Origin of the sequence: Mycobacterium sp. 852002-51961_SCH5331710, assembly GCF_001665535.1 — a bacterium.
Taxonomy (GTDB): Bacteria; Actinomycetota; Actinomycetes; order Mycobacteriales; family Mycobacteriaceae; genus Mycobacterium.
The window spans coordinates 168,819-226,047 of record NZ_LZSQ01000113.1; the positions used below are offsets into that span (position 1 = coordinate 168,819).

The 57,229-nt window shown below is 66.4% G+C and carries 57 protein-coding genes and 1 tRNA gene (2 of these 58 only partly in view); 26 read left to right on the forward strand and 32 right to left on the reverse strand.

The features are described 5' to 3' along the window. A protein-coding gene (otsB, locus tag A5752_RS20610; RefSeq protein ID WP_231983470.1) for a trehalose-phosphatase crosses the window boundary here: on the reverse strand, positions 1–2,172 show its 5' portion. Its footprint begins 1,527 nt before the window's first position; only the first 2,172 of its 3,699 coding nucleotides appear in the window; it begins with the start codon at positions 2,170–2,172; its stop codon lies off the left edge, out of view. A gap of 170 nt (positions 2,173–2,342) precedes the next feature. Here otsB and ppsA point away from each other — a divergent pair, with 170 nt between their 5' ends. The 5 genes from ppsA to A5752_RS20635 are packed head-to-tail and all read left to right on the forward strand — an operon-like array spanning position 2,343 to position 7,981. Beyond that, complete coding sequence (ppsA, locus tag A5752_RS20615; protein ID WP_067089383.1) at positions 2,343–4,649, forward strand: phosphoenolpyruvate synthase; 2,307 nt, start codon at positions 2,343–2,345, stop codon at positions 4,647–4,649. A 34-nt stretch (positions 4,650–4,683) separates the two neighbouring features. Further along, complete coding sequence (locus tag A5752_RS20620; RefSeq protein ID WP_082963996.1) at positions 4,684–5,511, forward strand: universal stress protein; 828 nt, start codon at positions 4,684–4,686, stop codon at positions 5,509–5,511. Further along, positions 5,508–5,876, forward strand: coding sequence for a SpoIIAA family protein (locus tag A5752_RS20625; protein WP_067089387.1), 369 nt, complete (start codon positions 5,508–5,510; stop codon positions 5,874–5,876). Before A5752_RS20620 ends, A5752_RS20625 begins: the two co-directional genes overlap by 4 nt. Before the next feature lie 36 nt (positions 5,877–5,912). Then, complete coding sequence (locus A5752_RS20630; protein WP_067089390.1) at positions 5,913–6,746, forward strand: magnesium transporter MgtE N-terminal domain-containing protein; 834 nt, start codon at positions 5,913–5,915, stop codon at positions 6,744–6,746. Then, a complete protein-coding gene (locus A5752_RS20635; protein ID WP_231967237.1) occupies positions 6,743–7,981 on the forward strand; it encodes an NRAMP family divalent metal transporter in 1,239 nt (412 codons plus the stop codon). Before A5752_RS20630 ends, A5752_RS20635 begins: the two co-directional genes overlap by 4 nt. A gap of 22 nt (positions 7,982–8,003) precedes the next feature. Here A5752_RS20635 and A5752_RS20640 read toward each other — a convergent pair whose 3' ends face one another. Together A5752_RS20640 and A5752_RS20645 are read right to left on the reverse strand one after the other, a co-directional pair. Further along, positions 8,004–8,429 (reverse strand): hypothetical protein, encoded by a 426-nt coding sequence (locus A5752_RS20640; protein WP_156614032.1) that lies wholly within the window; start codon positions 8,427–8,429, stop codon positions 8,004–8,006. 213 nt (positions 8,430–8,642) lie between these two features. Then, positions 8,643–9,047, reverse strand: coding sequence for a nitroreductase family deazaflavin-dependent oxidoreductase (locus tag A5752_RS20645; protein WP_067089392.1), 405 nt, complete (start codon positions 9,045–9,047; stop codon positions 8,643–8,645). Positions 9,048–9,232: 185 nt separating this feature from the next. Here A5752_RS20645 and A5752_RS20650 point away from each other — a divergent pair, with 185 nt between their 5' ends. Genes A5752_RS20650 through A5752_RS20675 form a run of 6 tightly spaced genes read left to right on the forward strand, consistent with a single transcriptional unit; the run spans position 9,233 to position 14,733 of the window. Beyond that, positions 9,233–9,487: a hypothetical protein gene (locus A5752_RS20650; protein ID WP_067089395.1), complete on the forward strand. Its 255-nt coding sequence runs from the start codon at positions 9,233–9,235 to the stop codon at positions 9,485–9,487. A gap of 6 nt (positions 9,488–9,493) precedes the next feature. Further along, positions 9,494–11,281 (forward strand): acetate--CoA ligase, encoded by a 1,788-nt coding sequence (acsA, locus tag A5752_RS20655; RefSeq protein ID WP_067089398.1) that lies wholly within the window; start codon positions 9,494–9,496, stop codon positions 11,279–11,281. Next, positions 11,278–12,252, forward strand: a complete 975-nt coding sequence (pdhA, locus tag A5752_RS20660) for a pyruvate dehydrogenase (acetyl-transferring) E1 component subunit alpha (protein ID WP_067089400.1) — start codon at positions 11,278–11,280, stop codon at positions 12,250–12,252. The genes acsA and pdhA overlap by 4 nt, the downstream gene beginning before the upstream one ends. Then, positions 12,249–13,223 (forward strand): alpha-ketoacid dehydrogenase subunit beta, encoded by a 975-nt coding sequence (locus tag A5752_RS20665; protein ID WP_067089402.1) that lies wholly within the window; start codon positions 12,249–12,251, stop codon positions 13,221–13,223. Before pdhA ends, A5752_RS20665 begins: the two co-directional genes overlap by 4 nt. Beyond that, positions 13,223–14,479, forward strand: coding sequence for a dihydrolipoamide acetyltransferase family protein (locus A5752_RS20670; RefSeq protein ID WP_067089403.1), 1,257 nt, complete (start codon positions 13,223–13,225; stop codon positions 14,477–14,479). Before A5752_RS20665 ends, A5752_RS20670 begins: the two co-directional genes overlap by 1 nt. A 5-nt stretch (positions 14,480–14,484) precedes the next feature. Continuing rightward, complete coding sequence (locus A5752_RS20675) at positions 14,485–14,733, forward strand: acyl carrier protein (RefSeq protein WP_067089638.1); 249 nt, start codon at positions 14,485–14,487, stop codon at positions 14,731–14,733. Between the two features lie 53 nt (positions 14,734–14,786). On the opposite strand, the gene A5752_RS20680 is transcribed toward A5752_RS20675, so the two are convergent. Then, entirely contained in the window at positions 14,787–15,296 is a 510-nt protein-coding gene (locus tag A5752_RS20680; RefSeq protein WP_156614034.1) for an Rv1733c family protein, read from the reverse strand. A gap of 381 nt (positions 15,297–15,677) precedes the next feature. On the opposite strand from A5752_RS20680, the gene A5752_RS20685 reads away from it, so the two are divergent. Together A5752_RS20685 and A5752_RS20690 are read left to right on the forward strand one after the other, a co-directional pair. Then, positions 15,678–16,556, forward strand: coding sequence for a universal stress protein (locus A5752_RS20685; RefSeq protein WP_067089409.1), 879 nt, complete (start codon positions 15,678–15,680; stop codon positions 16,554–16,556). After that, a complete protein-coding gene (locus A5752_RS20690) occupies positions 16,553–17,524 on the forward strand; it encodes a universal stress protein (protein ID WP_067089412.1) in 972 nt (323 codons plus the stop codon). The genes A5752_RS20685 and A5752_RS20690 overlap by 4 nt, the downstream gene beginning before the upstream one ends. On the opposite strand, the gene A5752_RS20695 is transcribed toward A5752_RS20690, so the two are convergent. From A5752_RS20695 to A5752_RS20720, 6 genes are read right to left on the reverse strand one after another with little or no spacing between them, the layout of a single operon-like run. Beyond that, positions 17,453–18,343 carry a universal stress protein gene (locus A5752_RS20695; RefSeq protein WP_067089415.1) on the reverse strand — a complete coding sequence of 297 codons (891 nt, stop codon included), beginning with the start codon at positions 18,341–18,343 and terminating at the stop codon, positions 17,453–17,455. The two genes, A5752_RS20690 and A5752_RS20695, sit on opposite strands and share 72 nt — an antisense overlap. A gap of 33 nt (positions 18,344–18,376) precedes the next feature. Beyond that, positions 18,377–19,180, reverse strand: a complete 804-nt coding sequence (locus tag A5752_RS20700) for a sigma 54 modulation/S30EA ribosomal C-terminal domain-containing protein (protein ID WP_067089417.1) — start codon at positions 19,178–19,180, stop codon at positions 18,377–18,379. Beyond that, positions 19,177–20,172 carry an alpha/beta hydrolase gene (locus A5752_RS20705; RefSeq protein WP_082964003.1) on the reverse strand — a complete coding sequence of 332 codons (996 nt, stop codon included), beginning with the start codon at positions 20,170–20,172 and terminating at the stop codon, positions 19,177–19,179. The genes A5752_RS20700 and A5752_RS20705 overlap by 4 nt, the downstream gene beginning before the upstream one ends. 23 nt (positions 20,173–20,195) lie before the next feature. Continuing rightward, the gene (locus tag A5752_RS20710) at positions 20,196–20,663 is read right to left on the reverse strand and encodes a universal stress protein (RefSeq protein WP_067089420.1); all 468 of its coding nucleotides are present in this window, start codon (positions 20,661–20,663) and stop codon (positions 20,196–20,198) included. A gap of 1 nt (position 20,664) precedes the next feature. Next, a complete protein-coding gene (locus A5752_RS20715) occupies positions 20,665–22,023 on the reverse strand; it encodes a WS/DGAT/MGAT family O-acyltransferase (protein ID WP_067089643.1) in 1,359 nt (452 codons plus the stop codon). Between the two features lie 47 nt (positions 22,024–22,070). After that, positions 22,071–23,573 (reverse strand): bifunctional aminoglycoside phosphotransferase/ATP-binding protein, encoded by a 1,503-nt coding sequence (locus A5752_RS20720; RefSeq protein WP_067089422.1) that lies wholly within the window; start codon positions 23,571–23,573, stop codon positions 22,071–22,073. 107 nt (positions 23,574–23,680) lie between these two features. Here A5752_RS20720 and A5752_RS20725 point away from each other — a divergent pair, with 107 nt between their 5' ends. Then, positions 23,681–24,694: an Acg family FMN-binding oxidoreductase gene (locus tag A5752_RS20725; protein WP_067089425.1), complete on the forward strand. Its 1,014-nt coding sequence runs from the start codon at positions 23,681–23,683 to the stop codon at positions 24,692–24,694. 60 nt (positions 24,695–24,754) lie between these two features. Next, a complete protein-coding gene (gene dosR / locus A5752_RS20730; RefSeq protein WP_067089427.1) occupies positions 24,755–25,405 on the forward strand; it encodes a hypoxia response regulator transcription factor DosR/DevR in 651 nt (216 codons plus the stop codon). Between the two features lie 7 nt (positions 25,406–25,412). On the opposite strand, the gene A5752_RS20735 is transcribed toward dosR, so the two are convergent. After that, on the reverse strand, positions 25,413–26,303 hold the full coding sequence (locus tag A5752_RS20735) for a universal stress protein (RefSeq protein WP_067089430.1): 891 nt from the start codon (positions 26,301–26,303) through the stop codon (positions 25,413–25,415). A gap of 166 nt (positions 26,304–26,469) precedes the next feature. Between A5752_RS20735 and A5752_RS20740 the strand changes: the two genes are divergently transcribed. Further along, positions 26,470–27,024, forward strand: coding sequence for a GNAT family N-acetyltransferase (locus A5752_RS20740; protein WP_156614036.1), 555 nt, complete (start codon positions 26,470–26,472; stop codon positions 27,022–27,024). Between the two features lie 10 nt (positions 27,025–27,034). On the opposite strand, the gene A5752_RS20745 is transcribed toward A5752_RS20740, so the two are convergent. The 12 genes from A5752_RS20745 to A5752_RS20800 form a co-directional block, all read right to left on the reverse strand. Beyond that, positions 27,035–28,021 carry an Acg family FMN-binding oxidoreductase gene (locus tag A5752_RS20745; RefSeq protein ID WP_067089435.1) on the reverse strand — a complete coding sequence of 329 codons (987 nt, stop codon included), beginning with the start codon at positions 28,019–28,021 and terminating at the stop codon, positions 27,035–27,037. A 2-nt stretch (positions 28,022–28,023) separates the two neighbouring features. Next, entirely contained in the window at positions 28,024–28,488 is a 465-nt protein-coding gene (locus A5752_RS20750; protein ID WP_082964004.1) for a hypothetical protein, read from the reverse strand. Positions 28,489–28,520: 32 nt separating this feature from the next. Next, positions 28,521–29,546 (reverse strand): Acg family FMN-binding oxidoreductase, encoded by a 1,026-nt coding sequence (locus A5752_RS20755; RefSeq protein WP_067089438.1) that lies wholly within the window; start codon positions 29,544–29,546, stop codon positions 28,521–28,523. Between the two features lie 103 nt (positions 29,547–29,649). Next, positions 29,650–30,591 carry a Ppx/GppA phosphatase family protein gene (locus A5752_RS20760; RefSeq protein ID WP_067089440.1) on the reverse strand — a complete coding sequence of 314 codons (942 nt, stop codon included), beginning with the start codon at positions 30,589–30,591 and terminating at the stop codon, positions 29,650–29,652. Next, the gene (locus A5752_RS20765; protein ID WP_067089443.1) at positions 30,584–31,081 is read right to left on the reverse strand and encodes a DUF501 domain-containing protein; all 498 of its coding nucleotides are present in this window, start codon (positions 31,079–31,081) and stop codon (positions 30,584–30,586) included. The genes A5752_RS20760 and A5752_RS20765 overlap by 8 nt, the downstream gene beginning before the upstream one ends. Further along, positions 31,074–31,778: an FtsB family cell division protein gene (locus A5752_RS20770; RefSeq protein WP_067089446.1), complete on the reverse strand. Its 705-nt coding sequence runs from the start codon at positions 31,776–31,778 to the stop codon at positions 31,074–31,076. Before A5752_RS20770 ends, A5752_RS20765 begins: the two co-directional genes overlap by 8 nt. Before the next feature lie 14 nt (positions 31,779–31,792). Next, positions 31,793–33,082 (reverse strand): phosphopyruvate hydratase, encoded by a 1,290-nt coding sequence (gene eno / locus A5752_RS20775; RefSeq protein ID WP_067089649.1) that lies wholly within the window; start codon positions 33,080–33,082, stop codon positions 31,793–31,795. Between the two features lie 85 nt (positions 33,083–33,167). Beyond that, entirely contained in the window at positions 33,168–33,899 is a 732-nt protein-coding gene (locus A5752_RS20780; RefSeq protein ID WP_067089449.1) for a lytic transglycosylase domain-containing protein, read from the reverse strand. Positions 33,900–34,002: 103 nt separating this feature from the next. Further along, a complete protein-coding gene (locus A5752_RS20785) occupies positions 34,003–35,073 on the reverse strand; it encodes a nucleoside triphosphate pyrophosphohydrolase (RefSeq protein WP_067089451.1) in 1,071 nt (356 codons plus the stop codon). A gap of 168 nt (positions 35,074–35,241) precedes the next feature. Continuing rightward, complete coding sequence (locus tag A5752_RS20790) at positions 35,242–35,838, reverse strand: hypothetical protein (protein WP_067089454.1); 597 nt, start codon at positions 35,836–35,838, stop codon at positions 35,242–35,244. Between the two features lie 256 nt (positions 35,839–36,094). Beyond that, complete coding sequence (gene mfd / locus A5752_RS20795) at positions 36,095–39,730, reverse strand: transcription-repair coupling factor (protein WP_067089652.1); 3,636 nt, start codon at positions 39,728–39,730, stop codon at positions 36,095–36,097. A 76-nt stretch (positions 39,731–39,806) separates the two neighbouring features. Further along, the gene (locus A5752_RS20800; protein WP_067089657.1) at positions 39,807–40,412 is read right to left on the reverse strand and encodes a TetR/AcrR family transcriptional regulator; all 606 of its coding nucleotides are present in this window, start codon (positions 40,410–40,412) and stop codon (positions 39,807–39,809) included. A gap of 98 nt (positions 40,413–40,510) precedes the next feature. Between A5752_RS20800 and A5752_RS20805 the strand changes: the two genes are divergently transcribed. The 5 genes from A5752_RS20805 (at position 40,511) to A5752_RS20825 (ending at position 44,237) form a co-directional block, all read left to right on the forward strand. Beyond that, positions 40,511–40,582: transfer RNA gene (locus A5752_RS20805), tRNA-Gln, on the forward strand. A 66-nt stretch (positions 40,583–40,648) separates the two neighbouring features. After that, positions 40,649–42,136, forward strand: a complete 1,488-nt coding sequence (glmU, locus tag A5752_RS20810; RefSeq protein WP_067089457.1) for a bifunctional UDP-N-acetylglucosamine diphosphorylase/glucosamine-1-phosphate N-acetyltransferase GlmU — start codon at positions 40,649–40,651, stop codon at positions 42,134–42,136. Positions 42,137–42,234: 98 nt separating this feature from the next. Next, entirely contained in the window at positions 42,235–43,215 is a 981-nt protein-coding gene (locus tag A5752_RS20815; RefSeq protein ID WP_067089459.1) for a ribose-phosphate diphosphokinase, read from the forward strand. Beyond that, the gene (arsC, locus tag A5752_RS20820; protein ID WP_067089462.1) at positions 43,216–43,560 is read left to right on the forward strand and encodes an arsenate reductase (glutaredoxin); all 345 of its coding nucleotides are present in this window, start codon (positions 43,216–43,218) and stop codon (positions 43,558–43,560) included. Then, positions 43,557–44,237 (forward strand): LpqN/LpqT family lipoprotein, encoded by a 681-nt coding sequence (locus A5752_RS20825; protein ID WP_067089465.1) that lies wholly within the window; start codon positions 43,557–43,559, stop codon positions 44,235–44,237. Before arsC ends, A5752_RS20825 begins: the two co-directional genes overlap by 4 nt. An 81-nt stretch (positions 44,238–44,318) precedes the next feature. Here the strand turns inward: A5752_RS20825 and A5752_RS20830 are convergent, their stop codons facing one another. Beyond that, entirely contained in the window at positions 44,319–45,167 is an 849-nt protein-coding gene (locus A5752_RS20830) for a putative endonuclease domain-containing protein (protein ID WP_067089468.1), read from the reverse strand. A gap of 115 nt (positions 45,168–45,282) precedes the next feature. Here A5752_RS20830 and A5752_RS20835 point away from each other — a divergent pair, with 115 nt between their 5' ends. From A5752_RS20835 to pth, 3 genes are all read left to right on the forward strand, one after another. Beyond that, entirely contained in the window at positions 45,283–46,155 is an 873-nt protein-coding gene (locus A5752_RS20835) for an oxidoreductase (RefSeq protein WP_067089470.1), read from the forward strand. A 143-nt stretch (positions 46,156–46,298) separates the two neighbouring features. Further along, a complete protein-coding gene (locus A5752_RS20840; RefSeq protein ID WP_067089473.1) occupies positions 46,299–46,970 on the forward strand; it encodes a 50S ribosomal protein L25/general stress protein Ctc in 672 nt (223 codons plus the stop codon). A gap of 6 nt (positions 46,971–46,976) precedes the next feature. Further along, a complete protein-coding gene (gene pth / locus A5752_RS20845; RefSeq protein ID WP_067089475.1) occupies positions 46,977–47,555 on the forward strand; it encodes an aminoacyl-tRNA hydrolase in 579 nt (192 codons plus the stop codon). A 3-nt stretch (positions 47,556–47,558) separates the two neighbouring features. Here the strand turns inward: pth and A5752_RS20850 are convergent, their stop codons facing one another. The 4 genes from A5752_RS20850 to A5752_RS20865 all read right to left on the reverse strand — a co-directional run bounded on the left by A5752_RS20850 (position 47,559) and on the right by A5752_RS20865 (position 51,507). Continuing rightward, positions 47,559–48,272, reverse strand: a complete 714-nt coding sequence (locus tag A5752_RS20850) for a cutinase family protein (protein ID WP_067089478.1) — start codon at positions 48,270–48,272, stop codon at positions 47,559–47,561. A 57-nt stretch (positions 48,273–48,329) separates the two neighbouring features. After that, a complete protein-coding gene (locus A5752_RS20855) occupies positions 48,330–49,358 on the reverse strand; it encodes an epoxyqueuosine reductase (RefSeq protein WP_067089481.1) in 1,029 nt (342 codons plus the stop codon). 66 nt (positions 49,359–49,424) lie between these two features. Continuing rightward, positions 49,425–50,588, reverse strand: a complete 1,164-nt coding sequence (locus A5752_RS20860) for an Rv3169 family protein (protein WP_067089483.1) — start codon at positions 50,586–50,588, stop codon at positions 49,425–49,427. 4 nt (positions 50,589–50,592) lie between these two features. After that, the gene (locus A5752_RS20865) at positions 50,593–51,507 is read right to left on the reverse strand and encodes a metal-dependent hydrolase (RefSeq protein ID WP_067089486.1); all 915 of its coding nucleotides are present in this window, start codon (positions 51,505–51,507) and stop codon (positions 50,593–50,595) included. 110 nt (positions 51,508–51,617) lie between these two features. On the opposite strand from A5752_RS20865, the gene A5752_RS20870 reads away from it, so the two are divergent. Then, a complete protein-coding gene (locus A5752_RS20870) occupies positions 51,618–52,160 on the forward strand; it encodes a TetR/AcrR family transcriptional regulator (protein WP_067089489.1) in 543 nt (180 codons plus the stop codon). On the opposite strand, the gene A5752_RS20875 is transcribed toward A5752_RS20870, so the two are convergent. Next, a complete protein-coding gene (locus A5752_RS20875; protein WP_067089491.1) occupies positions 52,153–52,989 on the reverse strand; it encodes an alpha/beta fold hydrolase in 837 nt (278 codons plus the stop codon). The two genes, A5752_RS20870 and A5752_RS20875, sit on opposite strands and share 8 nt — an antisense overlap. Before the next feature lie 82 nt (positions 52,990–53,071). Here A5752_RS20875 and A5752_RS20880 point away from each other — a divergent pair, with 82 nt between their 5' ends. After that, positions 53,072–54,121, forward strand: a complete 1,050-nt coding sequence (locus A5752_RS20880) for a phosphotransferase family protein (protein ID WP_067089494.1) — start codon at positions 53,072–53,074, stop codon at positions 54,119–54,121. Here A5752_RS20880 and A5752_RS20885 read toward each other — a convergent pair. The 3 genes in view from A5752_RS20885 to A5752_RS20895 are tightly spaced (at most 58 nt apart) and all read right to left on the reverse strand, a layout consistent with a single transcriptional unit that may run on beyond the window. Further along, entirely contained in the window at positions 54,118–54,957 is an 840-nt protein-coding gene (locus tag A5752_RS20885; protein ID WP_067089659.1) for an ABC transporter permease, read from the reverse strand. The genes A5752_RS20880 and A5752_RS20885 overlap by 4 nt on opposite strands. 20 nt (positions 54,958–54,977) lie before the next feature. Next, on the reverse strand, positions 54,978–55,943 hold the full coding sequence (locus A5752_RS20890) for an ATP-binding cassette domain-containing protein (RefSeq protein ID WP_067089497.1): 966 nt from the start codon (positions 55,941–55,943) through the stop codon (positions 54,978–54,980). Positions 55,944–56,001: 58 nt separating this feature from the next. Further along, positions 56,002–57,229, reverse strand: partial view of a fatty acyl-AMP ligase gene (locus A5752_RS20895; protein ID WP_067089500.1) — the 3' portion only. 407 nt of this gene lie beyond the right edge of the window; the window shows 1,228 of its 1,635 coding nt (coding positions 408–1,635); the start codon falls outside the window, past its right edge; its stop codon occupies positions 56,002–56,004.

The following is a 57,229-nucleotide window of genomic DNA, read 5'->3' on the forward strand; positions in this document are numbered from 1 at the left end:
GTGAGCCCAGGCCAGCGTGTGCTCCTGGCGGAGTTCGCGGAATCGGCCCTGCCGTGTGAGTCTGCGTTCTGCGCCCGCCGCGGGTTCGGAAGTGGCGACATCGCGACCCGTCACCAACGCCACCACCTTCTCGACGGTCACCGACTGGCCCTCCGCCATGTCGACGAAGATGTCATGTCCGATCTCGAATTCATGCTCGACCAGACGATATTTCGCGACCGCGGAGACATCGTCGTGCCAGACCGTGGTCCGTGCCGCCAGCGCAATCGGTATCTGTGACTGCCTGGTTCGTGTCGACATCAGCACCGCGTCGTTCGTGATCTCGGCCATCGTCAGGGACTCGAGATGATCGCTGGCCAGGCCTTGGTAACGTTCCACTCCCCCGTTTCTGACGTCGGCATCCAGCGTCGACCGGAATTCGATGGTGCCGGACCAGTTCTCGGCGACGACCGTGGTTTCCAGTGCGGCGATGTGCGTCTGTCTCATCGAGACCAACCGGTGCTGAGTCAGCGAGCTTATCCGCCCCGCGTCGTCGCTGAAGCGCAAGGCACGGGTCAGCACTCCGCCTCGAAGATCGAGGGTCTGGCGGTAGGACAGCAACGACACGGCATCCACATCGAACCAGGGGCCGCCGTCGATACGGAACGTCAGCGGAAGCCAGTTGGGCAGGTTCACCAGGCTTTCGTGTTCGAGCTTCTTGCCGGCCAGGATGTCGTCGAGGCGGTTGTACACCCCGGCGGCGTAGGTCCCCGGATAGTGGACCTGGCCGGCCTTCGACTCAGGGGCGGCGCCGCGGGTCGCGAAGTATCCGTTGCCGACGGTGCACAAGGCCTCGCGCAACTTCTCGCTCGGTGGGTCGTACCCCTCGAAGGTGTAGGTCCACGCGACCGTTGAGGTGGCGCGCTGGCGTGCCAACCATCGGCCACCGCGTAGCAGGAACTCGCAAACCTGCTGCGGGTTGTCGAGTGTGAAACCGGCGGCGCTCGGCCGGTCCCGGTCTTCCTCGTGCCGCACGGCGATGCCGATCCCGCGGGCCCGTAGCGCATCGAAGGCGTCCTCGTCGGTCAGGTCGTCACCGATGTAGATCGGAATCAAGCGACTTTCCGGTGGTAACCGGTCCTGTATCCACTTCAACGCCGATCCCTTGTCCCAGTCGATGTCGGGCCGCAGTTCGACCACCTTGCGCCCTGTCGTCACGCGGAGACCGAAACGAGTCCCGTACCCGTGGGTGGCGGCGACGACCTCGGCCACGCTTTCGGCAGAGGCGTTGCGGTAGTGCACCGCGACGGCATAGCGCTTGCGCTCGACATAGATCCCGGTGATCGAACCCAAACGGTCGCACAGCGCGTCGGCGGCCCGCTGCAGGGCCGGGAGCGCCGCCGCGGCGTTGGGGTTCTGATACTCGGTGCCGTCGGGACCCACCATCTCGAATCCGTGACTGCCGGCATACCAGACACCTGGAACACCTACGCGCGCATGGATATCGGCAAGATCGCGCCCGCTGAGTATGGCCACCGGACACTGCTCCGCCATTGCCGCCAACGCCTCGGCGGCTCCGTCGACGAGGACGGCGGCGTCCGGATCCGAGACGATCTCTGACAGGGTGCCGTCGAAATCGAGGCAGACGACCGGGCACCTTCCGTCGACCGCGGCGATCATTTGTCCATAGGAGTCGAGGGCGTTCGGCAAGGTCGAGATGCGTCTGCCTCCCAGTCGCACGGCCACCTCGGCGACGTCGGACACCACGACGTCCGCGCCGCTGGACAACAGAGGCTCGTGGGACCCGGCCGGTGCGACACCGATCACCAGCGCGAAGCCACCTTGCCGGGCGACCCGCACGCCGAGTTCGCTGCCTTCGATGACCACCGAGCGTTCGGGCGTCACTCCGAGACCTGCGCACGCCTCCAGCAAGACTGCGGGATCGGGTTGTTCGGGCAGGCCGAGCGCCTCGGCGACCACACCGTCGACGCGGACGTTGAACAGGTCCTCCAGGTCCGCGGCGCTTGTGATCCGGTCGCAGCTTCGGCTCGTGGAGTAGGCGGCCGTCCCCAGCCCCGCGTCAGTCAGCTTCTTGGCCAGCGTGACCGTCGACGCGGCACCGTCGTCGAGACCGTCGAGGCCGAAGAGAGCGGCATCGTACAAGCGCGGATCGATGGTCACCGGTGTCTTCACGCCACCCATCTGACTGCTCGGCGCGGCGGCACCGGTAGGGCATGAAGTCATCGAGACCGTTCCGGAGAGCCCCGAAGGGACCTTCGGCCCTATGAGGCGATGACACTCAGCCCATCGGATACGGCCCTCGGACGCTACGCCTAGAAATCGCCTGGCGCGACGCTGTCCGCATGACCATTGACAACTACGTGCGCGACATCTCGACGCTGCGAATCGCCGACGCCGAGGAAGCCGGTGGTAAGGGCGCAAACATGGGGGAACTCGTGGCGGCCAAGTTGCCTGTTCCGCCCGGCTTCGTCCTCCTGCGCGATTGTTATCGGGACTCGATGCGAGCCGCCGGTGTCGACGCCGAACTGTCAGCGCTGCACCGGGAAGCGATGGCGAACGCCGCCGACACCGCCCGGCTGTCCGAGTCGTGTGAGCGGATGCAGGGTCTGGTGAACAAGGCCGGCGTCTCCGACGGCGTGCGTGATCGGATCCTCGCGTTCTATCACCGTCTCGGGCGTGACGCCGTTGTGGCCGTCCGCTCGTCGGCGACCGGGGAGGACGGCCGGGACGCATCGTTCGCCGGGATGAACGCCACGATCACCAACGTCACCGGTGACGAGGCGCTCGTCGGCGCGGTTCTACGCTGCTGGATGTCGCTGTTCAGCCCACGAGTCGTCACCTACCGCGCCAGCCGCAACTTCACGGCCGACCCGGCGATGGCGGTCGTCGTACAGCGGATGGTCAACTCGGACAAGGCCGGCGTGGCGTTCACCGCCGATCCGAGTAACGGCGCCGAGGACCGAGTCGTCATCGAGGGCGCCTTCGGTCTGGGCGAGGTCGTCGTGTCGGGGATGGTCGAGCCCGATACCTACATCATCGCCAAGGACACCCTCGAGGTGCTCGATATCCGGCTGGGACACAAGGCCTTCAAGATCGTGCGCGGCCCTGACGGCAACGACACCCACGTCAACCTCGATGACGCGCAGGCCGACGCGCGGGTGCTCGATGACCGCGAACTGCGCACCATCGCTGAACTCGCCATCGCCACCGAGCGACACAACGGCTGCCCGCAGGACACCGAGTGGGCGATCGAGAACGGCCAAACCTACCTGGTGCAGGCGCGGCCCATCACCACCTTGAAGCACACCTCCGCGCCGTCGTCGGAGAAGCACGCCGTGCTGGCTCGCGGCCTGGCCGCGGCGCCGGGAACCGCGATCGGCAAGGTCCGTGTGCTCGACAGCCCCGATGAGGGGCACCGGTTGCTCGAGGGTGAGATCCTCGTCGCCCAGATGACCAATCCCGATTGGCTGCCGACCATCCGGCGGGCGGCGGCACTGGTCACCGACACCGGCGGGATGACCTGTCACGCCGCCATCGTCGCTCGCGAACTCGGGGTGCCGTGCATCGTCGGGGCACGCAGCGCGACAAAGGATCTCCATGACGGGACGACCGTCACCGTCGACGGAACCCACGGCCGCGTCCTTGCCGGCCGCGTCGACACCGCCCCCCCAGTGACCGTCACGGCGCAGCCCCAAGCGGTGTCTGCAGCAGCTGACGAGGTGACGGGAACCAAGATCTACGTCAACATGGCGATGCCCGACCACGCCGAGGCCGTCGCCGCGCAGAACGTCGACGGTGTCGGGTTGCTACGAGCCGAGTTCATGCTCACCGAGGCACTCGGGGGTCGTCATCCACGCGATCTCATCGCGCGCGGCGAACAGGACAGCCTGGTCGAGAAGTTGGTGGCTTCGGTGGGCCGCATCGCCACCGCCTTCGCGCCACGCCCGGTCGTATACCGGGCAACCGACTTCCGCAGCAACGAGTTCCGGGGTCTCGTCGGCGGCGAGTCGTACGAGCCCGTGGAACACAACCCGATGATTGGCTACCGCGGCTGCTACCGGTACATCAAGGAGCCCGACCTGTTCGCCCTGGAACTCCGGGCGCTGGCGCGCATCCGCGAACAATCCCCGAACCTGCATCTGATGATCCCGTTCGTGCGTACGCGGTGGGAGCTCGAGGAGTGCCTCGCCCTCGTCGACTCCAGCCCACTCGGTCGCCAACGCGGATTACGTCGGTGGGTGATGGCGGAGGTGCCCTCGGTCGTGCACTGGCTCCCGGAGTACATCGGCATGGGTATCGACGGAGTGTCGATCGGTAGCAACGATCTCACCCAGTTGATGCTCGGAGTCGACCGCGACTCGGATATCTGCGCAGAACTGTTCGACGAGTCGGACCCAGCCGTCCTGGACGCCATCGGTCGAATTGTCGGCCTTGCACGTAAATTCGGTATCACTTCGTCGTTGTGCGGTCAGGCGCCGTCGACCAAGCCTGCCTTCGCCGAACATCTGGTGCGGATGGGCATCACCTCGGTATCGGTCAACCCGGACGCTGTCAGCGCGGCGAGGCGCACCGTCGCGGCCGCCGAGCGTCGGCTGATGCTGGAGGCGATGCTGACGGCACGGGACGGTGGCTCGGATCGGGCGGGGTGAAACGGCAGGCTCAGCGACCGCACCAGCAAGAGAGATGGGGAAGACAATGAACGACACCGACTCCAAGTCCTCGGTGATCGTCGGGATCGACGGATCCGATACGGCGATCGAAGCGGCGCTGTGGGCAATCGATGAAGCGGTCAGCCGAAGCGTGCCTTTGCGTTTGGTGTGCGTCACCAAGGCAGAACACCCCTCCGCCGAGGACTATTACGCTGACATCCACCACGCCGAGGATTCGCTGCGCGCGGCACAAGCCGCCGTCGACGCCACCGGCAAGTCGGTGAAAGTCGAGACCGGCATCCTCACCGGGCTGCCGGGAGTCAGCCTGGTCGAGGAAAGCTACGACGCCACGCTGGTCTGCATCGGCTCGGTCGGCATCGGCCGCTACGCGCGCTCCATCCTCGGATCCACAGCGATTGAGGTTGCGGAGAAGGCACATTGTCCCGTCGCGATCATTCGTCCCTTCGACACCGAGGCCGATCACTCGGTGAACTGGATCACCGTCGCGGACAAGAGGAGTCGCGACACCGACGCCCTCCTCGAAGCCGCGATGGACGAGGCCGCATTGCGGCAAGCCCCAGTGCTGGTCGTCGGTAAGAACGGCAGTGTCGAACGCGACGTCGAAGCGTTGCGCAAGCGTCATCCGGGGCTTCGCATCTACCCGATCGGCGACAGCGCCGACATCGCACGCTTCCTCAAGAACAGTGACGAGCGGGTGCAACTCGCCGTCATCAGCGGCGCCGAAGCACACCAGGTGGCCGATATCCTCGGCCCGTACGGACACCACCGGTTTTCCCACGCCGGGTCGTCGGTGCTGGTGGTCAGAGGCCGACTCGTCGCCCGAGAGGAGATCGTTCGATGATCGAGGTGTTGCCGGATATGCCCGACGGTGTGATCGGCTTCCGAGTGTCCGGCCGGTTGAGCGGTGAGGACCTACGCGACTTCAAGCCCACGATGGAACAGAAGCTGCAGGGCGACGAGGTGCGCATCGTCGAGGTCATCGCGCCCACTTATGAGGGTTTCGGTCCCGGTGGGCTCGTCGAGGACCTGAAACTTGGTTTCGGCGCATTGATCAGTCATCATTCGGCCTTCAAGCGGATCGCCGTGGTCACCGATGAGAAGTGGGTGGTACACACCCTGCACGCGCTGGCATGGATGGTTCCCGGCGAGATCGCGCTCTTCGGTCTCGATGAGTTGGAGCAGGCCAAAACCTGGGCCGCGGGCTGAGCGCGGGTTCGATGACGGTCGAGGTGCACCGCTGACGTGTTGCTGCTCAGCGAAATCGTGCGCCGTGAAGTCATCGGCCCGAGCGGATGCCCGATCGGCCGCGTCGCCGATGTGATCGCCCGCCCCGACGGCGGTGCGGGCCTGCCCCTCGCTGAACACCTCGTGCTGTCCCGACGCCGAGGGCCACAGGTGCTGGTCCCATGCCAAGCCGTCAATCTCCGTCATCCGCAACACATTCGGCTGAACACCGACGGTGAACCACCGCGCGTCGCCGTCGGCATGTTGGCGGACGACGAGATCATGCTGGTGCGCGACGTCCTCGATACACAGGTCGTCGACATCACCGGGCGGCGACTCGCGCGCGTTGCCGACGTCGTGCTCGCCCGCCGACACGACGGCCGGCTGGAGGTCATCGGCGTCGAAGTGGGGTTCGATGCCGTCCTGCGGCGCCTGGGTCTCGGCCGGCTGGCGAAACGACTCCCATCCGATGCCGTCGCGTGGACAGACCTGCACCTGACGTCCGACCGGGGCCACGCCGTCGCGCTCGGGACACCACGGTCGGCGATTCACCTACTGGACGCGCGCGGTCTGGCAGCACTCATCGCGCGACTCGACACGGAATCCGCGGCCGAAGTCCTCGATACCAAGAAAGCGGCGGTGGCAGCCGACGTCATCCAGGCCAGCCATCCTGTTGACGCGGAACGGATCTTGCGAGCGTTGGGCGGAAACAAAGCGGCCGACGTCGTCGCTGCGATGCCGACCGACCATGCCACCCGGTGGAGAGACCGGCTGTCCGGCCCGGTCCTGTGGAGGAACAGACACTTCCGTCGCTTCGGGGTGTGGCCACGTCGTCGACACGGGCGATCGTGACGGTGACGAAGCGCCGCCGGCTGGCGATCGGGGCGCTGGTGGCGGTCGTGGGCCCCGGACTGCTCGCCGGCCTCTCGGACGATGATCCCGCCGGTATCACCACGTACTCGGTACTCGGCGCCGATTACGGCTATCAACTGCTCTGGGTTCTGCTGCTGTCCACCCTCGCCTTGGTGATGTTCCACGTCTTGGCCGCCCGCATGGGCGTGGTCACCGGACAAGGCTTGATCGGCCTGGTGCGCCAACGCTACGGCGTACGTGTCGGCGGCGCTATCCTGGTGACGCTGGTCGTCGCCAACATCGGGACGACGTGCGCCGAGTTCGCCGGTATCGCAGCGGGTTTCGAGCTCTTCGGGGTCAGCCGCGAGGTCAGTGTTCCCGTCGCGGCACTGCTCGTCTCGACTCTGGTGCTGCGCGGCAGCTTCCACCGCGTCGAGCACTTCCTGCTGCTGTTGTCGACGATCTTCCTCGCCTACATCGCTTCGGGGATACTCGCTCAGCCCGACTGGGGGGCCGCGGCACACGGTCTCTTGATACCGACGATGCCCGCCGACCGGGACACCTTGGCGATCATCACCGCGACCGTCGGAACGACTCTCGCGCCATGGGGACTGTCGTTCATCCAGTCCTACGCCGTCGACAAGAAGTTGCGGATCGAAGACCTGCGGTTGGAACGCATCGACGTGGTGACCGGCGCCGTGCTGACAGGCGTGATCGGTTTCTTCGTCGTGGTGGCCTGCGCGGCCACCCTACACCGGGATGGTCGCTCCATCACCGATGCGGCGGACGCGGCGCTGGCCTTGCAGCCGCTCGCGGGTGAGTTGGCCTCGACGCTGTTCGGGATCGGGTTGATCGGCGCCGCCGTGCTGGCCGCAGCCATTCTGCCGTTGTCGACGGCCTATTCGGTGTGCGAGTACGCCGGAACGGAGGCCGCTCTGAACGATTCCTTTCGGACGGCGAGAACGTTCTATGTGACGTTCGGGCTCGTCACCCTGCTCGGCGCGGTCGTCGTCATGGCCCCTGGTGTCCCGCTGGTGACGATCCTTGTCGCCACGCAGATCCTCAACGCCGTTCTGCTCATCCCGTTGCTGGGCGTGATCATCGGCGTCGCGCGGAATGCAAATCTGATGGGCGATTTCCGGTTGGGCAGGAAGGCGACGGTGGCCTACGGCGCGACAGCGGCCGTGGTACTGATGTGCGTGGTTGCCCTTGCCTTCACCGCCGGTTGGGGGTGAGACCCGCGGAACCGTAATCCGCTCACTGATCGTGAAGCAATGCGACATTCACGAGTTCTTGTGCGTGGACCAATTGACGCTCGGCTTGTTCGAGGCTGGATCTGAACTCGCCGTCATAAGCGTTTCGCGAACCCGCCACCACCGATAGGCACATGTGTGCAGCGGCATGAGCGTCCTCCGCCGCGGCCGCCAACTCGCTGGTGAGTTCCGGGGTAGGCGCCGGCAAGTAGGTATGCACCTGGACGCCGGCGAGATCGTGCATTCTTTGGCACGCCTGCTCGAGACCTATCGGGGTCAGGCTCTCCATGGAGTGCCGGGCATCGGCGATGGAGTCCTGCAGCTTGGTGACAGGAGTATGCGCGTGTTCCCACCATTGCACGACGGCCTGTTGTTCAGTGGGTGTCGCGGCCGCGGGCTCAGTTCGATCGCGATTTATCACGACGGCCACTGCGGCGACCGAAACAGTGAGGGCGGCAACAGCGCTCGCGCCTACGAGGGCCCATCTCGTCCGGTACCACGCGGTTGTCTCCGGCCCCTTCTGCTCAATGGGCGCCCCACACTCACCACAGAGATCGAAACCCAGCGGATTGTGGTGGCCGTTCGGGCATCTCGCCATTTCTCAGCCCTCCTCGGGTATTCGCTCAGCGGCCGTCGGTTGACGTCACCGAATCCTGCTCAACATCAGGAACTGGTGAATTCCGAACCGATTGAACATCCGTGCCCGCCGAGCCGAGATCAGCCGGCCCGCGGTCTGTGCATCGATGATTCGCGGTTCGACAACGTTGTAATTGCGACCGCCGCTCGACACGATGGCCTCGCCGGACGCCTGTACGTTCCGCAGCCAGTCGACATCCGTTCCGTACGGCAGCGGAATGATGAATCCATTGTCGACCTGGTCGGCCACCACAGGGGTGGCGTAGTGCCGGCCGGTTCGGCGGCCGGTATGCCGGATGACGGAGGCATACCAGTGTCTGCGGCCGGCCAGCTGCATCATCAGTGGATTGAGCACGTACTTGTTGAACGTACGCACCTTTGTATTCACTCGATCAACCACGCTTGAAGGCATATCTCGATCGTTGCGACGGACTCGCCGGCCACACAGGGCCGTCTGGACCGAAGTCCGAGGGTCTAAAGGCACGAACCGCAGACGGAGGCGAATGGGCTGATCTTGAGGGACTTTCTTCTCTATCTCCGTCAGCCCGGCGCGCAAATGATGGATGCGGCAACCGACAGCGACGATGGAGGATACCGATGACGCCGACGGACCGCGTCGATCTGACGACCGCGGAACTCGACACCGTGGCCTGGCGGTTCCTGCGGTCCGAATTCGCTGGCCGGATCTACTCCGATTGGTCGCTCGACCGCCGCCTGGATGCCTACCTACTGCGTCACGGGGGCACCGACTTCCTCGTCGACGGATCGGCCTACGCCGCGCTGCTGGAGCGGGTGATGGTGAACATCGGTCCCGCCAGGCGCAACGGCGTGCTTTCGCTACCCGATTGGTGAGCACAGATGACGACCATCGCCAAGAGCGCCGAGGACTGGAAGGTCCCGCCCAACTACGCCGATTATGCGAAGACGCGCGACGGGTTCAGCTGGTCTGCGGTACCCAACCCGTGCGAGGGAATGCCGGGCGGTGGCTGCAATATCGCCTACGCGGCCGTTGACTGTCACGCCGAGGGGCCGCTGGCCTCGCGGACCGCGCTGCGGTTCATCACCGACACACTCGCCGGCGGCGAGCTCGTCACCCATGACCTCAGCTTCGCCGAACTCGGCCGTCGCGCCCGGCGGTTCACCAACGTCCTCCGGGGCCTGGGCGTCGGCAAGGGCGACGGCGTGTTCCTGATCATGGGCCGCATTCCAGAGCTGTACATCGCGATGATGGGGGCCTTGCGCAACGGCAGCGTGGTTTCGCCGTTGTTCTCGGCGTTCGGCCCTGAGCCCATCGCCACCCGTGTCACGATCGGTGAGGCGGCCGTGCTGGTGACGACGAGGACGCTCTACCGACGCAAGATCGCCTCGATTCGCGATCAGCTGTCGTCGGTACGGCACGTCCTGCTGGTCGATGGGTCCGACACCGATCCCGTGCCCGGCACGCTCAGTCTGGCGCCGCTTATGGACGAAGCTTCCGACTACGCCCCGATCGAACCCACCACCGCGGAGGATACCTCGCTGCTGCATTTCACCAGCGGCACCACGGGAACCCCGAAGGGCGCCCGCCATGTGCACGGGGCGGTGACGATGCATTTCGTCACCGGCCTCTACGCACTGGACCTCCATCCCGATGACATCTATTGGTGCACAGCGGATCCGGGTTGGGTCACCGGCACGTCCTACGGCATCATCGCACCGCTGCTGCACGGGGTCACCTCCATCGTCGACCAGGCCGAATTCGACGCCGAGCGCTGGTACCGCATCCTTCAGGACGAAGGCGTCACGGTCTGGTACACCGCGCCGACGGCCATCCGCATGCTGATCAAGGCGGGCCCGGAAGTCGCTGCGCAATACCATTTTCCCCGGCTGCGATTCATCGCGAGCGTCGGTGAACCGCTCAACGCCGAGGCGGTCTGGTGGGGCAAGCGCGTGTTGGGCCTGCCCATCCACGACAACTGGTGGCAGACGGAGACCGGTGGGATCATGATCGCCAACACCCCGGCCTTCGACATCAAGCCCGGATCAATGGGTCGCCCGCTGCCCGGCGTGGATGCCTTTGTGGTGGGCCGCAACGACGACGGCTCGGTGTCGGTCATCGACGCACCCGACATCGAGGGTGAGCTCGCCCTGAAACCCGGATGGCCGTCGATGTTCCGGGAATACCTCCATCAAGAAGAGCGATATCACAAGAGCTTTGCGAACGGCCTGTACCTGTCGGGCGATCTGGTCAAGCGTGACCGCGACGGATACTTCTGGTTCGTCGGCCGCGCCGATGACGTGATCAAGTCCGCGGGCCACCTGATCGGCCCGTTCGAGGTGGAGAACGCGCTGACCGATCACCCCGCCGTTGCCGAGGCCGCGGTGATCGGCAAGCCGGATCCCACCGTCGGGGAACTGGTGAAAGCCTTCGTCACGCTCAAGGACGGCTTCGAGCCGTCCGAGGAGCTGCGAGCCCAGCTGACCGGTCAGGCCCGGAAACGCCTCGGCGCCGCGGTCGCCCCGAAGGAGATCGAGTTCGTCGAGAGTCTGCCACATACGCGCAGCGGCAAGATCATGCGCCGCCTGCTCAAGGCGCGCGAACTCGGATTGCCCGAAGGCGACACCTCCACCGTCGAATCACCCCAGCATCAGGAGGCCTCACCATGACCGACAAGCAGTTGGCTCACATCCTGCTCAGCGATATGGTCCGGGTCCGGCTCATGGAGGAGAAATGCGCAGAACTGTACAGCGCGGCCAAGATTCGTGGCTTCCTCCACCTCTATGTCGGTGAAGAAGCCGTCGCCACCGGCTCACTTCGAGCCCTACAGCCCGACGACGCCGTAGTGGCCACCTATCGCGAGCACGCACACGCCCTACTACACGGGGTGCCGATGACCAGGATCATTGCCGAGATGTTCGGCAAGCAGGAAGGTTGTTCACGAGGCCGTGGCGGCTCCATGCATCTGTTCGACGCCGACGCCCGGTTCTACGGCGGCAACGCCATCGTAGCCGGTGGCGTACCGCTGGCCGTCGGGTTGGCGCTCGCCGACAAGCAACTCGGGCTGAACCGCGTCACCGCATGCTATTTCGGCGAAGGGGCGATCGCCGAAGGCGCCTTCCACGAATCGCTGAACCTGGCCGAGCTGTGGCAGTTGCCCGTGCTGTTCTGCTGTGAGAACAACCGGTACGCGATGGGCACAGTGTTGGAACATGAACTGTCACAGATGGATCTGACTGAGAAGGCCGCATCGTATCGGGTGCCCGCGCTCGCGGCCGATGGCATGGACGTAATCGCGTGTCACACGGCCGCTCAAGAAGGTGCCTATCACGTGCGCAGTGGCGCGGGACCGTTCTTCCTGGAGTTCCGTACCTACCGATTTCGTCCGCACTCGATGTTCGATCCCGAGTTATACCGCGAGAAAAGCGAAGTCGAGCGATGGAAAGAACGCGACCCGATCAAGACGTTCACCGAAAGATGTTTGGCGGATGGCTTCTTGACCGAAGACGACATCGCCGCCATCCGCTCGGCCGCCGAGCAGGAGGTGACAGATGCGGTCGCCTACGCCGAAGCCGGCATGTGGGAAGACGTCGCCGACCTCACCCGCGACGTGCTCACACTGACTGGGAGTCCGTCATGAAGCTTGCTTATCGTGCAGCAGTCCATGATTCGATCCGCGAAGCGATGCTCGCCGATTCGCGAGTGCTGCTGATGGGCGAAGATGTCGGCCGTTACGGCGGCACGTACGCCGTGTCGAAGGGCCTTCTCGAGGAGTTTGGGCCGGAGCGCATCCGTGACACCCCTCTCTCCGAGCTCGGCTTTGTCGGTGTGGGGATCGGGGCCGCGCTGGGTGGGTTACGTCCCATCGTCGAGGTCATGACCGTCAATTTCAGCCTGCTGGCCCTCGATCAGATCGTCAACACCGCGGCGTCGTTGCGCCACATGTCGGGTGGGCAGTTCTCGGTGCCGTTGGTGGTGCGAATGGCCACCGGCGCCGGGCGTCAACTCGCCGCCCAGCACTCGCACAGCCTGGAAGGGTGGTATGCCCACATCCCCGGAATCAAGGTGGTGGCGCCCGCGACGGTGGCCGACGCGTACGGCATGTTGCCCACCGCGCTGGCCGATCCGGACCCGGTGGTCATCTTCGAGCACGTGCAGCTGTACAACACCTCGGCCGACGTCGACACGCCGGCGCCCACCGACATCGACCGAGCCGTGGTTCGTCGCCCTGGCAAGGACGTCACGGTGATCACCTACGGCGGTTGCCTGGGAAAGGCCCTCGACGCCGCCAACGAACTCTCGCTGTCCGGAATCGATTGCGAGGTCGTCGACTTGCGGGTTCTGCGTCCTCTCGATGACACCACCATCATGGCGTCGGTGCGCAAGACTCACCGGGCGGTGGTGGTCGACGAGGGTTGGCGCACCGGGAGCCTGTCCGGCGAGATCAGCGCACGGATCGTCGAGAACGCTTTCTACGATCTCGACGCTCCGATCGCGCGGGTGTGCACCGAAGAGGTGCCGATCCCCTACGCCAAACACTTGGAGCAAGCGGCGTTGCCGCAACCGGAGAAGATCACCGCCGCGGTGCGCAGCCTGTTCGGAGACGGCTGATGATCGAGTTCAAGATGCCCTCCCTCGGTGCCGACATGGACGAGGGAACGCTCGACGAGTGGTTGGTCAAGCCGGGAGACGTGGTGACCCGCGGGCAGATCGTGGCGGTGGTCGAGACGACCAAGGCCGCCGTCGAGGTGGAGTGCTGGCAGGAAGGCACGGTCGTCGAGTTGCTGGTGCCGGTCGGCACGACGGTTCAAGTGGGAGCGCCGTTGGCGCGCTTGGCCGAACCGGGCGAAGCGGCCGAGCCGCTACCGGCCCCGACGGTGGAGGTACTCCCGACGGTCGAGGCGCCCCCCGTCGCGGAGCCGACTCCGCGCCGGTTACCCGAGGCAGCGCCCGCGCCGGTCGCCCCCGTCGTCACGATGCCCGAGCGCCACCGGCGCTGGATCTCACCGGCCGCCCGCCGTCTCGCGCAGTCGTTAGCCGTCGACCTCGACGCGGTCACCGGCACCGGCCCCCAGGGTGCGGTCACCATCAACGACGTCGAGCACGCTGCGGCGGCCGATACCACAACCGCCGAGCCGGCGAAACCCGTTTCCGCACCGGCACAGGGGCTTTCGCCGAGAGAGCTGGCTGCGAAGCGTGGAGCGGAGATGCGCCGCTCGATTGCCGCGGCGATGAGCCGGTCGAAGCGGGAGATCCCCCACTACTACCTAGCTCACGAGATCGTCTTCGACAACGCGCTGAACTGGTTGTCCGATCGCAACGCTCAACGCTCCGTCACGGAACGCCTGCTTCCGGCCGTCCTGCAACTGAAGGCGGTCGCCCTGGCCGCCCGACGATTCGGCGAGTTCAACGGGTTCTGGCGCAACGACACGTTCGAGCCGGCCGAGGCGGTGCACATCGGCGTGGCGATCTCCCTGCGCGGCGGCGGGTTGGTCGCGCCGGCCATCCACGACGCCTCTGACAAGAAGATCGACGAGCTGATGGCCGACCTCACCGATCTGGTCGCCCGCGCCCGCGCGTTCTCGTTGCGCAGTTCGGAGATGTCCGATCCGACCATCACGGTGACGAACCTTGGCGACCAGGGCGTCGATGCGGTGTTCGGAGTGATCTATCCCCAACAGGTAGCCCTTGTCGGCTTCGGCAGGCCGACGCAACGCGTCCGGGCGGTGGACGGTGGCATCCGGATCGCCACGACTGTGCAGGCGACGCTCGCCGCCGACCACCGCGCAAGCGATGGGCACCGTGGCGCCTTGTTTCTCGCCGCCATCGACGAAGCGCTTCAGCAACCCGACCTCCTGGAGAAGTGATCACCATGTCAACCGTCGAAGACATCCAGGCCGCAGTGCTTTCCGAGCTGACCGCCATTGCGCCGGAGGTCGACCCGGAGGAACTCGAGGCGACCGTGCTGCTGCGAGATCAGGTCGACCTCGACAGCATGGACTGGCTGAACTTCTTGCAGCGCGTGCACAAGCGATTCAAGGTGGACATCCCGGAGAAGGACTACCAGGCCCTTCGAACGCTTGACGATGTTGTCCGATACGTCGAGGTGCACACGGCGTGAAATCGCACATGCGCATCGAAAACACATGGGAGACTCCAGCTCGGCAGCCCGGCCTACCCGGAGTTCTCGAGCAGGAGCCGCAATTCGCGGTCCCAGTCCCTGGCGCGCCGACGATCGAGCGCGACGTGGCTCAAGACCGCAACTCCGCCGAGGACGGCGACGACGCCAAGCCATGACGCGGCCGCAACGACCACGGCATCGACGACTGCCAACCACATCGGCCGTGGAGCGCCCGCACGGCGGCCACCGTCGTCCACCCAGATTTCCAGGTGCTCGCCGGTCTCAACTGGTCTGCCCAGTTCAATTACGCCAGAGTGTGTCTCGCCTCGGAAGGACCACTCGACAGGTACCTCGACCACCGACCGTGGTCGTTCGATCGTGGCGCCGGTGGGCCCGACGCTGACCGCGGACACCAAGTGCCGAGTCCGCGCTTCGTCGGCGTAAGCCCTGCTGCGACCGTCGTACACCGTGGTGCCGACCGCCCCGGCGACCGATACAAACACCAATGCAATCGCCACAAGCAGTAGCATCACGACGGCTTCCCAGCGGTCACTTCGACGCACCAGGCCGCCACCCCGCCCGAGGCTTCGGAACCAGCTGCTTCCGAGGCGGCTCAAGGTGTCCTGACTCATCGGGGTCCTCTCGCTGCCGGACAAAACAGCTGCACCGATCTTCGCGGCTTCAGGCGACCGCGCCCAGAGTCGAATGTCTCTCACAGAGCCTTTCCCGCGAGGACCACTGGCATCGCCGCTGAGGACCAACGACCCTCGTGTGGCCGACTGCGTCCGGCCTAACGTCAGGTGAACTTTCGTCGGGAGCAGAGGAGATTCGTCATGGACTGGCCGACGGCTTTGGTCCTCATCGCAGCCATCGTTGCGGTGATGGCGATCGCGACGACTTATATCAGCACGCGCTTTTCGAAGAAGTGAGGAGCACACACAGGCATGGCCGAGAAGAAGAACGGAATCGTCGTCGGCGTCGACGGATCACCGGAATCGGATGCCGCGATTCTTTGGGCTACGCAGGAAGCGGTGATTCGCGAGCAACCAATTACTCTGGTGCACGCGATCCCTCCTGTGATCACGACCTGGCCGGGAGGCCTCCTCGACGCCACTTACCTCGAGGCGCAGGACGCAACCGCCCATGATGTGCTGGAGAAGGCGCAGAAGACCGTCCGCGTTGGTGTCGGTGAATCATCGATCCCGAAAATCGAAACCCGCGTGGTCAAATCGAGCCCACCGTGGGCACTCGTCGAAGCCTCGCGCGACGCTGTCATGACCGTTGTGGGCACCCGGGGCCTTACCGCGATCGGGCGGGCGGTCCTCGGATCGGTCAGCAGTGGCCTCTTACACCACGGTCACGGCCCGGTGGTGGTGGTCAATGCCGAGTACGGCAGGGTGGCCGACCGGCGCCTGCCGGTTCTGTTGGGTGTCGACGGATCGCCCGCATCGGAAAGCGCCACGGCGTTGGCTTTCGACGAGGCCTCGCGGCGCGGTGTCGACCTCGTCGCCCTGCACGCTTGGAGCGACGTCGGAGTCTTCCCGGCTCTCGGAATGGACTGGCACCGATACGAGGACCAGGGCCACGAAGTCCTGGCCGAACGCTTGGCCGGGTGGCAAGAGCAGTACCCCGATGTCCGTGTTCACCGCCGCATCGTCTGCGACCAGCCCGCGCGTTGGCTCGTCGATGCATCGCAACAAGCGCAACTCGTGGTCCTCGGCAGCCGCGGGCGCGGCGGATTCGCCGGTCTTGTACTGGGCTCCGTTGCGGCCAAGGTCGCCCACGCAGCGACCGTGCCCGTGATGATCGTTCGTCCCCGATGAGTCAGGACGGGCTGGACGACGCCCTGCCGTTCGTCGTCGGAGTCGATGGATCGGAAGAGGCGATGGGCGCTGCGATGTGGACCGCAGACCTCGCCACACAGTTCAAGGCCCCGTTGGAACTGGTCACCGGTTTGAGCACGACGGGTAGCTTCCTGACCGAGGCTGCCGCCACCATCCGCGCGGCAGCGCTTGCGCAGCAACGTGATATGGCCGGCACGGTGCTGGAGTCGGCAGAGCAGAACGTACGAGCGGCGTTTCCGGACCTCGACGTTTTCGCTCTTCGTTCCAACGTGCCGGCCGCCGAGCTGCTGGCGGACCGCAGCCGAACCGCTCAGGCCATTGTCGTTGGCTCTGAGGAGGTCTCACCGACGGCGGCAATGCTGGTCGGCTCCACGACGCTCGCCGTCGCGGCGCATTCGACGTGTCCGGTCATCGCCTGGCGCGGGGGTCTCAACACGCTCACCCGGCGGCCGATCGTGCTCGGCGTCGACGATCCTGCCACCAGCGCCGCGGCGTTCGATGCGGCGTTCGAGTACGCGAGCAGGCTCGGAGTCGGCCTGCGTGCCGTCCATGCGTGGTCCAAGCCACGTTTCGCGCCCGGGTTGGTCAACCCGTATCTGGTGGATTGGGACGGCTTCGAGGCGTTGCAGTGGCAGGGTTTGCTCAGTGCACTCGAGCCGTGGACCAAGCGCTATCCGGACGTCGAAGTCACCTATTTTCTGGAGCCCGAAGCGACGTCCGATGTGTTGTTGCGCCACGCCGAAGACTCACAGCTGCTTGTGGTCGGCGCCCGCCGTCGCAACGCGCTCGCAGGTGCACTGCTGGGATCAACCAGCTTGAACATGCTGCATCACAGTCACGTTCCCGTGATGGTCTGTCACAGAGGGTCCGTCGACTCAGCTCCCCCGAGCCACGATGACCGGGACGCGGGCCGCCGCGGCGACCACGGTGCTGACCGATCCGAGTAGCATCCCAGTAAAGCCGCCGCGGCCGTGGCTTCCCACGACCACCAGCTGTGCGCGCTCTGAGAGCTCCAACAGCTGGCGCGCCGGGCCCTCTAACTCCACCAGCGTCGTGACCTCCACATCCGGGTAACGCTCGCGCCAGCCTGCGAGGCGCTCGGACAACGTCCTGCGAGTGGACGCCAGCACGTCGGTCCAATCCATGCTGAACTTCGGCATGTCGGCGTCGCTCCACACATGGAGTGCCACGAGATCGACACCGCGCCAGGAGGCTTCGGCGAACGCTATCGCGGTCGCGGCTTCAGAGGCTCGCGATCCGTCGATCCCGACGAGCACGGGTAGCCGACTCGATGAGGCGTCACCATCGTGAACGACCGCGACCGGACAGTGCCCATGATGAATCAGCCCGGAGCTGACGGATCCCAACAGCGCACGGCGCAAGCCGGTCCGGCCCCGGCATCCGACGACCACCATCTCCGCCTCCTTGGAGACGTCGACCAACGTCGGCACCGGCCAGCCGAAGAACATCTCGTCGATTACGGTCAGTCCTGCTCCGCTGCCGGCGGTTTCGCGCGCCAATGCAACGGCCTCGGCGAGTATCGCCCGCGCCTCGTCCTCCTGCTGCTCGAGCACTTGCTGGGGAATTTGGCCGCCGGGCCACGCAACCATGGCGGCGGCGACGGTGGACACCGAGTTGGCGTGGACGACGGTGAGCGGAAGCCTACGCATGCTCGCCTCACGGGCGGCCCAGCCGATGGCCGCCTTCGCCGAAGCGGAGCCGTCGGCGCCGACCACGATGCCGCGGTGCTTTGTGTCCTCAGCCATCGGAAGCTCCTCTCGCAGTTACCGTCCAGTCGCTCACTCGGCTAAGCTGATGAGCCCGTAGTGACCGTCGTAACGGGGATAGAGCACGACGGCGCGCCCCTGTACGGCCTCGATGAAGAACAGGAAAGGTAAGCCGCGCAGTTCCATCCGTTCGATCGCCTGCTCGACGGTGATGCACGGAGCGGGTTGGGCACTCAGAGTCACGGGAATCGTGTGGGCCGCGAGCTGGTCCACCGAAGGGGCGACGACCTGGGCGAGGCGGTATCCGCTCGAGTCATCCCGGTACAACACGCTGGCCGATCCCGTGCCTTCCTCGATGAACAGGTGGAAGTCGTAGTCGAGCATCTCCATGTCCCAGGCGGCTTCATCGAGTGTGCAGACCGATGCGGTGAACGATTTGCGCCGAACCACTTGGCGCTCATCGACCGGTCGTTCGAAGTGAACCGGCCGATGGGTCGGCTCTGACTCATGACGCCACTCGCACGGGGCGGTGATCGGTTGTCTGCCGCGCCGCGCCTCCCAATGCTCGGCAATCCGTTCGAGTCGGCGCCGCAACCGCGCGGCGAGCAGATCGATCGCTTCCTCGGCCGTTTGGCCTTCCACCTGCTCACGGATGGCCCGGCCGTTGACGTCCAGGTTGCCTTGCGCGACGACCGCGCGTGACACCGCCGGATTCCGGGATTTGGTGAGTCTGACGCGTGCATGCAACACGGGTTTACCCGTGCGCCGCGCCAAGTCGCCGATCTTTCGGCGGGCGTAGTCGGCCGCACCTGGAAGTTCGCTGGGTGCGGACACCGTGACGTCGCCGGTTGTGTCGATTTCCGCTCTGCTGGTCATGTTTTCATTGAAGCCGAGGCACCGCTCACATTCGAGGGTCGAAGGTCACCATGCTGGCGGACCGAGTTCGATCCCGCCAGATGGCACTGCAAGAAACGCAGGTGGTCCGTCGCGAGTTGGTCTCGGATCGCCCCGTGGTACATCTCGAAATGGCGGACAGGATATTGGTGGACCTCATATCGAGGCGCGTCCGCGACCGCCTTCTCGATGAACCGCGTGGAGATCACCTCGTCATCTCTTGCGACGGTGACAAGCAGCGGTGCGGTGAGCCGCCGCAACGTCTCTCGATGGTGGCGCGGAGCCCTGAAGAGGAATCTCGGAGCGACCTCGTTACGCCATGAGAGCGAATGTGATTCGAGGTCGCTGAACAACGAGGCAAGTGACGGATCCCAGAACACGGCGTGACCCAAGCGCCCGTACACGGGAAGGTAGGACGGTTCCAACCGGAGCGCGCCTCTCACCGTGTCGACCGATGCGGCCCACATCAGGCTCGCCGTGGCCTTGCAGATGCGTAGCACGCCGAGCCGCAAGTGTGCGGGAACATGGCGACCGTGAAGCCCTCGAAACATGTCGATGGCAGGGACATTGGCAACCACAGCGGCAATGGACGGATCTGTCGCCGCGACCTCGATGACGTGGGCTCCGCCGAGCGATGTGCCCCACAGTGCGACGCGGGTGTCGTCGACTTCCGGTCGGGAACGCATGAACGCCACCGCGTTGCGGAGGTCCTCGCGTTGCCGGCCTTGGTCGATGAGTTGCCGCGGCTCTCCTCCACTGAGGCCCAGATGGCGATAGTCGAATATGAGCGCGGCCAGACCACCCTCGGCGAACGTTTCGGCGAATGCCGGCACGATCCAATCCATGGTCGCCGAAAAGCCGTGCGCCAGAGCGACAGCCGGGAGCGGCTTGGAACCCGCTGTTGGCAGGTACAAGCGGCCGGCGATCACTGTGCCGCCCGAGCCGAACGACACCCGCTGGATTGTGTACGGCATGTCATCACCCCCATCACCATCCATCAGCGGGCCACGATCACCGGCGTTCGAACCGCCTGCACGACCGCCGTGCTCACCGAGCCCAGCAGGGCGCCGGTGACCGCCCCGTAACCGTGGCTAGGTCGTCCGGCCAGCAATGCGCGTTCCATCGTGCCGGCTCCCTGAGCGCCAACCACCAGCAGCTCGGCGTCACGCGAAACCTCCATGAGAGCCGCGACCGGTGGCTTCGAAACCTCTCGCGTAACGACCTTCAAGCCTCGGCCGGCGGTGTCGACCGCCAGCTGCGCGGCTCGTCGCACGATCTCATGACTGCGTCGCCTTTGTGTTTCCAACACCTTCGGCGGAACCGGTACGCCGAGCCACGTCCCCAAGACGGGCTCTGCGGCGTGAGCAATAGCGAGTGGAACCCCGCGCAGGGCTGCATCGCACGCCGCCCAGCGAACGGCCGCGTCCGCCGAGGCTGATCCATCGGTTCCGACGACGTCGGGCATGTCAACACCGCTCCACGAGCTTGGCGATCGCGACCGTCACCCCGCGGGCGATCTCGTCCACGTCGGGCGTTGCGTCGTAGTCGGCCATGACACCGAAAACCAGCTCGTCTGCGTAACTCAGGATCGCGACGCCCGTTCGCAGTTGAAGGGCGATCGGCGGAATCGGCAGCACGTGGAGGACTTCCCGACCCAGGATCGTCATCCGCTTCCGTGGTCCGGGGACGTTGGTCGCCAGTGCGACGACGCCGCGCTGAGGCAGGCGCGTCGCCGTTCGGATGAACCAGGCGGTCAACGGGAACGGCACAGCGTTCATCGCCGACATCACGATACTGCCCGCCTCGCGCTGACCACTCGCCTTCACCTTCGTCAGCCGACGGTGCACCGCCAGCAGTTGTTCGACTGGGTCCTCTTTCTCCACGGGCAAGAACGGCAGCATGACCGAGACCCGGTTGTCGGTGATACCGACCGCGTCGTTGGCTCGAACCGACACCGGAACCAGCGTGCGCAGCGAGGTGCGTGTCGGCTTCTCACCGCGTCGAACGAGTGCGGCGCGGTAGCTGTCGGTCAAAGCGGCCAGTGCGACGTCGTTGACCGTGACGCCGTAGGCTTCCGTCACTTTGGTGACGTCGGCGAGGCTGACGCGCGCACCGCTGTAGCGGCGCATCGCCGTGACGGGACCGTTCAATGACGACTCGGCGGCAGGGCTGACTATTCCACCGACGAGCTCGGCAGCGCCCTCGACGACCAGCGCCGCGGCATTGGTCGCGGTCGCGGCCATCCGGATCAGTCCGCCCGGCCAGGTCAACGGGTTCAGAACTGATTTCGGCGATGTGACCGGTTGGTGCGGGTCTGCTTTCGCGGCGCGGATCTCCGTGGCGAACGTCTCACCTTCTCCCCCGTCGGCGAGCGAGGAGAACATGTGCATCGTGGCGATGCCGTCGGCGATGCAGTGGTGGATCTTCAACAGGATCGCCCACCTGCCGTCGGCGAGACCTTCGACGATCCAGCACTCCCACAACGGCCGATCCCGGTCGAGACGCCGCTCCATGACGTCGGCGACGAACCTGTGCAGCGCATCATCGTCTCCCGGCCGCGGCAGCGCCGCCCGATGAAGGTGGTGGGTGATGTCGAGATCTTCGACCTCGACCCATTCCGGCGGCGCAAGGTCCAACAGATGCGTGTGCAACACCTCCCGAAACCGCGGCAGCTCAGTCAGTCTCGCGGCAAGGCCGGAAGCAATCGTGTCGAACTGCGGCATCGGTCCTTCGAGGATCGAAAGCCCGCCGACCGCCAGGCTGATGTGCCGATCGGAATCCTCTGCCTCCAAGAACCCCGCGTCAAGGGTCGTCAAGCGTTGCACGGTTGCCTCCTTTGCGCCGGTGCGATCGGGGTGGTTGCCATCGCTGATCAGATTGCGGTGCAACATATCTGCTGCGCTTCGGTAACTGATTCGGCCAATGGACGCGTGGTGTCGATCAGATGACCGCCGTAGTCGAGGCCATGTTCTTCCGCAATGGCGGCTGCGATGTCGGGGGTTGCATCAGAGGTTGTATCGGTTCGGGTTTCGATCCTCAGCGCGGCCTCGTCCAGCGGAGCCGAGCACGTGAGTATCACCAACGGCACACGCGCGCGATCGGCGATGCGGCGTGCTCGCTCGCGCTGCTCGGCATCGCGCCAGGTCCCATCGAGTATCACCGACCTGCCCGCAGAAAGCGTGGCGGCGGCTCGCCGCAGCACCTCCTGGTAAACAGCGCTGACATTTCGCGGCGCGTAGAGACCGGTGTCCACCTCGCCTACCAGACCGGTGATCGTGCCGGCGCCCTGCATCTGCTTCCTGATGTCGTCGGTGGAGATGACCTCGGCGTCGAGTTGTTCTGCCAGACCCCGCGAAAGCGTGCTCTTACCCGTTCCCGGACCGCCGCCGACGATGATCAGCCGCACAGTCGATAACCGAAGATGCGCCGAAGCGATTTCGAGGTGTCGCCGCGCGTCGGCGCGCGCCTCGTCATGGCCTTGGTCGACGCGCACGCAGTCGACCTTTGCCCGGACCACCGCACGATAGGCGATGTAGAAGTGCGTCAGCGCGCTCGGCGCCGTGTCACCGGAGTGCCTGCGATAGGAGTCGAGGAACAGCTCGGCGAGGTCTTGACGGCCGAGGAATTCCAGATCCATCGCGAGGAACGCCGCGTCGTCGACGACGTCAACGAAACGGAGGCTGTCGTCGAACTCAAGACAGTCGAGTATGGCGAGGTGGTCACCGGGACAGAAGATGTCGTCGGCCAGCAGGTCGCCGTGCCCGTCAACCACACGGTGTTCGGCTAACCGGCGATCGAAAAGCGCCGAACGACCGGCCATGAATCGTTCGGCGAGCCGCCGAATTTCGGAGACGCGCTGGCCGAGCACCCCTCGGCCGGTGTGATGCGCGATCTGGTCGAGGTTCTGTCGCCAGCGTGCCGCGACGGCGCCGGGTCGCCCGCATCCGTCGATGACCTCGCTTCGTGCCGCGTTCCGGTGGAATTCGGCAACCCTCTGGGCGATGGCGTCCAGTTGCTCGTACACCGGCCGACCGTCACGGATCATCGATGCCAGCCGTACCGAGTCGGCGTAACGCCGCATCACAACCACGGGCTCATCTGATCCGCCGTCCGGACCGGCGAAGTGGCCGACGCCGAGGTAGCTTTCGGGAGAAAGCCTGCGATTCAGAGCCACCTCGCGTTCGCAGGCCGCCGCCCGGTTCTCGGGCGTACGGAAATCCAGGAAGTCGGTGCGGATGGGCTTTTTCACCTTGTATGCCCTGTCGCCGAGCAGCACCACGACACCGGTGTGCGTCTCATGGGCCTGTGCGTGCAGATTGCCGGCATTGCGGAGCGCGATGGCGCCGCGGTCCGCCTTCACCACCGATGCGCTCATGACTCGATCGTCTGCTTTGGCCGGCACCGTCCAACAGGGTCAGAAGCCCCGATGAATGGGACCATTGGCCCTGGTTTCCGGCGGTGCTTCGAGCCCACGATCGAGTGATGCGAGACACCCTTGTCGGCACCGACGTCATCACCAACGCCGTACGCCTGGCGTGTCGGGCCCCGTCGTTGCACAACAGCCAGCCGTGGCGCTGGACGACCGACGGTTCCTCGCTGGAGCTGTACCTCGACAAGACGCGTGTCCTGTATTCGACCGACCGTTCCGGGCGGGAAGCCCTGATGAGCTGCGGCGCGGTACTCGACCACCTCACGGTGGCGATGGCGGCAGCCGGCTGGGAAGCCGACATCGAGCGCTATCCGAATCCGAACAGCCCGGTGCACCTGGCGAATGTCGACTTCTCCCCGATGGAATTCGTCACCGAAGGACACCGTCGTCGCGCCGACGCGATAATGATGCGGCGCACCGACCGGCTTCCTTTTGCGGCGCCGCCCGAGTGGGTCACCGTCGAAGCGCAACTGCGCAGAACCGTCAGCTCGGATGCCGTCAGATTGGACGTGATCGCCGACGAACTGCGCGCCGAACTGGTTCAGGCTTCCAGGCTGACCGAGTCCCTGCGCTTCTACGACCCTTACTATCACGAGGAGTTGCAGTGGTGGACAGCGCCTTTCCCGGTCAGCGAGGGCATCGACCCGAGTTCTCTTCCCACGGCGGCCGAGAGCGATCACGTGGGCGTCGGACGTAGTTTCCCCGTTTCTCACGACGAACGAGACAGGCGCCCCAACTACGGCCAGGACAGGGCGAAGATCGTCGTGCTGTCCACCTACGACAACGAGCGCGAAAGTGTGCTTCGATGCGGAGAGATGCTGTCGGCGGTCCTGCTCGATGCCACCATGGACGGCCTGGCCACGTGCACGCTGACGCACATCACCGAACTGAGGGCGAGCCGCGACATCGTGGCCTCGCTGATCGGCGCCGAGACAACGCCGCAAGTGCTGATCCGCATCGGCACGGCGCCGGAGCTCGAAGACCGGCCCCCGGCGACTCCGCGACGCCCCATCGCTGAAGTGCTCGAAGTGCACCAGCCGCCCGCGAAAGGTGCTGTTCGGCCTTGATCTGCACACCGCAGACCGTAAGGTGAGACACCGTGGCTCAAACTCAGGAGTGAGACACCGATGGTGAAGGTCTTTCTGGTCGACGACCACGAAGTGGTGCGGCGCGGTCTCATCGACCTCCTCAGCGCCGACCCGGATTTGGATGTGATCGGCGAGGCGGGCTCCGTGTCGCAGGCAATGGCGCGCATTCCCGCCCTGCAACCCGATGTCGCGGTCCTCGACGTACGACTCCCGGACGGCAACGGCATCGAACTGTGTCGGGACCTTCTGTCCCGCATGCCGGATCTGCGGTGCCTGATGTTGACGTCCTTCACCTCCGACGAGGCGATGCTGGACGCGATTCTGGCCGGGGCCAGCGGCTATGTGGTCAAAGACATCAAGGGGATGGAGCTCGCCCAGGCGATCAAGGATGTCGGCGCGGGGCGGTCACTGCTGGACAACCGCGCCGCGGCTGCCTTGATGGCCAAATTGCGTGGCGCAGCTGAACATTCCGACCCCTTGGCGAAACTCAGCGACCAGGAGCGGGTGCTGCTGGATCTGCTCGGGGAAGGCCTGACCAACAAACAGATCGCCGCCAGGATGTTCCTCGCCGAGAAGACGGTCAAGAACTACGTTTCACGCCTGTTGGCCAAGCTCGGGATGGAACGACGCACGCAGGCTGCGGTCTACATCTCCAAATTGGAAAGGTCGCACCGCGACCCCGAGATGTGAGGGCCTGTCACGACGGTCGTACCACCAGGACCGGCATACGCGCCGACTCGGCGACCGTCGAGCTGACGGATCCGAGCAGCATTCCGGCGAAGCCACCGCGCCCATGGCTGCCCAGGACCGTCAGCTGCGCGCGATCCGATTGCTCGAGCAGCTGGTGTGCGGGCCGATCCATCACCAGGACGCGTCTGATCTGAACATCGGGATACTGCTCCTGCCATCCGGCGAGGCGCTCGCCGAGCGTTTCCTCGGCTTCCCGGCGTAGGGCGTCGACCTCGCACCCGGGCAGCTCGTAGAAGCTCATGTCGCTCCATGCGTGGACGGCGACGAGATCCACTCCGCGGCGGGATGCCTCATCGAAAGCGACCGCCGTGGCGGCTTCCGATGCCGGCGAGCCGTCGATCCCGACGACCACCGGAGCCTTTGAAACCGGTTCGGACATCAGCGGATCCTCGTCATGGATGACCGCGACAGGGCACTTGGCGTGGTGCAGGAGACCCCAGCTGACCGAGCCGAGAAGACGGCGTCCGATGGCGCCAAGACCACGGCAGCCGACCACGATCATGCGGCCCTCTTTCGACAGGTCGATGAGTGTGGGCAGGACGGCGGCCGTCACCAACTCGGTGGTGATCGACAGGTCCTCGTCGGGGGTGGCCCGTTGAGCGGTTTCCACCGCTGCCGCGAGGTATTCGTGACCCCTTCGCTTGAGACTCTCGGTGACTTGGGGCGGCATGGCCACCTCCGGCCACATCCGCACGGCAGGTGATTCGACGACATGCACGACCTTCAGCGGCACCCGGTGTAACGCGGCTTCCCGCGCAGCCCAGTCGGTGGCAACCCTCGCGGCCGGCGAACCGTCCACCGCGACCAGAATGCCTTGATCGGATGTCGTTGTGGCCATTTCGCGCTCCCTCTCACCGCTTGACGTCAATCCACTTCCATGAATGTATCGCCGTAGACGGTGCTTGCTCCGGAGGCGTTCGTCACCGGTGAAATGGTCGAAAGTCCCTGGACCGAGCCCTGCCACCACGGGGACCATCGACTGATCCACGCTGAGGTCAGCCCGATTGGATGTCCAGATGGGACAACGCTCCGAGGACTTTGCGTTGCGGATGCCTGGTGCGTGTCGACAGGCAGAGTTGCTCGATGGCGGCGTCGTGGTGATCCGTGATTTGACGCCTTCGGACGCCGAACAGGTCATGGGCCTGTACGGGAGCTTGGACGCCGATGAACGCTACCTTCGGTTCTTCACCATGAATCCGAGGGATCTGCCCGCCTGGGCGCGCGCGGTGACCGATTGTTCCGATACGCAGCGCGCCATCGGTTGTTTCGAATCCGATCGCCTGCTCGGCGTCGCGAACTACGTCGTGTCGAAGGCATCGAACGAAGCCGAGATGGCGGTCACCGTGGCGCACGGCCACCACATGCGCGGCGTGGGGACGCTACTTCTCCACCGGTTGGGCGCCATCGCCAAGGCCAGCGGTCTGCAGTTTCTCGTCGCCCAGGTGCTGACCGTGAACAGTCCGATGCTGGAAGTCCTGTCTGAATCCGGCTGGCCCTTTGAGCGGGAGCGAGACGGTACGGTCGTCACCTTCAGAGTCGATCTGTCCGAAATCCGCTGAGTTCGAACGCTTACGCCAGTGGCGACCCGTCGAGTCGCGCGGCGACGTCGGATACGGCTCGTCGCGGGGTGGGCGGCAGCGGGTCGGCACCGAGAAGTCCCCAACCGATCCGCACCAACATCTGCGGGTACAGGTCACCATCGAAGACCTCCGCTCGGACAGCAGCGCGAGTCTCTAACACCTCCAAGGGCTCCGTCATCGGACAACTCGACAGTCCGAGCACGGTGGCCGTTAGGAGGACCACACTGGACGCCTCACCGGCGCGCAGTCGCGACAGGTCGCTGTCGTCGTCTGTGCCGAGGGCGAGGACCACGGCATTGTCGGTCTCCGCCTCGGAGCCCTCCGGTTGCGACAGACTCGCGCCCGCAAACGTCCGTGCCGAGACGCTGCCGTCGGCTTTCGGTGTGCTGCGCGCCGGCACTCCCGCGGTCGCCGCGTATTTGCCGCTCCACGTGGCGAGTTCGGCGGCATAGCCATGGTCGGCCGCATGTCGTCGAGCCGCCTCGCTCACGAGACTCCTCAGCGCGGAAACGTCGTCGACCTGGCGCACCGTCGCCCCGGCCGCGGCCGCTCGGGTCGCGATCAATGCGAGGTCTGCCGGTGCGACCTTCGATGAGCCGTACCGGCGGCGGTCGGTCCGGCGTCGCGGAATGGCCGCGGCGAGCGCGATGTCGGCTTCGGTCGGGTCGTGCCGATGAAGTTCCACAGCCGCTAGGTGATTCGGGTCGTCCGGGTTCGGGAACCGGTGCACCTCGGCGCGCCAGCCCAGGGCGGCGAAGCCGATCTGACAGTGGTTCAGCGAGGCACCGCAGCTGAGCATGAGGTCCCGAGCATCAGGGTCGGTGTGTGGCAGGTGCAGTCGGCGGTCGGCGTACAGGTGGACGCTGCGTTCCCCGGCCCGCCACCGCCACGGTTGGGTGTTGTGCACCGATGGCGCCTTCGCCGCCAGCATCAGTGCGGCACGGATGGTTTCGGCGTTGGGATGGTGTGCGTTCATGCCTATGCGGCCCGGGGTGTGTCGGTGCTGCGGTGCTCATGAGCGACGTCGTGCTCCCTCGACGGCGGGCGCCAACTTACGTATGTCAGATACAGGCCGACGAGCCCCAGCACGACGACCACGCTCCGCCACACTCCACCGGCGTCGATCGTCCGGTTCGCCAACTCGGCGAAGGTCTCCGGGAACGCGAGCAGCAAGACGCCACGGGCGACCAGCAGCCAGCCCAGGACAGAGACGATGACCGCGGCGGGGCCACGCCACGTCTGGTGCGTGGCGACGATCGCGATCCCCCCGAGGAGTATGAAAGCTCCCATCACCCAAGGCCATACGGCGGTCTCGGTGAACTCGGTCAGCAGGATCCGCATGTCCGGCGTGCGAAACAGGACGACCACCGCGACGATCGTCAGGTACGGGCCCAGGATACGTGCAACAGCTCTCGTGCGGTGGTCGACGGTCGAGATGCTCATCATGTCCTCCAACTTGATCGGAATACGCAGGGTCACAGGCTCGCAGCGGCACCGTCCAGGGTGCCGACGACTTCGGTGAGAGGACGCCGCGGCGTCGACGGCAGCGGGTCGGCACCGACGGGCGCCCAACCGATCCGGAACATCATCTGCGGATACTCACGGCCGTCGAAAACCTCGTACCTGAGCGCTTGCCGCGTCCCAGGAACCTCGAGAGGCTCCGATACCGGGCAGCTGGCCAAGCCCATGGACGTGGCGGTCAACAACAGCAGGCTCGACGCCTCACCCGCCCGCAACCGGGAAAGGTCGTCGTCGGCCACAGATCCCAGCGCCAACAGCATCGCGTGGTCGTCGGGCGCAGACGCGCCCTGCGGTTGCGCCAACGTCCCGCCGGGAAAGAGACGGCCCGGGAGGGGGGCCGTGGGGTCGGATTCCGGAATGCTGCGCGCCGGTACACCCGACGTCGCGGCGTGCCGTCCGCTCCATGCCGCGAGTTCGGCCAGATACGCATCGTCATGGGTGTGCTGCCACACCGCCTGCGCCACGATTGCCCTGATGTCCAGAGACATCTCGACCCGGCGCATCAGAATCCCCGTCCTGGCGAGCCTCGCCCCGATCTTCGCGATGTCGGCCATCGACACGGGCCACGGGCCGAAGTGGCGGCGGTCGGTCCGGCGCCGCGGAATGGCGGCAGCCAGGGCGATGTCGGCGGTAGTGGGTTCGACGGGGCTCAGTTCAAACGAGGCCAGGTGATCGGGATCGGCGGGGTTGGGGAACCGGTGGACCCTGGCCCGCCAACCCACGGCCGCCAGCGCCACGATGGCGTGATGCAGCGCCATCCCGCAGCTGACCATCAAGTCACGTTCGTCGGCGTCTGTCTTCGCCAGGTGGCGCGACCGGTCAGCGTAGAGATGCAGACTTTCGTTCCCCACCTTCCAGTACCAGGGCTGCGAGTTGTGCACGGAAGGAGCCCGCGTCGCCAGCGACAACACCGTCCGTAGCGTCTCTGCATCGGGAAATTCGGGTGTCGGCGGTTCGGTGGATCCGGAGGAAACAGTCACATGACGAAGGATGCTCCGGCGGCCAGGAGAGAAACAGGGCAAGAAGTCCCCTTATCGAGGTACTCCTGGCCCGCTAAAGGGTGCGGTTTCAGGTGGTCGCCGCCTAGTCGGCGATCGACAGCGCGATGCCGTCGAGGATGTCGTGCTCGCTGACGATCAACTCCTCGATGCCGGCGCGTTCACGCAACGCATCGGCCAGTTCCTCGACGATGATCGCGCCGCCGCCGATGACGTCGACGCGGCCCTCGTGCATCGGGCCGAGCTTGGCCCGCTCCGCGCGCGGCATCGCGATCAGTCCTTCACACACGCCGAGCAGTTCGGCGAACGGAACCCGCGAAAGGTGGATAGCGTCGGAGTCGTAGACCGGCATCTTGTGCGCCAGCGCCGAAAGCGTCGTCATGGTTCCCGCCACGCCGACCCAGGTGCGGGCCTGTTCGACCGGCACCACCCGAAACGCCTCTTCCAATCCTTCCCGCACCGCATCTCGCGCAGCGGCGATCTCCTCGACCGTCGGCGGATCGGAGTGCAGACAGCGTTCGGTGAGCCGGACACAGCCGATGTCGGCCGAATAGCCTGCGGTCAGCTCGTCGGTGCCGAGCACGACTTCGGTGGAACCGCCACCCAGGTCGACGACAACGAAAGGCGCTGCGGCCGAGTCGAGTTCACCGACCGCGCCGTTGAACGACAACGCCGCCTCCTCGGTACCCGTGATCACCTCGGCGACGGCGCCGGGCACCACGGTCCCCAGCACCTCCGCCGTCATCGCAAAGAAGACGTCGCGGTTTGCGGCGTCCCTGGTCGCCGAGGTCGCCACCATCCGCACGTGTTCGACCCCGTGGTGGCGCATCAGCTCGGCGTAGTCGATCAGCGCAGCCTCCGTGCGCGCCAGGGCCTCGGACGCGAATCGTCCTGTGGCGTCGACCCCTTGGCCCAGGCGAACGATGCGCATCTCGCGATGCACATCGGCCAGCTTGCCCTCGACGAGATCGGCGATCAGCAGGCGGATCGAGTTGGTTCCGCAGTCAATGGCGCCGACCCTACTCATGCCTCCACCTCTCGGGTTCGAGAATGCCGTCCATCGCGGGATCGTCGGCCAGCGCCGCGAGCGCCTCGTCGCCGAAGGGGTTGATGCCCGGCCCTTTCGCCAACGAGTGGGCGATCAGCACGTGCAGACACTTGACTCGGTCCGGCATACCTCCGCCGGAGAATGTCGTACCCAGCGATTCGATCGCGTCACGCTCGGCGAGATACGACTCGTGCGCCTCGCGGTACGCCCGCGCCACGTCGGGGTCGTTGCGCAGTCGCTCGGTCATCTCCCGCATCATGCCCGATGATTCGAGCCTGCTGGCGGCGGCGGTCAGCGCGGGATGGGTGAGGTAGTACAAGGTCGGAAACGGCGTTCCGTCAGGCAGTTTCGGTGTGGTCTTGACCACACCGGGTTCGCCGTTGGGGCAACGGTAAGCGATCTCCAGGACGCCGCGCGGCCTGCGACCGAGCTGCCGCTCGACGGCGTCGAGATCTGCGGGGTCAACCACCGGGCGCGGGTGGGAGTGGCGGCGGCTGGGGCACATCGGGTGCGGTCGGCGGGACGCCGGGCAGCGGTCCGGGTGTGATCCCGTGCGGCTCATCGGCGATCGTGTGCCACAGCGCGGTGTACCAAGGCTGGTCGCGGTAGACGGTCGTGGGCTCGTCGTCCGGTGTGCCCGGCACGGCGGCGCCGGGAGGCAGCTGCACCTGGTACGGGATCTCGCCCGGCATGACGAACCCGAGCCGCTCGCGAGCCTGCGCGGCGATGAACACCGGGTCGGCCAGTTTCACCTTCTGCTGTTCGAGGTCGGCGATCTGGGCCCGCAACTGCTGTTCGGTGGCCTTGAGTTGCTTCATCTCCGTGCGTTGGGCGAAGTAGGTGCGCACCGGCCCGGCGATCGTCAGCGTCAGCACGCACACCACGGCTGCGAGGATCGCCGCGCGCCGCGCCGCGGATCCGAAACGCTGCTCGGACTGCTGCTCGGCCGATTCGGCGATGGCGCGCCGGATGACGACGCCGGCTTCACCGGATTTGGCGGAGGCGTCGCCCGGCGCCTCGGTTGCCGGACGCGATTCGGTGACACGGGGCTCGCGACGTGCCGCGATGCGCGGACGGCCCTTCCCTGCGCCACCGGCCTTACCCGACTTCCCCGGTCGGGAAGTCGGTGACCGACGCTTCGGGTCGGGCCGTTTCGCTTCGGGCACGGTCCGTTACCGGTCTATTTGGCTTCCATCGCGAACCGCGGGAAGGCGAGGTCCCCTGCGTAACGCGCGGCGTCACCGAGGTTCTCCTCGATGCGCAGCAGCTGGTTGTACTTGGCGACGCGTTCGCTGCGGGCCGGCGCACCGGTCTTGATCTGGCCGCTGCCCACCGCGACCGAGAGGTCCGCGATCGTGGTGTCCTCGGTTTCGCCGCTGCGATGGCTCATCATCGTGCGGTAGCCGCTGTTGTGGGCGAGCGCTACGGCGTCGAGCGTCTCGGTCAGCGTGCCGATCTGGTTCACCTTCACCAAAAGCGCGTTCGCGGCGCCCTTTTGGATGCCGTCCTCGAGCCGCTCCGGATTGGTGACGAACAGGTCGTCGCCGACGAGCTGCACGCGGTCCCCGATCGCCGACGTCAGCGCGATCCAGCCGTCCCAGTCGTCCTCGGACAGCGGATCCTCGATCGACACCAACGGATACGTATCGAGCAAGCCCGCGTAGAACTGGCCCATCTGCTCGGCTGTGCGCACCTCGTTCTCGAACTTGTAGCCCTGCCCGTCGGCGTAGAACTCGGTCGCGGCCACGTCGAGGGCGAGCGCGACATCCGAGCCGGCCTTGAACCCGGCGGCCTCGATGGCCGACAGGATCAGATCAAGCGCCGCCTTGGTGCCCGCGACGTCGGGCGCGAATCCGCCTTCGTCACCGAGGCCGGTCGCCAGCCCCTGGGACTTGAGCACGGACTTGAGCGAGTGGTAGACCTCGGCGCCCCAGCGGAGCGCTTCCTTGAACGATGCGGCGCCGATCGGCGCGACCATGAACTCCTGCACGTCGACGCCGGTGTCGGCGTGCGCGCCGCCGTTGAGGATGTTCATCATCGGCACCGGCAGGATGTGGGCGTTCGGCCCGCCGATGTAGCGGAACAGGTCGAGATCGGCCGCCTGGGCGGCGGCCTTGGCCACGGCCAGCGAGGCGCCCAGGATCGCATTGGCGCCGAGGCGCGACTTGTCGGGCGTGCCGTCCAGGTCGAGCAGCGCCTGGTCGACAAGCCGCTGGTCGTCGGCCTGCAGACCGATGATGGCGGGACCGATCTCGTCGAGCACGGCCTCGACCGCCTTCTCGACGCCCTTGCCGCCGTAGCGCGAGCCGCCGTCGCGCAACTCCACGGCCTCGTGTTCACCGGTCGAGGCGCCCGATGGCACCGCGGCACGGGCGAAGGAACCGTCTCCCAACAGGACCTCAACCTCGACCGTCGGGTTTCCCCGGGAGTCGAGGATCTCTCGGGCTCCGACCTGATCGATTGTGGGCACTGGCGTCTCCTTGGTGTCCTCGGTGGTGGGGGCGAGTGTTCGCGTCAACCGACGAGCCTAGAGCCTCCCAGTTGGGTCGGCGTGTCTAGAGGGGGTGCCCGTCCGCGTAAGCGGTCGCCCAGTCCCGCACGGTCCGCGCGTACTGGTCGGACTGGTTGTAGGCGCGCAGCGCGTTCATCCAGCCGCGCGGCGTGGCCAGGTCCTTGCCGGTCCAGCACAGATATCCCGCGGCGGACAGCGCGGCGTCGTCCATGTTGTCGGCGCTGACCTCGCCGTCGTTGTTGGCGTCGACGCCGTAGTGCCCCCAGGTCTCGGGGATGAACTGCATCGGGCCCATGGCGCGGGCGTGCTTGGAATCACCGTCGTTGCTGACCGCGTCGTCGTCGAAGATCTCCAGGTTGCCGTTGGTGCCGTCGAGCCAGACACCCCGGATCGGCGGTTCCACGTCGCCGTTCGATCCGATCGCCGCGCCGCGGTAGGTGCCGTGGTGGCTTTCCACCTGGCCGATGCCCGCCAGCGTCGTCCACGCCAGCTTGCAGTCGGGGTTCTCGACCTCCGCGACCCGGGCGGCGTAGGCGTACGCCTCGAGCGCGGCGACCGGAATGCCCAGCTTGGGGGCGCGTTCGGCCGCCCACTCGTGAAGTTGATCGGCAGGGCGCCCCTTGGCGTACGTGTCGATCTTGGGCACCGGGTCGCCGGGCGGCGGCGGCACGCCCTCAGGGATGGGCGTCCCCAGCTGCCAAGAGCAGCTAGAAGCCAAAAGCAGCGCCGTCGCACCCACTACAGCGACAGCACGTAGCCAACGCACCGGCGACACCAAACTCCCTCAACCAACCTCGGTCGCTGCCCATGGTCCCACGGGTTCGGGACGTCGCGGCTCAGCGTTGGGAGCGATTCGGGTGCACAAATTGTTCAGCTGCTCAGGACGCGGAATCGGCAACTTCGGCCTCGGCAGCCTCATCGGCCACCTCCGCCTCGTTGGTCTCAGCTGCGTCGTCATCGGTCTCTTCTGTTTCAATCGCGGCGCCGCCGTCGTCCGTTTCGGTCCCGTCGCCGGAGGGCCAGTGCGCGCGCCACTCATCCTCGGACACGGCGCCCAACGAGGTCGCGTCGAGTTCCTCGGGCACGTCGTCGCCGCGGCGGTCGACCGCAATCGCCCGCTCCGTCCGCCGCACAATGTCCATGAACTCCAGAACCGCCGAGCGCAAGGCGTTTTCGGCGTCACTGCCCGCCGTAACCGTCACCGACGTGATCGCATCGGGTATCAGGTCACCGGGCAGACCTGCGGCACTGACCCGTTCGATCACCTTCTGCGCCAACGCCAAAGCGGGTTGAGCGGTCGGCACGTCGTCCATCGTCGAGTTGGCCCGCTTCGCCTTCTTCTCGAGCGCCTTACGCTCCTCCCACTGGGCGAGTTGTTCGTCCAGTGAGATCGGCTCGCCCGCGAGCACGGCGGGGACCCGGTTGCCCAGCTTGCGCACCAGCGCATCGGCAACGTCGTCGATGCCGAACGAATTCTGCGGTGCGTCTTCGGCGATACGGGCGTGAAAAAGCACCTGTAACAACACGTCTCCGAGTTCGTCGCGCAGCGCGTCGGCGTCGCCGCTGTGCACGGCGTCGAAGACCTCGTAGGTTTCCTCGAGCAGGTAGCGGCGAAGCGAATCGTGCGTCTGCTCGCTCTCCCACGGCCCGGAGGTGCGCAGTTTGTCCATCATCGCGACGGCATCGACGAGCCGCTCGCCGGGCGCGGCCTCCGGTGCGGAGATCACGCGATCGCCCGCGGCCAGTCGGGCCTTGACGGCGGGGTGTTCCGGATCCGAAGACAACAGCACCGGCGCGTCCTCACCGTCGTATGCCGGCCGCGCCGACGGCAATGACCACGGCACCTTGATCGGCATTTCCTCGGTGTACTGGACGTCGCCGGACAGCAGATCGATCGCGTCGATCGGGATCAGGGCCGGGCGTCGGGGGTCGACCAAAACGACGGTCATCGGGTCACACCCCCTCACGCGTTTTGATGGATCCGCTGATCTCGGTTATACCAACACCTCGTCGGACGCCGAAGTCGGCGAACACTGCCCGGCGCTGCGTGCGCCCCCGGACCGGCGATGGCCGCCCTGCCTGGCGGCAGGACGGCCATCGTGTCCTCGGCGTGGTGCTCAGGACTCCGGCACGAACGGATCGTCCGGGAGGACCCAGTGGCCCGGCTTCTCATCGAAGAACGGGTTGACGACCCCATGCACGTCCGGAAGCTTCTTCAGCTGCCCGGGCGGAATTCCGTAGAACGGGTTCGGGACACCGTTGATGAACGGCGAGTTCTTCAGCTGCCCCGGCGGGATGTGCCCGTTCGGGAGCCTGAAGTAGTTGTCCACCTCAGGGAACTGCACGTCGGGCAGGTCCACATCGGGCACATTCACCTTCGGAACATCCACATCAGAGACATTCACCTTCGGAACATCCACATCAGGGACATTCACCTTGGGAACGTCCACATCGGGGACGTTCACCTGCGGAACGTTCACGTCGGGAACGTTCACAGCCGGCACGTCCACATTCGGAACGTTCACAGCCGGCACGTCCACATCGGGAGCGTGCACAGCAGGAACGTTCACATTAGGAACGTCCAGGCCCGGAACCGGAGGCTGCGGGATGTCGATGTGCGGTTGTGCCTGTGCCAGGCCTGCGCCCAGGCCAAGCGCGCCGAGCCCGAGTGCACCGGTCATCGTGGTGGTTACTGCCAGTTTCTTGAAGTCCATTCGAAAACTCCTTCGCCTTGCGTCATCGCGACACACACCGATTCCTCGGCGGCATCGTGTGATGTTCGGTTTAGGAAATTGCTTAAACCACCTGTCATAGGTGATCGACGCCCTCGGTTTGGACGACTCCCTCGGTCAACGGGCAAGCAACACCTTGACCCCCCGCTGTGTATGTCGGATCGGCGCGACGGCGCGTTAACAGCGCTTCTGGGTTCTGTGCCGGTGCGACAGCCCGAAATCGCACCTGACCTGGCGGTCAGCCGGCCGAAATCGGGCTCGAAATCAAGTCGACGCTGCCCTGTGGTTTCCCGTCCAACGCCAGGATCAGGTCGGCGACCATCTGAACCAACTCGAGGTCGCGGATGCGCGGTGCGCCGATGCCGTCACCGGCGCGCGGGATCGGCACCTGAACCGTCGACGTGGTCGCCCGGTAGCCGGCGCTGGGGTACATCCGCTTGAGCCGCAGCTGTTGGCTATCGGCCAGCTGAAGCGGGGAGAGCCGCACCGTCGACTCCGACACCGAGCTGACCTCGGTGACGCCGTAGGCCTTCAACAGCAACCGCAGACGCGCGACGGCCACCAGGCGCCGAGCGGGTTCGGGTAGCGGGCCGTACCGGTCGACGAGTTCCTCGACGACGGCGTTCACCGCCTCCTGATCAGGGGCCGCCGCCAACCTTCGGTAACCCTCCAGCCGGAGCCGGTCGCTGCCGATGTAGTCGGGCGGCAGGTGCGCGTCGACGGGCAGATCGATCCGGACGTCCTTCGGTTCCTCCGGTGCGGCAACGGTTTCCCCGTCCGCGGCGGCGCGGTAGGCCTCGACGGCTTCACCCACCAGACGCACATAGAGATCGAATCCGACACCGGCGACGTGCCCGGACTGTTCGGCACCGAGCACGTTGCCGGCACCGCGAATCTCCAAGTCCTTCATGGCCACTGCCATGCCCGCACCGAGTTCGTTGTTCTGCGCGATGGTGGCCAGCCGGTCGTAGGCGGTCTCGGTGAGCGGAACCTCCGGCGGATACAGGAAATACGCATAGCCGCGTTCCCGGCTGCGACCGACCCGGCCCCTGAGCTGATGCAGCTGCGACAGCCCGAAAGTATCGGCGCGCTCGACGATCAATGTGTTGGCGTTGGAGATGTCCAGGCCGGTCTCGACGATCGTCGTGCAGACCAGGATGTCGTATTCGCGATTCCAGAAGCCCTCGACCGTGCGCTCGAGTTGTTCCTCGGGCATCTGGCCGTGCGCGACGACGACGCGCGCCTCGGGCACCAACGCCGAAACACGTGCGGCCACTTGGTCGATGGACCGCACCCTGTTGTGGATGTAGAACGCCTGCCCGTCGCGCAACAGTTCGCGGCGAAGCGCGGCGGCGATCTGTTTGTCGTCGTGGGGCCCGACGTAGGTCAGCACCGGATAGCGCTCCTCGGGCGGCGTGAGGATGGTCGACATCTCGCGGATACCTGCGAGGCTCATCTCCAGCGTGCGAGGGATCGGGGTGGCGCTCATGGTCAGCACATCGACGTGGGTACGCAGCGACTTGATGTGCTCCTTGTGCTCGACGCCGAAACGCTGTTCCTCGTCGACCACGATCAGGCCGAGGTCCTTCCAGGTCACTCCGGTCTGCAGCAGGCGGTGCGTGCCGATCACGATGTCGACGCTGCCGTCCTTCATGCCCTCGAGCACCGCGCGCGACTCGGCCGGGTCGGTGAACCGCGACAGGCCCTTGACGGTGACGGGGAACCCCGCCATCCGCTCGGAGAAGGTCTGCAGATGCTGGTCGGCCAGCAGCGTCGTCGGCACCAGCACCGCGACCTGCTTTCCGTCCTGCACCGCCTTGAACGCCGCCCGCACCGCGATCTCGGTCTTGCCGTAGCCCACGTCGCCGCAGATCACCCGGTCCATCGGGATGGGCTTTTCCATGTCACCCTTGACCTCGGTGATCGCGGTCAGCTGGTCGACGGTCTCGGTGAAGCCGAACGCGTCCTCCATCTCGGCCTGCCACGGGCTGTCGGGTGAGAACGCATGGCCGGGCGAGGCCTGTCGTTTGGCGTACAGCGACACCAGTTCGGCCGCGATCTCGCGAACTGCGCGGCGCGCCTTGGTCTTTGTGTTCGTCCAGTCGCTGCCGCCCAGCCGCGACAGCGTCGGCGACTCCCCACCGACGTAGCGGGAAAGCTGGTCCAGCGAGTCCATCGGCACATAGAGCTTGTCGGTGCCGCCGCCGCGTTTGGATGACGCGTATTCCAGCACCAGGTACTCGCGGCGGGCACCGCCGACGACGCGTTCGGTCATCTCGACGAAGCGTCCGATGCCGTGTTGGTCGTGCACCACCAGGTCACCTGCGGTGAGCGCCAGCGGGTCAACGACGTTGCGCCGCTTGGCCGCAAGCCGTTTTCCTTCGGTGGCTGTCGCGCGGTTGCCGGTGAGGTCGGTCTCGGTGATCACCACCAGCTTCGCGCCCGGAATCACGACACCGTCGTGCAGTGGGCCCTTGAGCACGCCGACGACGCCGTCCTTGAGTGAGCCGCCGGACTCCAAAAGCCCTGCGGGGACGTCGGATTCGGCGAGCTGCTCGACGACGCGCTGCGCGGTGCCAGCGCCGGGCGTGACGACGGCGGCACAACCGCCGGTCGCGACGTGGGCGCGCAGCATGGCGAAGATTTCACCGATGCTGGCTTGCGAACCCCGCGCCGACGGTGCGGGCCTGATGTCCACCTCGAAGCCGGCTTCGTCGGACAACTGGCTCAGCGTCCACCAGGGATGCCCGCCCTCGCGGGCCGCGGCGCGTGCGTCGTCGAGATCGACGAAGCCCGACGCCCCAAGCGCCTCGAGGTCGATCGGGGCGTCACCGCCCACCGCCGCGCTCGACCAGGACGCCTCCAGAAACTCGCGGCCCGTCTTGATCAGGTCGGCGGCCCGAGTGCGCACCTTCTCCGGATCGCAGATCAGCAGCGGCATATCCGCCGGAAGGAGATCCGACAGCGTCGCCAACTCGGTGGGACGCAGCAGCGGAAGCAACGCCTCCATCCCGTCGACGGGGATCCCCTCGGAGAGCTTGGCCAGCATGTCGGGCACGCTGCCGGGAAGGGTGTTCTCCTGCGCGGGATGCTCGCGGGCGAGTTCAACGGCCCGTGTCCGGACGTCCTCGGTCAGCAGCACTTCGCGGCACGGCACGGCGATCACGGTGTCAACGCCGATCTCCGGGATCGACCGCTGGTCGGCGACGGAGAACATCCGCATCTCGGAGACCTCGTCGCCCCAGAACTCGATGCGGACCGGATGCTCGTAGGTCGGCGGGAACAGGTCGAGAATGCCGCCGCGCACCGCGAATTCGCCGCGCTTGCCGACCATGTCGACGCGGGTGTAGGCGAGCTCGACGAGCCGTTCGATCAGCGAGTCGAACTCGGCCTCCACGCCGGCCGTCAGCGTCACCGGTTCGACGTCGGCCACGTCGGGCGCCATGGGTTGCAGCAACGACCGCGCGGTGGTGACCACCACCCGCAGCGGCGGCCCGAGCCGGGCGTCGTCGGGGTGGGTCAGCCTGCGCAACAACATGAGCCGCGCACCGACGGTGTCGACACCCGGTGAGAGCCGTTCGTGCGGCAGCGTCTCCCACGAGGGGAACATCGCGACGGCGTCGCCGAACACGCCGCGCAGTTCAGCGGTCAGATCGTCGGCTTCGCGCCCGGTCGCGGTGACGACGACCAACGGCGAAGCCTGCGCGATCGCAGACGCGACGAAGACCCGGGCGGCGGCCGGGCCGATGATGGCGAGATCGGCGGGCTTGTCGGCGGCACGGCGCGAGATCTCGTTCAGGGAGGGATCTCGTAGCGCCAGTTCGACAAGCCCGGCGATCGGGGTTGGGACAGACAGGGTCCCCGATGCGGTCATGATGCCTTCCATCGTAGGCAAGCGCCGAAAAGCTTGCCGCGACGAGGGTTTGCCGGATCCAGAGACGAGATCTGCGTCACTCGTCGAGCAACAGTGGATCGTTCTCCAGATGCATCAGCCCGTTCCAGCAGAGGTTGACCAGATGCGCGGCGACGACCTCTTTCTTCGGCTCGCGCACGTCGAGCCACCACTGCGCGGTCATCGACACCGAGCCGACCAAGGCCTGCGCGTACAGCGGCGCCATCTCCGGGTCCAGTCCCCTGCGGGAGAAATCCCCGGCCAGGATCGAGGACACCTGGTTGACGGCCTCGTTCAGCAGCGTCGAATAGGTGCTGCCGGAGGTGATCGACGCCGGGGAGTCGCGGATCAGGATGCGGAAACCGTCGGTGCGCTCGTCGACGTAGGTCAGCAGGGCGAGCGCGACGCGTTCGATGCGCAGCCTCGAGCGGTTGTTGGTCATCCGGGTCAGCGACGAGGTGATGCCGTCGAGCAACGCCGACATCTCGCGGTCGACGACCACCGCGTACAGGCCCTCCTTGCCGCCGAAGTGTTCGTAGACGACGGGTTTGGAGACGTTGGCGCGCTGCGCGATCTCCTCGATCGAGGTGCCTTCGTAGCCGCGCTCGGCGAAGAGCCTGCGCGCGACCTCGATGAGTTGGTGGCGCCGCTCGGCGCCGGTCATGCGCGCCCGCGGTGCTTTGACCTCCTTGTCGAGTGCTGCCACGGTTATCAGGTTAGATGGCCTGCGGCCGCGGTGGACTAGCATCACGAGTTGATCATTCCGTCGTGGTGTAATCGGCAGCACCTCTGATTTTGGTTCAGATAGTTCAGGTTCGAGTCCTGGCGACGGAGCAGCGAGCGAGACCGCGTCACCAGCGAGTCGCGTATGAATTGCACATCCGATAGGCAGGAGACCGGATGACGGCAGCCACCGACACCGCGGTGGTCGTTCTGGCGGCCGGCGCGGGGACCCGGATGCGCTCCGACACCCCGAAAGTGCTGCACACGCTGGCGGGCCGCACCATGCTCGCGCACGCGCTGCGGGCCGTTGCCAAGGCCGCGCCCCAGCACGTCGTCGTGGTCGTCGGCAAGGACCGCGACCAGGTGACGCCCGAGGTGGAGCGACTGGCCGCCGAGCTGGGCCGTCCCATCGACACCGCGACGCAGGAACAGCAGCTGGGCACCGGGCACGCCGTGCTGTGCGGCCTGACGGCGCTTCCGGCCGACTTCGCCGGGACCGTGGTGGTGACCTCGGGCGACGTGCCCCTGCTCGACGCCGACACGCTGACCGAGCTGGTCAGCACGCACACCGCCCGGCCTGCCGCGGCAACCGTGCTGACAACGGCGCTGCCCGACCCGACCGGATACGGACGTGTCCTGCGTACCTCGGACGGCGGCGAGCTGCTCGGCATCGTCGAGCAGGCCGACGCCACCCCCGAACAGCAGGCCATCACCGAGGTCAACGCAGGGGTGTACGCGTTCGACGGACCCGTACTGCGCTCCGCGCTGAGCCGTCTGAGCTCGGACAACGCCCAGCAGGAGCAGTACCTGACCGACGTCGTCTCGATCGTGCGGTCCGACGGGCACGTGGTGCTGTCCCAACACGTCGACGATTCGATGCTGGTCGCGGGCGTCAACGATCGCGTGCAGCTGGCCGAGCTGAGCGCCGAGCTGAACCGGCGCATCGTCGCCGCCCACCAGCGGGCCGGGGTGACGGTCATCGACCCCGCCACCACCTGGATCGACGTCGACGTGACCATCGGCCGCGACACCGTCGTCAAACCGGGCACCCAGCTACTCGACGGCACCCGCGTCGGCGGGCGCTGTGAGATCGGGCCGGACACCACGCTGGCCGACGTGACCGTCGGTGACGGTGCGACGGTGTGCCGTACGCACGGCAGTTCCTCGGTGATCGGGGACGGCGCGTCGGTCGGACCGTTCACCTACCTGCGGCCGGGCACAGTGCTGGGCGCCGACGGCAAGCTGGGCGCCTTCGTCGAGACGAAGAACGCGACGATCGGCACCGGCACCAAGGTGCCGCACCTGACCTACGTCGGCGACGCCGACATCGGCGAACACAGCAACATCGGAGCGTCGAGCGTCTTCGTCAACTACGACGGCGAGACCAAGAGCCGCACCAAGATCGGCTCGCACGTCCGCACCGGGTCGGACACGATGTTCGTCGCACCGGTGACCATCGGCGACGGGGCCTACACCGGCGCGGGGACCGTCGTGCGCGACGACGTGCCGCCCGGCGCGCTCGCGATCTCGGCTGGTCCGCAGCGAAACATCGAGGGCTGGGTGGCGCGCAAACGACCCGGGTCGGCGTCGGCCCGCGCCGCGGAACAGGCGACCGGCCGCGACGAGGGCGAACGGCCCGACAAGGACACCGCCGAGCCACAGTGATCGCCCCCGGCCGTTCACAATCTGGCCACCCGGGCACGGGCGACGCGTCACCCTACGTAGGATTAGCCGGTATCGATCCCCGACCTTGAGGGCGCACTGTGGGCACCGAGTGGACCGACAATCGCAAAAACTTGATGTTGTTCTCGGGTCGGGCACACCCCGAACTCGCGGAGCAGGTCGCCAAGGAGCTCGACGTGCCCGTGACGGCGCAGACCGCGCGGGACTTCGCCAACGGCGAGATCTTCGTCCGGTTCGACGAATCCGTTCGCGGCTGCGACGCGTTCGTGCTGCAGAGCCATCCGGCGCCGCTGAACGAGCACCTGATGGAACAGCTGATCATGCTCGACGCGCTCAAGCGCGGCAGTGCCAAGCGGATCACCGCGATCCTGCCGTTCTATCCGTACGCACGGCAGGACAAGAAGCACCGCGGACGTGAACCGATCTCGGCGCGACTGGTCGCCGACCTGCTCAAGACGGCGGGCGCGGACCGGATCGTCACCGTCGACCTGCACACCGACCAGATCCAGGGCTTCTTCGACGGCCCGGTCGACCACATGCGCGCGCAGAAACTGCTCACCGGGTACATCGCCGAGCACTACGCCGATCACGATATGGTCGTCGTGTCGCCGGACTCCGGCCGGGTCCGCGTCGCCGAGAAGTGGGCCGACTCCCTGGGCGGCGTCCCCCTCGCCTTTATCCATAAGACCCGCGACCCGCTGAAGCCCAACGAGGTGGTGTCCAATCGCGTCGTCGGCGACGTGCGGGGCAAGACCTGTGTGCTGACCGACGACATGATCGACACCGGCGGCACCATCGCCGGCGCGGTCAAACTGCTCAAACAGGACGGTGCGGGCGACGTGATCATCGCGGCGACCCACGGCGTGCTCTCCGATCCCGCGCGGGAACGGCTCGCCGATTCGGGGGCGTGCGAGGTGATCGTCACCAACACGCTGCCGATCGGCGAGGACAAGCGCTTCCCGCAGTTGACCGTGCTGTCGATCGCGCCGCTGTTGGCGAACACGATCCGCGCGGTGTTCGACAACGGTTCTGTCACAAGTCTTTTCGATGGGTCGGCGTAAATGGCGGACAATGTCATCTATCATAACCCCAAGTGCTCGACCTCGCGTAAGACGCTTGATCTGTTGCGTGAGAACGGGATCGAACCCGAGATCGTCCAGTACCTGAAGACGCCGCCGACACGCGCCGAGCTGGAGAAGATGATCGCGGACGCCGGCATCGAGGTGCGGGCCGCCGTGCGCAAGAAGGAGTCGCTGTACCGCGAGCTCGGGTTGGCGGATGCATCCGACGACGAACTGCTCGACGCGATGGTCGCGAATCCGATCCTGATCGAGCGGCCCTTCGTCGTCACCTCGAAGGGCACCCGCCTGGCCCGGCCGATCGACACGGTGCGCGAAATTCTGTGACACGCCGGGGCTTTGCGCTTCTGGCCGGTGCGGTGGCGGTCATCGGCACGACCGCCGTGTCCGCCTGTGGCACCGAACCGCCCAACTACCAGTCGGTGTGGTCGACGTCGTCGTCGCCGACGTCCACCGAAGCGTCCGGCGACCAGAAGCCGGTTCCCATCGCGACTTTCCTGGAACGGGCAGGCGTGAAGGGCCAGCCCGTCTTCCCCGAGAAGCTCACCGACCTGACGGTGTCGTATCCGACGCCCGCGGGTTGGCAGCCGTACTTCAACACGAACTTCGCACCCGGCACCAGGGTGATCGCCAAGGGCGAGACCTATCCGATCGCGATGCTGGTGGTGATGAAGCTGACCGGTGACTTCGATCCGCGGGAGGCGATCAAGCACGGGTACGTCGACGCCGAGATGTCGCAGAACTTCAAGCGCCTCAACGCGTCCATGGACGACTTCAAAGGTTTCCCGTCGGCGATGATCGAGGGCAGCTACGACCTGAACGGCGCCCGGATGCACAGCTACAACCGCATCGTGATCGCGACCGGCGCACCGCCCGCCAAGCAGCGCTATCTCGTCCAGTTCACGGTGACGGGGTATGCGGACAAGGCGGTCGAGGAGGCCCCCGACATCGAGAAGATCATCGGCGGCTTCAATGTCGCGATCCCCAAGCCGCCGCCGAAGTAACTCGCCCCGCGAAACTGTATTCCAGCAGCGAAAGTGCGAGTGAAGGCCTGCAGGAATACAGTTTCGCGGGGTGAGATACGACTAGGGCCGCCAACCGCGCGACACCAGCGCGTCCCATGCCCGCCGGACCACGGATCGCGGATGGTCTTCCTTGATCACTCTCAAGACGATCCAGCCGAGCCGCTCGATCTGCGGTATGACTCGCTGGTCCTTGACGTACTGCGCGCGCGACGTGCGGTGCTGATCGCCGTCGTACTCGGCGACGACCATGAAGTCCTCCCAGCCCATGTCGACCGTCCGGAGGAGGTTTCCGTATTCGTCGACGATGGGAATCTGAGTGGTTGGCCTTGGAAGTCCGGCGTCGACGAAAAGCAACCGCAGCCACGATTCGCGAGGCGATGCGGCGCCGCCGTCGACGAAGGGCAGCGCAGCCTTCAGTCGTTTCACTCCCCTCGCGCCCTGATACCGCTTCGCCAGGATCAACACGTCTTCCGACGAGAAAGGCTGGGCGCGCATCAGAGCGTCGAGCCGCGCGATCGCCTGCCCGCGACGCAAGTGTCGACCGAGGTCGAAGGCCGTACGCGCGGAGGTGGCGAGGAAGAGCCCGTCCTGCCAGACGAGTTCGTCATGCGCGATGCGTTCATTGCGAGTGATGACGCCTCTTGGCGGACGAGTGCACTCGTAGACCAACTCGATCGGTATGTCGGCGTCGACCCAATCCGCCCCGTGAAGTGCTGAGGCCGCGACCCCGGTGACGATCCCACCGCGTTTTGACCACAGCCACGCGCCGGTTGTGCGATCGGGAAGCGTTAGTTCCCGTCCCCGCGGAGTGTGGACATCCGGGTAGACCCTCCGGTACCACCGGGCCAGTTCATGCCGAGTGACGGTGCCCTTCGCGAGGGCTTCTGACCCGATGAACATCTCCCCCATGGGCAGATTCTGATGGCCTGCGCCGACAGGACCGCGAAACTGTGTTCCAGCAGCGAAAGTACGAGTGAAGGCCTGCTGGAACACAGTTTCGCGGTTTCCTCATAAGGTGGTCGCCATGAGCGATTGGACCGCCGCGGATCTGCCCTCCTTCACCGGACGCACCGTCATCGTCACCGGGGCCAACAGCGGGCTCGGCCTCATCACGGCGCGCGAACTGGCCGGCGCCGGCGCCAAGGTCGTATTGGCCGTCCGCAACACCGCGAAGGGCGAGGAGGCCGCGGCCGCGATCACCGGTGACGTCGAGGTCCGCAAGCTCGATCTGCAGGACCTCGCGTCCATCCGCACCTTCGCCGACGGCGTCGACGCGGCCGACGTTCTGGTGAACAACGCCGGCATCATGGCCGTGCCGTACGCGCTGACCGTCGACGGATTCGAGAGCCAGATCGGCACCAACCACCTCGGTCACTTCGCGCTGACCAACCTGCTGCTGCCCAAGATCAGCGACCGGGTCGTGACGGTGTCGTCGATGATGCACCTGCTCGGCCGCATCAACCTCAAGGACCTCAACTGGAAGGCCCGGCCGTATCTGGCGTGGCCCGCGTACGGCCAGTCGAAGCTGGCGAACCTGCTGTTCACCAAGGAACTGCAGCGCCGGCTCACCGAGGCCTGCTCGCCGATCAAGGCGATCGCCGCCCACCCGGGCTACTCCGCGACCAACCTGCAGGGCCAGACCGGCAACCCGGTCGGGACCCGCTTCTGGCTCGCGGCCAACCGCGTGTTCGCCACCGACGCCGAGTTCGGCGCCCGCCAGACGCTGTACGCGGTGGCCCAGGACCTGCCGGGCGACACCTTCGTCGGCCCCCGGTTCGGCAGCCGCGGTCCCACGGGCCCGACGCAGCTGCGCAGTCCGCTGGCCCGCGACGGCAAGACGGCGACCGCGCTCTGGGAGCTCTCCGAGCAGCTCACGGACACCAAGTTCCCGCTCTGATTTGGGCGGCAGCGGTATTTCCGGCTACCCTGACCCGTGATCACGGCGAGGGTGGCCGCGCAAGCGGAGGTCACCGTTATCGACGCGAAACTCTTGTGGTTGAGCCCTGGCCGTGCTGAGCACACGACAGGAGCACCCACATCATGGCGAAGAACGCCCCCAACAACCTGACCGCCGCGGTCCGCACCGAGACCGGCAAGGGCGCATCGCGCCGCGCCCGCCGCAACGGCAAGGTGCCCGCCGTCCTCTACGGTCACGGCAGCGATCCGCAGCACCTTGAACTCGACGGCCACGATTTCGCCGCGGTTCTTCGTAACGCCGGCACGAACGCCGTGCTGACGCTCGACATCGACGGCAAGGAACAGCTCGCGCTGACCAAGGCCCTCGACATCCACCCGATCCGCCGCACCATCACGCACGCCGATCTGCTCGTCGTGCGCCGCGGCGAGAAGGTCGTCGTCGAGGTCAACGTCATCATCGAGGGTGAAGCGGTGCCCGGCACGCTGGTCACCCAGGACGCCAGCACGGTCGAGGTCGAGGCCGACGCACTGTCGATTCCTCAGCAGCTGACGGTCTCGGTCGAGGGCGTCGAGGCCGGCACCCAGTTCACCGCGGGCTCGATCGAGTTGCCGTCCGGCGTCACGCTGATCTCGGATCCGGAGATGCTGGTGGTCAACGTCGTCGAGGCGCCGTCGGCCGAGGAGCTCGAGGCCGAAGCCGGTGGCGAGACGGCCGAGGAGGAAGCCGCCGAGACCGCGGAGGAGGCCGAAGAGGGCGACTCCGCCGAAGCGGCCCCCGCCGAAGACTCCGAGTAGTCCGGCATGGCCGAACCACTTTTGGTGGTCGGCCTGGGCAACCCGGGACCGCAGTACGCCACCACGCGGCACAACCTCGGGTTCCTCGTCGCCGACATCCTCGCCGACCGGATCGGCTCGGGATTCAAGGTGCACAAGAAGTCCGGCGCCGAGGTGGTCACCGGCCGCCTCGCCGGACGGGCCGTGGTGCTGGCCAAACCGCGCACTTACATGAACGAGTCGGGTCGGCAGGTCGGGCCGCTGGCCAAGTTCTACTCGGTGCCTCCCGCCGACGTCGTGGTGATCCATGACGAGCTCGACATCGACTTCGGCCGGATCCGGCTGAAGTTCGGCGGCGGCGTGGCCGGGCACAACGGTCTGCGGTCGGTCGCTTCGGCGTTGAGCAGCAACGACTTTCAGCGCGTCCGGATCGGCATCGGGCGACCTCCCGGCCGTATGGACGGTGCGAAGTTCGTGCTGAGCACGTTCACCTCCGCGGAGTGGAAGGACGTCCCGACGATCTGCGAGCAGGCCGCCGACGCCACCGAGATCCTCGTCGCCCAGGGCGTGGAGCCCGCGCAGAACATCGTGCACTCCTGGGGCTGAGCGTCAGCCTCCGGTGTGGCCGGACAGCGTGGTGATCGGCGCCCCGCCGCCGAGGCGCGCTGCAGTGAACTGCGCCGCCTGCGTGGCGAGCCCCGACTCGACGTAGAGGCTGTGCGCCGCCACGTCGTTTCCGTTGGAGCACACCGGATCCGCGCCGTTGCACAGGTCGATGGTCTTGGCACCGTATCCGGGACTCAACGCGGTCAGCGGACCGCCGAGCAGTCGGACGGACGGGTTGCCGAACACCGCGACCGCGGCGACGTGGTCGGCGACGGCGGCGGGCATCGGCTGGGTGAACCCGAGTGTCGGCGTGTTCGCCAGCGCGATCGCGTCGATGACGGCCGCGCCCTGCGAATACCCGCCGAGCACAATTCGGGTGTCCGGGCAGGTGGTCGCCAGGTTCTGCACGAACAGGCTGGCGTCATTGGCGCCCTCCGCTGCGCGCAGGAAGTCCCGCGTCGCCGGATAGTTCACCGCGTACACGGCGATCGACTTGTCGCCCACGAGCGGGCGCAACGCATCGACGAAACCCTGCCCGACGCGGCCGATGCCAACCGGTTCCCCCGTGCCGCGCGCGAACACCACCTGTACATCGGGACATTCGCCGGTGGGCGCCGCGCCGGCCGTCGCCATGAGGGGTGCGCTCAGCGATGCACCCGAGATGAGCACTGCCGCAACCATGGTCACCAGCCGACGCAGCGGCAGTGTCGTCTTCATGCATGGCCAAACGCCGACTCGACGACGATGTATTCCGCGAACGGGCCGCGGCCCCGGTCACACGCCGCGAATCCCGCTGCCGACGACCTTCACCTGTTTGTGGGGGAACCGACGCTCGGCATGCTCTTTGGCCGGCGAGTCGGGTAGCACGTAGAGCGTCTCCTTCTTGTCCTGCAGCGGGCGCAGCACCAGGTCCATGAACGCCTTGCGGTCGTCGAGATACGGCTCGATCACATCTTCGCCCGCCGGGCACACGGCCAGGCAGTAGGCGGCCTTGTAATTCGCCTTGAACGACAGGCTCTGCCACATCGAGGCGTTCTCGGAGTCGGTCACCCGGGAGCGGAAGTCGGCACCGTCCTCGCTGTCGGCGACGGTCTGCACCCAGTCCGTGAAACCACCCATGAACTCGCGGTAGTTGTGCACCGAGCAGGCCAGGAAGTCGAAGCCGCCATCCTTCTTGATGGCCCCGACGGGACAGGCCGCGACGCACAGCTTGCATTCCAGGCACGGCGAATAGTCCAGCGGCTCACCGTAACTGGAGACCGGTGCGGCGAGAAGAATGGTACCGAGCAGGATGAAGTTGCCGAACTTCGGATGAATGACGTTGCGGTGGATGCCCATCACACCCAGTCCGGCCGCGACGGCGACGGGCTTGTGCGCAATCACCCAGATGCGCCCGGGATAGCGGTCCATCTCCATCGGGAACGACATCGACGGATTGATCGCCCGATGGCCCGCATCCGCGAGTGCGCGGGTGATGCGATGGGCCGCCTCGTTCATGATCTCGCCGCTGCGGTGGAACTCCTGGTTGGCCACGCTGCGGGCCGTCGAGCGGACGTTGTCGCGGTTCATCCGCACCACGAGCGAGATGTAACTCCGCACGCCGGGCAGGGCGGCATCGGCGTGCTCATGCTCCGACGCCAACTCCGGGTTGTCGGCACTGACGAATGCGACGTCGTCGGCGCCGGCCTCGAGGCACACCCGGCGCAGCCAGTCCGCGTCGACGACCCCGGGCGCCCGCCTCGGCCGGGCGCGCACCTTGCGCACCGTGGGGTGGTCTTCCAGGCGTCCTGCTCTCTGCACCATGCTAGGTATAGTACACAATACTCAGCTGGCCACACAGCTGGGCCAATGACCGCCGACGCCCAGCGATCAGAGGAACGAGTTCTGCGCGGTGAGCCCCCGCTCGGGGAACTCCCCGAGCGCGAAGGTCTCGGCGTTGCCGAATCCGGAGCCGCCACCCACCGGGTCGTCGACGCGGACCAGCAGGTCACGCAGTTGATGCAGTTTGCGGGCGTTCTCCGGAGTGTCACAGTCGGTGACGTGGCTGCCCTCGACCTTCAGGTCGCCCACCCATTCGCCGTAAACCCAGTCGTTCCAGCCGTAGTAGCCGGCGGTGCCGAGGTGGAACCCGGTGGGCCCGGCGGCGGTGACCGTCAGGGGCCGGCGCGTGCCGTCGGCGTCGATCAGGGTGACGACGCCGTGAGTGAACCGCCGGTTGTCGTCGGTGAAGTGCATGTCCTGTTCGACGGAGACGAACCGGTGGGCGGTGCCGTCATCGTTCTGTTGCTCGGCCTGACAACGGATTTCGAGGAAACCGTCACCGCGCTCCTCCTGGTACATGACGAACAGCGAGTACCTCGAGCCGTCGGGGCGGGTCATCGTCATCGGAAGCCAGGTCATGAACATCTGGCGGATCCTGCGACCGCCGCGCGGTAAGCCCGGGATGGGCTTGCCGACCCCTGGGCGCAGCCCCCACGAGTGGTCGCGAATCGAGATCCAGTCGGTCGGCGCGATCTCGGTGCGGTCACCCTCGACCTCCACCCAGCCCGACGCCACGCCGATCTGGTGGTAGCGCAAGACGTTGTGGGTGACCCGATAGCCGTCGGGGCTGCGGTCGGGCCACGGGTCCTCCAACGCCGCGTCGAAGGTGCCCTCGAGTTGCACATCGAAGGCGATCGGTGCGTGCTCGGACGGATCGAGACTGATCCGCGCAGCGCGCAGCGGTTCTTCGACGCGGTAGCGAATCGGCCCCACCTCGGGGGCCGACGGATCGAACGACAGTCGGCGCCCAGCGCGCACCGTCCATTGTTCGGTACCGCGACAGACACCCGCGGCGCCGTCGAAAACCCCTCTGTTGGTGTACTTTCCGACGCCCAGCACCACCTGCAGCGAGTTGTCCCGGGCGTGGGCGATGGTCCAGATCTTCTCGGTCCACGATGGATCGGACTGACTCACGGTCGCGAACGTGTCGACGATCTGGTGCGTCAGCAGTTCGTCCTCCGGCACCAGTCCGCCGTAGTTGGTGGTCAGCAAAAGGTCACCTTTCTGCGGACGATCCGAAGAACGTCGTCATATCGTCGCCGCGGTCATAGGCCCGCATCCACTCCTCGGCCCACTCGGGCAGGGGCTGATCGGCGGGGTCGTGATACGGGGTCTGCGACAGCGCCAGGCGCCACACCATCGTCAGCAGGTGGCGCGTGGGCACCGAATGGAAGATCGTGGGTGCGCCTTCACCGTGGCTCCGGCCGAGACGCTGTTTGAGTTCGCCGGTCAGAAACGCCCCGGACAGCAGTTCGCGTGTCGACGCGCCACGGTCATCGAACGGGACGATGCGGTCGAACTCCCCGGCGATCGCATCGGCAATGCCGCCCACATGGCGGAACGTGCCCCTGATGTGGCGAACGCGATACCAAGGATTGGGCGCGACGTGCTGAGACAGGATGAGTCCGGAGCTGCGATGTTCGATCTCCTCGACGAAATGCCACATCATCAGCGATGCGACGCGCGCGTCTCCCCCACCGAACAACGAATCCCGATTGTCCAGAAGCACTTTGAACAGCGGGGTGAACGTCGCCTCGAGGTTCGCGATGTACGCCAGGTGGAACTCCACCGGCCGGCTCTCGATGAGCGTGTCGTAGGCCGCGCAGGCGTCGACGTAACACTCTTCGAGTTCGGGGTAACGCGCGATGAGCGCGAGCATGTGCTTGCGGTGGGCGGCGGCATGCTGCGCCTCCTGCTTGAGGAACGCCTCGGCTTCGTCGGCGACGGCGGGGGTCTCGGCGAACCGGTCGGCCGCCATCCGTACCGCGCTGACGATGTAGCGCTCGAACGGCACGGCAATGAACGTGAATGCGTTGCAGAACAACCCGAAGTTGGGGTTGGCCGGCTGCCATTTGAACGGAACGCCTGCGTCGAAGTCCCAGCCGATCTTGCGGATCACCAGGTCGGTCACCGCTGCTGCCCTCCGCACCGGATTAACATGAAGCCCACGGATGTCTCGTCGTGGACGCGTCTGCTGTAGCGTCAGTGTGACATTTGATGGCTTAGGTGTAAAGGGTGGCGATGCCGGATCTGGACGAGCAGTCGACGCGGCGGCGCATTCTTGCGGCGACGTTCGTGGTGCTCGCGCGTGACGGCCGGCGCCGGCTTCAACTCTCCGACGTCGCCGCCGAGGCCAAGGTCTCCCGCCCGACGGTCTACCGGCATTTCGGGTCGAAGGAGGGCCTGCTCGAGGCGTTCGGGCTCTACGAACAAGACAATTTCGATGCGGGCATCGCCGCGGCCATGGCCGGACTGGTGGGTCCGCAGCGGCTCGATGCGGCGCTGCGGTTCATCGTGCAGTTCCAAAGCACCTACTCGCTGGGCTCGCTCGCCGATGTGGAACCTGAACATGTGCTGTCCCAGATGAAACGAGTGCTGCCGATCATGCACGAGCGCATCGCGCGGATCATCCCGGGCGAGGCCAGCGACGTCGCGGCGGCAGCGGTGGTGCGGATCGCGGTGTGCCACTACATGATCGGCGGCGGCACTCCCGCGGACTTCCTCGCCGAGCTGCGCCACGCCGCGGGCCTGGACGTCGGCCACACGCGTCGGGCGGTCAGCTAGTGTCCAGCCAGGCGACGATTTTCGCCGCGATCAGATCCGGCATCTCCAGATGCAGGAAATGGCCGACGTTGTCGATGATTTCGGCGGCCGAGCCAGGTGTCGGCAAGTGGGGGCCCAGGTCGGGCAGGATGTCCGCGCCGATGGCCCCGTCCGCGCGTCCGTGCAGATACAGCGTGGGCACCGGTGGTGGTTGCATGGTCGCCTCGGCCTCGGCGACGGTGTCGGGATCGGCGAAGTCCGGGTTGAACGATGCCCGATACGGCGCGATGACGTCGGCGATGTTGTTCGAGTCGACCCGTCTGCGCAGTTCGGCGATGTCGTCGGCGGGGTTGTAACCCGGTGACCAGTCCGACCACAGCGCCTCCCAGAAACCCGGCGCGAGCATCGCGGACTCGGCGAGGCCGATCTGCTGAATGAACCAGATGTAGAACGAGCGCCGCAGCTGCTGGTAGGTGAAAAGACCCGCGGCGAGCGCGCCGACCGGCGGGACAGCAAGGGCTACGAAGCGACGAAAGGCGTTGGGTTGCACAGCGACCGCGCCGTAGCCGGCCTGCGCTCCCCAGTCATGGCCGATGAGAACCGCCTGCCCGTCGGCGTCGTGTCGGGCGGCCACGTCGAGCACGTGCCGGGCGTAGGTGCCCACGCCGATCGGACGTCCGACAGGAGCGTCGTATCCGGGCAGCCACGGCGCGACGACGCGGTATCCCCGGTCGGCCAGCGCGGGGCCGAGGTGACGCCAGGTGAACGGGGTGTCCGGGAAACCGTGCACCAGCACCGCGAGGGGTTTGGTGGTGTCGCCGATGTCGCCGAACGTGACGGGTTGAGTCACGGCGACAGCGTATTACATTCGTGCTGCTCGATGTCACAGTTCATTCCTTTACATTGCACCGCGCTCGTGTAACCCTGTTCGCATGGTCGGAATCGCTCTCGTCAAGCGCGATCTGTCCGCCGCCCGCGTGCGACTGCGCGACTGGTTCGCGCAGCGGTCCTCCGGTGACGTCGAGGTGTCGGAGCTGCGGACGGCCAACCGGGCAGCGGGGTGGTCCAGCGAGTCGCTGGTTTTCGCGGTCACCGCCGACGGAGCGTCGACCGAGTACGTGATCCGCATTCCGCCGGCCGGTGGCGGGATCTTTCCGGAGTACGACCTCCAGGCGCAGGCGCGCACGCAGGAACTGCTGCACACCCACGGTGTCGCGACTCCGTCACCGCTGCTCTACGAACCCGATCCGTCCTGGATCGGCTCGAAGTTTCTTGTGATGCCGCGCATTGTTGGCCACACCCCATCTGACACCTCCTACGCCACGCGTGGTTGGCTCCACGACGCGGGCCCTGCGGTACAGCGCCGCGCCCACGACTCGTTCGTCGAGACGCTCGCTCGGCTGCACAGCGTTCCGGTTGAATCGGCGCCGTGGCTGGCGCGGACCGGCGGAGTGGGCGTGGCCGCCGAGCTGGACTGGTGGCGCGGATACGCCCGCTGGAGCACCGAAGACCAGCTCCCTGACGTGATGATCGAGGCATTCGACTGGCTGGCGGACCGTTTGCCTTCTCCGACAACGGATTTGAGTATCTGTTGGGGCGACGCACGACTGTCGAATGCCATTTTCGACGACGACGGTGAACTCGTCGGGGCCCTGGACTGGGAACAGGCCTGCATCTGCCCCGCCGAAGCCGACGTCGCCTGGTGGTTGGCGACCCGCAAGCAGATGCTCGAGGTCAATGGGCTCGACCTCGACCCCGAACTTGCGGGGTTCGACAGCCGCGCCTCGGTGGTCGACCGCTATGAGGAGATGCTGGGTCGGCCACTGCAGGATCTCGACTGGTACGAGATCTTCGCGATGGTCCGCATGGGCTGCTGCATATTGCGGATGCAGGCGTTGTTACGCGCGACCGGGCAATCGGACCACTTCCTCACCCGGGCACCGATACTGCCCGCATGGACGACGGTCGCGATCCGCGGCTAGCTTCCCGTGCGGCGGGCGTAGGCGCGCAGGGCGAACGGCGCAAACAGGGCGGTCAGCACCAGCGACCAGATGACGGTCGCCAGCACCGGATGGTGCAGCGGAAGCTGCGCGCTTTCCGGCGCGGGGCCGCCGTTGCCCCACAGTTGACGCATCGCCTGAGCGAGCGACGACACTGGATTCCATTCGGCGATCACCCGCAGCCAGTGCGGCATCGGCTCGGTGGGCACAAACGTGTTGGCCAGGAACGTGATCGGAAACAGAACGGTGAACATCACGCCGTTGACGGCTTCGACGGTGCGCAATAGCGACCCGATCAGGATGCCGAACCAGATCATGCCGAATCCGAAGATCAGGACGAGGGCGAAGGCCAGCACCGCCTCGGCGACGCTTCCCCGGATCCGCCACCCGATCGCCAGGCCCGTCAGCGCCATCACCACCACGCCGAGCGAGGAGTGGATCAAGCTCGCGATGCTGCGGCCGATGAGCACCGAGGACCGCGAGATCGGCAGCGACCGGAACCGGTCGATGATGCCCTTCTCGACGTCGGCGGTGATGCCGGATGCCACGACGAACGCCGAGAACACGATGGTCTGCGCCTGGATGCCGGGCAGCAGGAACTCGCGGTAGTTCGTTCCTCCGGGATTGGGGATCGAGGCGCCGAACACAAACGCGAACAGCAACACGAACATGATCGGCTGTGCGGTGACGTCGCTGAGCATCTCGGGCATGCGTTTGGTGTGGATCAGGTTGCGCTTGACCATGATCCACGACTGCTCGGCGATGTTCGGGGTGTGCAGCGGCACCCGTCGCGCATGTCCTCGAGCGGGCGGCGCGATGGTTTCGACGCCTTCGGCGGTCACGCGCCGTCCTCCTCTTCGCTGCGGTGGCCGGTCAGAGACAGGAACACGTCGTCGAGGCTCGGTCGCGACAACCCGATGTCGTCGACCGCGATGTCGCTCTCCCGCAGCCACCCCGCGACGCGGATCATGTCGTCGAGTCCGTCGGCGGGCGCGGTCAACTCGCGGGCGCCCGCGTTGACGAACACCTCGGCGCCGCCTCTCGCCAGCAGCGCCTCGGCGGCAGGCAGGTCCTCGGCTTTCGTCACGGTGACGACCAGGCTGGCATTTCCCGCCTGCTGTTTGAGCTCGAGCGGCGACCCCTCGGCGATGATGCGACCCTTGTCGATCACCAAAATGTTGTCGGCGAGCTGATCGGCCTCCTCGAGGTACTGCGTGGTCAGCAGCAGCGTGGTGCCCTGCCTGACCAATTCCCTTAGTGCATCCCACAATTCGCTGCGGCTGCGCGGATCCAGGCCGGTGGTCGGCTCGTCGAGGAACAACACCGGTGGCGATGCCAGCAGGCTCACCGCGAGATCGAGGCGGCGGCGCATGCCGCCCGAGTAGGACTTCACCACACGGTCGGCGGCGTCGGCGAGCGAGAACTGATCGAGCAGTCGATCGCCCAGCCGTTTGAGGTCTTTCCTGCGGATGCCGTAGAGCCCGCCGATCAATCGGATGTTCTCGCGGCCGGTGAGCAGTTCGTCGACCGTGGCGACCTGACCGGTCAGCCCCATGTTGCGGCGCACCTGGTCGGGTTCGCGGACGACGTCGTAGCCCGCGACGCGGGCGGTCCCGCTGGTGGGTGCGGTCAGCGTCGTCATCATCCGCACCGTGGTGGTCTTGCCCGCACCGTTCGGGCCGAGCAGGCCGAGCACGGTACCGGGCGGAACGATGAAGCTGACGTGGTCGACCGCCGGTCCGCCGGGGGCGTCACCGAAGCGCTTGACGAGATCGATCGCCTCGATGGCAGGGGCGGAAGGCATCACACCGACCGTATCGACATCCACCGACAGCTCGTTATCCCAGCTGCCCGCGGGGGTGCTAAGTGACGAGCGAAACCGAGTTGCTGCGGCGCAGCTTGCCCGACGGCGTCTTCGGGATGGTGCCCGGTCCGAGCACGACGACGTTGCGGGGACGCACGTCGACCTCGGCCACCACCTCATGGGCGACCTGCTGCTCGATGCGGCGCACCTCGATGGGGTCCTGCCAGGCGTTGGACTCGACGGCGACGGCGAACGTCTCCCGTGAGTGGCCGGCATCGAGGCGCACGGCGACGGCGCAGCCCGGCCGAACCCCCTCGACACGGCACGCGGCGCGCTCGATGTCGGTCGGATAGATGTTGCGGCCGGCCATGATGATGACGTCCTTCACGCGGCCGCAGACGACGATGTTGCCGTCCTCGGTGACATAGCCAAGGTCGCCTGTGTCGTACCAGCCGTGCTCGTCCTGCGCCGGGATGAACCCGCCCATGGTGATGTAACCGGGGGTCAGGCACTCGCCGCGAAGCTCGATGACACCGACACCGCGCGGCGGCATCACGTTGCCCTGCTCGTCGATCACGCGCGCCTCGAGGTCACGCAGCAGCGGGCCCAGGGAGGCCAGGCGCCGGGTGTTGCCCTTGGTGGCGGGCACGGCGCGGCGCAGGGCGGCCAGCAGATCGGCGTCGACCTCGTCGACCACCAGGCCCGCGCCGCACGGCGAGAACGAGACCGCCAGCGTCGTCTCGGCCATTCCGTAGGCGGGCAGGATGGCGTCTGGCTTCAGCCCGAACGGGGCACCGGCGTCCAGCAGGTCTTCGACGTCGGCGGGCTCGACGGGCTCGGCGCCCGACAGCGCGAACCGCAGCGTCGACAGGTCGAACTCGCCCGGCTTGGCCTGACGGCGCAGCCGCTTGGCGAACAGCGCGTAGGCGAAGTTGGGGGCCGCGGTCATCGTGCCCTTGTACTTGTCGATGAGCTTGGCCCACAGCAGGGTGTCGCGCAGGAAGTCCATCGGCGTGACCTTGACCAGCTCCGCGCCGAAGTACATCGGGATCGTCAGGAAGCCGACCATGCCCATGTCGTGGAAGCAGGGCAGCCAGCTGACCATGACGTCCTTCTCGACGTCGTACTTGGCGCCGATGAACATCGCCTCGGCGTTCGAGTAGATGTTGCGGTGGGTGATCTGTACGGCCTTGGGCGAGCCCGTCGAGCCGGACGTCAACTGCATCAGCGCGAGATCATCCTCGCCGACGTCGATCGGGTCGATCGGCTCGTTGGCCATCAGGTCG

Coding starts and splice junctions, on each gene's coding strand:
- A5752_RS20705 (WP_082964003.1), bottom strand. CDS start 20,172: ATGCCGTACACAATCCAGCGGGTGTCGTTCGGCTCGGGCGGCACAGTG.
- A5752_RS20760 (WP_067089440.1), bottom strand. CDS start 30,591: ATGAGTAGGGTCGGCGCCATTGACTGCGGAACCAACTCGATCCGCCTG.
- A5752_RS20840 (WP_067089473.1), top strand. CDS start 46,299: ATGGCGAAGAACGCCCCCAACAACCTGACCGCCGCGGTCCGCACCGAG.
- A5752_RS20790 (WP_067089454.1), bottom strand. CDS start 35,838: ATGGACTTCAAGAAACTGGCAGTAACCACCACGATGACCGGTGCACTC.
- A5752_RS20685 (WP_067089409.1), top strand. CDS start 15,678: ATGGCCGAGAAGAAGAACGGAATCGTCGTCGGCGTCGACGGATCACCG.
- A5752_RS20835 (WP_067089470.1), top strand. CDS start 45,283: ATGAGCGATTGGACCGCCGCGGATCTGCCCTCCTTCACCGGACGCACC.
- A5752_RS20620 (WP_082963996.1), top strand. CDS start 4,684: ATGGGGAAGACAATGAACGACACCGACTCCAAGTCCTCGGTGATCGTC.
- A5752_RS20675 (WP_067089638.1), top strand. CDS start 14,485: ATGTCAACCGTCGAAGACATCCAGGCCGCAGTGCTTTCCGAGCTGACC.
- A5752_RS20725 (WP_067089425.1), top strand. CDS start 23,681: ATGCGAGACACCCTTGTCGGCACCGACGTCATCACCAACGCCGTACGC.
- A5752_RS20665 (WP_067089402.1), top strand. CDS start 12,249: ATGAAGCTTGCTTATCGTGCAGCAGTCCATGATTCGATCCGCGAAGCG.
- A5752_RS20800 (WP_067089657.1), bottom strand. CDS start 40,412: ATGACCGGCGCCGAGCGGCGCCACCAACTCATCGAGGTCGCGCGCAGG.
- A5752_RS20670 (WP_067089403.1), top strand. CDS start 13,223: ATGATCGAGTTCAAGATGCCCTCCCTCGGTGCCGACATGGACGAGGGA.
- A5752_RS20650 (WP_067089395.1), top strand. CDS start 9,233: ATGACGCCGACGGACCGCGTCGATCTGACGACCGCGGAACTCGACACC.
- A5752_RS20720 (WP_067089422.1), bottom strand. CDS start 23,573: ATGAGCGCATCGGTGGTGAAGGCGGACCGCGGCGCCATCGCGCTCCGC.
- arsC (WP_067089462.1), top strand. CDS start 43,216: ATGGCGGACAATGTCATCTATCATAACCCCAAGTGCTCGACCTCGCGT.
- ppsA (WP_067089383.1), top strand. CDS start 2,343: ATGACCATTGACAACTACGTGCGCGACATCTCGACGCTGCGAATCGCC.
- A5752_RS20890 (WP_067089497.1), bottom strand. CDS start 55,943: ATGCCTTCCGCCCCTGCCATCGAGGCGATCGATCTCGTCAAGCGCTTC.
- acsA (WP_067089398.1), top strand. CDS start 9,494: ATGACGACCATCGCCAAGAGCGCCGAGGACTGGAAGGTCCCGCCCAAC.
- A5752_RS20695 (WP_067089415.1), bottom strand. CDS start 18,343: ATGGCTGAGGACACAAAGCACCGCGGCATCGTGGTCGGCGCCGACGGC.
- A5752_RS20870 (WP_067089489.1), top strand. CDS start 51,618: ATGCCGGATCTGGACGAGCAGTCGACGCGGCGGCGCATTCTTGCGGCG.
- A5752_RS20750 (WP_082964004.1), bottom strand. CDS start 28,488: ATGAGCATCTCGACCGTCGACCACCGCACGAGAGCTGTTGCACGTATC.
- A5752_RS20880 (WP_067089494.1), top strand. CDS start 53,072: ATGGTCGGAATCGCTCTCGTCAAGCGCGATCTGTCCGCCGCCCGCGTG.
- A5752_RS20625 (WP_067089387.1), top strand. CDS start 5,508: ATGATCGAGGTGTTGCCGGATATGCCCGACGGTGTGATCGGCTTCCGA.
- A5752_RS20690 (WP_067089412.1), top strand. CDS start 16,553: ATGAGTCAGGACGGGCTGGACGACGCCCTGCCGTTCGTCGTCGGAGTC.
- mfd (WP_067089652.1), bottom strand. CDS start 39,730: ATGACCGCATCGGGGACCCTGTCTGTCCCAACCCCGATCGCCGGGCTT.
- dosR (WP_067089427.1), top strand. CDS start 24,755: ATGGTGAAGGTCTTTCTGGTCGACGACCACGAAGTGGTGCGGCGCGGT.
- A5752_RS20710 (WP_067089420.1), bottom strand. CDS start 20,663: ATGCCCGACGTCGTCGGAACCGATGGATCAGCCTCGGCGGACGCGGCC.
- A5752_RS20745 (WP_067089435.1), bottom strand. CDS start 28,021: ATGAACGCACACCATCCCAACGCCGAAACCATCCGTGCCGCACTGATG.
- glmU (WP_067089457.1), top strand. CDS start 40,649: ATGACGGCAGCCACCGACACCGCGGTGGTCGTTCTGGCGGCCGGCGCG.
- pdhA (WP_067089400.1), top strand. CDS start 11,278: ATGACCGACAAGCAGTTGGCTCACATCCTGCTCAGCGATATGGTCCGG.
- A5752_RS20645 (WP_067089392.1), bottom strand. CDS start 9,047: ATGCCTTCAAGCGTGGTTGATCGAGTGAATACAAAGGTGCGTACGTTC.
- A5752_RS20785 (WP_067089451.1), bottom strand. CDS start 35,073: ATGACCGTCGTTTTGGTCGACCCCCGACGCCCGGCCCTGATCCCGATC.
- pth (WP_067089475.1), top strand. CDS start 46,977: ATGGCCGAACCACTTTTGGTGGTCGGCCTGGGCAACCCGGGACCGCAG.
- A5752_RS20700 (WP_067089417.1), bottom strand. CDS start 19,180: ATGACCAGCAGAGCGGAAATCGACACAACCGGCGACGTCACGGTGTCC.
- A5752_RS20735 (WP_067089430.1), bottom strand. CDS start 26,303: ATGGCCACAACGACATCCGATCAAGGCATTCTGGTCGCGGTGGACGGT.
- A5752_RS20830 (WP_067089468.1), bottom strand. CDS start 45,167: ATGGGGGAGATGTTCATCGGGTCAGAAGCCCTCGCGAAGGGCACCGTC.
- A5752_RS20855 (WP_067089481.1), bottom strand. CDS start 49,358: ATGGTGCAGAGAGCAGGACGCCTGGAAGACCACCCCACGGTGCGCAAG.
- A5752_RS20850 (WP_067089478.1), bottom strand. CDS start 48,272: ATGAAGACGACACTGCCGCTGCGTCGGCTGGTGACCATGGTTGCGGCA.